General features: G+C 64.4%; 54 protein-coding genes and 1 pseudogene (1 of these 55 running past the window's edge). 32 read left to right on the forward strand and 23 right to left on the reverse strand.

Going from position 1 to position 56,129, the window contains the following annotated elements; all coding sequences use genetic code 11:
- Window positions 1–70 precede the first annotated feature (70 nt).
- From RIC54_RS05305 to RIC54_RS05315, 3 genes are all read left to right on the forward strand, one after another.
- Entirely contained in the window at window positions 71–712 is a 642-nt protein-coding gene (locus RIC54_RS05305; protein ID WP_350150809.1) for a hypothetical protein, read from the forward strand.
- Window positions 713–805: 93 nt separating this feature from the next.
- Window positions 806–1,882 carry a dienelactone hydrolase family protein gene (locus RIC54_RS05310; protein WP_350150811.1) on the forward strand — a complete coding sequence of 359 codons (1,077 nt, stop codon included), beginning with the start codon at window positions 806–808 and terminating at the stop codon, window positions 1,880–1,882.
- Between the two features lie 109 nt (window positions 1,883–1,991).
- Complete coding sequence (locus RIC54_RS05315; protein ID WP_350150813.1) at window positions 1,992–2,534, forward strand: hypothetical protein; 543 nt, start codon at window positions 1,992–1,994, stop codon at window positions 2,532–2,534.
- 66 nt (window positions 2,535–2,600) lie between these two features.
- Here RIC54_RS05315 and RIC54_RS05320 read toward each other — a convergent pair whose 3' ends face one another.
- Window positions 2,601–3,566 carry a hypothetical protein gene (locus RIC54_RS05320; protein WP_350150816.1) on the reverse strand — a complete coding sequence of 322 codons (966 nt, stop codon included), beginning with the start codon at window positions 3,564–3,566 and terminating at the stop codon, window positions 2,601–2,603.
- A gap of 255 nt (window positions 3,567–3,821) precedes the next feature.
- Between RIC54_RS05320 and RIC54_RS05325 the strand changes: the two genes are divergently transcribed.
- Both RIC54_RS05325 and RIC54_RS05330 read left to right on the forward strand, forming a co-directional pair.
- Window positions 3,822–4,124: a hypothetical protein gene (locus tag RIC54_RS05325; protein ID WP_350150818.1), complete on the forward strand. Its 303-nt coding sequence runs from the start codon at window positions 3,822–3,824 to the stop codon at window positions 4,122–4,124.
- A gap of 128 nt (window positions 4,125–4,252) precedes the next feature.
- On the forward strand, window positions 4,253–7,069 hold the full coding sequence (locus RIC54_RS05330; RefSeq protein WP_350150820.1) for a hypothetical protein: 2,817 nt from the start codon (window positions 4,253–4,255) through the stop codon (window positions 7,067–7,069).
- A 289-nt stretch (window positions 7,070–7,358) separates the two neighbouring features.
- Here RIC54_RS05330 and RIC54_RS05335 read toward each other — a convergent pair whose 3' ends face one another.
- The gene (locus RIC54_RS05335) at window positions 7,359–7,940 is read right to left on the reverse strand and encodes a recombinase family protein (RefSeq protein ID WP_350150822.1); all 582 of its coding nucleotides are present in this window, start codon (window positions 7,938–7,940) and stop codon (window positions 7,359–7,361) included.
- A 287-nt stretch (window positions 7,941–8,227) separates the two neighbouring features.
- Between RIC54_RS05335 and RIC54_RS05340 the strand changes: the two genes are divergently transcribed.
- The 10 genes and pseudogenes from RIC54_RS05340 to RIC54_RS05385 all read left to right on the forward strand — a co-directional run bounded on the left by RIC54_RS05340 (window position 8,228) and on the right by RIC54_RS05385 (window position 18,156).
- Window positions 8,228–9,352 carry a Fic family protein gene (locus RIC54_RS05340; RefSeq protein ID WP_350150824.1) on the forward strand — a complete coding sequence of 375 codons (1,125 nt, stop codon included), beginning with the start codon at window positions 8,228–8,230 and terminating at the stop codon, window positions 9,350–9,352.
- A 408-nt stretch (window positions 9,353–9,760) separates the two neighbouring features.
- Window positions 9,761–12,310, forward strand: a complete 2,550-nt coding sequence (locus RIC54_RS05345; protein WP_350150826.1) for an AAA family ATPase — start codon at window positions 9,761–9,763, stop codon at window positions 12,308–12,310.
- Between the two features lie 319 nt (window positions 12,311–12,629).
- On the forward strand, window positions 12,630–13,079 hold the full coding sequence (locus RIC54_RS05350) for a DUF6538 domain-containing protein (protein WP_350150828.1): 450 nt from the start codon (window positions 12,630–12,632) through the stop codon (window positions 13,077–13,079).
- Window positions 13,076–13,186, forward strand: a pseudogene (locus RIC54_RS05355) (hypothetical protein); the annotation flags it as partial. The gene RIC54_RS05350 and the pseudogene RIC54_RS05355, both read left to right, overlap by 4 nt.
- 61 nt (window positions 13,187–13,247) lie before the next feature.
- Complete coding sequence (locus RIC54_RS05360; protein ID WP_350150830.1) at window positions 13,248–13,892, forward strand: tyrosine-type recombinase/integrase; 645 nt, start codon at window positions 13,248–13,250, stop codon at window positions 13,890–13,892.
- A gap of 33 nt (window positions 13,893–13,925) precedes the next feature.
- Entirely contained in the window at window positions 13,926–14,426 is a 501-nt protein-coding gene (locus RIC54_RS05365) for a hypothetical protein (protein ID WP_350150832.1), read from the forward strand.
- Window positions 14,426–15,187: a hypothetical protein gene (locus RIC54_RS05370; RefSeq protein WP_350150834.1), complete on the forward strand. Its 762-nt coding sequence runs from the start codon at window positions 14,426–14,428 to the stop codon at window positions 15,185–15,187. Before RIC54_RS05365 ends, RIC54_RS05370 begins: the two co-directional genes overlap by 1 nt.
- Before the next feature lie 31 nt (window positions 15,188–15,218).
- Window positions 15,219–15,887 carry a recombinase family protein gene (locus RIC54_RS05375; RefSeq protein ID WP_350150970.1) on the forward strand — a complete coding sequence of 223 codons (669 nt, stop codon included), beginning with the start codon at window positions 15,219–15,221 and terminating at the stop codon, window positions 15,885–15,887.
- 173 nt (window positions 15,888–16,060) lie between these two features.
- Window positions 16,061–16,678, forward strand: coding sequence for a hypothetical protein (locus RIC54_RS05380; RefSeq protein WP_350085044.1), 618 nt, complete (start codon window positions 16,061–16,063; stop codon window positions 16,676–16,678).
- Window positions 16,679–17,379: 701 nt separating this feature from the next.
- The gene (locus RIC54_RS05385) at window positions 17,380–18,156 is read left to right on the forward strand and encodes an IS5 family transposase (protein WP_350085046.1); all 777 of its coding nucleotides are present in this window, start codon (window positions 17,380–17,382) and stop codon (window positions 18,154–18,156) included.
- A 175-nt stretch (window positions 18,157–18,331) separates the two neighbouring features.
- On the opposite strand, the gene RIC54_RS05390 is transcribed toward RIC54_RS05385, so the two are convergent.
- On the reverse strand, window positions 18,332–19,489 hold the full coding sequence (locus RIC54_RS05390; RefSeq protein ID WP_350085048.1) for a TMEM43 family protein: 1,158 nt from the start codon (window positions 19,487–19,489) through the stop codon (window positions 18,332–18,334).
- 40 nt (window positions 19,490–19,529) lie between these two features.
- On the reverse strand, window positions 19,530–20,342 hold the full coding sequence (locus tag RIC54_RS05395) for a DUF4344 domain-containing metallopeptidase (RefSeq protein ID WP_350085050.1): 813 nt from the start codon (window positions 20,340–20,342) through the stop codon (window positions 19,530–19,532).
- Window positions 20,343–20,761: 419 nt separating this feature from the next.
- Here RIC54_RS05395 and RIC54_RS05400 point away from each other — a divergent pair, with 419 nt between their 5' ends.
- Window positions 20,762–22,489, forward strand: coding sequence for a DEAD/DEAH box helicase (locus RIC54_RS05400; protein ID WP_350085052.1), 1,728 nt, complete (start codon window positions 20,762–20,764; stop codon window positions 22,487–22,489).
- Window positions 22,490–22,527: 38 nt separating this feature from the next.
- Complete coding sequence (rlmJ, locus tag RIC54_RS05405; protein ID WP_350085054.1) at window positions 22,528–23,322, forward strand: 23S rRNA (adenine(2030)-N(6))-methyltransferase RlmJ; 795 nt, start codon at window positions 22,528–22,530, stop codon at window positions 23,320–23,322.
- Here rlmJ and RIC54_RS05410 read toward each other — a convergent pair.
- The 3 genes from RIC54_RS05410 to RIC54_RS05420 form a co-directional block, all read right to left on the reverse strand.
- Window positions 23,315–23,641 carry an NIPSNAP family protein gene (locus tag RIC54_RS05410; protein ID WP_007679159.1) on the reverse strand — a complete coding sequence of 109 codons (327 nt, stop codon included), beginning with the start codon at window positions 23,639–23,641 and terminating at the stop codon, window positions 23,315–23,317. The genes rlmJ and RIC54_RS05410 overlap by 8 nt on opposite strands.
- Window positions 23,642–23,738: 97 nt before the next feature.
- Window positions 23,739–24,011, reverse strand: a complete 273-nt coding sequence (locus RIC54_RS05415) for a TFIIB-type zinc ribbon-containing protein (RefSeq protein ID WP_350085057.1) — start codon at window positions 24,009–24,011, stop codon at window positions 23,739–23,741.
- A 132-nt stretch (window positions 24,012–24,143) separates the two neighbouring features.
- On the reverse strand, window positions 24,144–24,551 hold the full coding sequence (locus RIC54_RS05420; RefSeq protein ID WP_350085059.1) for a DUF3574 domain-containing protein: 408 nt from the start codon (window positions 24,549–24,551) through the stop codon (window positions 24,144–24,146).
- A gap of 264 nt (window positions 24,552–24,815) precedes the next feature.
- Here RIC54_RS05420 and RIC54_RS05425 point away from each other — a divergent pair, with 264 nt between their 5' ends.
- The 5 genes from RIC54_RS05425 to RIC54_RS05445 all read left to right on the forward strand — a co-directional run bounded on the left by RIC54_RS05425 (window position 24,816) and on the right by RIC54_RS05445 (window position 30,743).
- Window positions 24,816–25,844 carry a BMP family protein gene (locus RIC54_RS05425; RefSeq protein WP_350150836.1) on the forward strand — a complete coding sequence of 343 codons (1,029 nt, stop codon included), beginning with the start codon at window positions 24,816–24,818 and terminating at the stop codon, window positions 25,842–25,844.
- Window positions 25,845–25,919: 75 nt separating this feature from the next.
- A complete protein-coding gene (locus tag RIC54_RS05430; protein WP_350085063.1) occupies window positions 25,920–27,449 on the forward strand; it encodes an ABC transporter ATP-binding protein in 1,530 nt (509 codons plus the stop codon).
- Window positions 27,446–28,495 carry an ABC transporter permease gene (locus RIC54_RS05435; protein ID WP_350085065.1) on the forward strand — a complete coding sequence of 350 codons (1,050 nt, stop codon included), beginning with the start codon at window positions 27,446–27,448 and terminating at the stop codon, window positions 28,493–28,495. The genes RIC54_RS05430 and RIC54_RS05435 overlap by 4 nt, the downstream gene beginning before the upstream one ends.
- A gap of 10 nt (window positions 28,496–28,505) precedes the next feature.
- Window positions 28,506–29,450 (forward strand): ABC transporter permease, encoded by a 945-nt coding sequence (locus RIC54_RS05440; RefSeq protein WP_350085067.1) that lies wholly within the window; start codon window positions 28,506–28,508, stop codon window positions 29,448–29,450.
- Between the two features lie 21 nt (window positions 29,451–29,471).
- Window positions 29,472–30,743: an amidohydrolase family protein gene (locus RIC54_RS05445; protein ID WP_350085069.1), complete on the forward strand. Its 1,272-nt coding sequence runs from the start codon at window positions 29,472–29,474 to the stop codon at window positions 30,741–30,743.
- Between the two features lie 15 nt (window positions 30,744–30,758).
- On the opposite strand, the gene RIC54_RS05450 is transcribed toward RIC54_RS05445, so the two are convergent.
- From RIC54_RS05450 to RIC54_RS05470, 5 genes are read right to left on the reverse strand one after another with little or no spacing between them, the layout of a single operon-like run.
- Window positions 30,759–31,880: a 2-methylaconitate cis-trans isomerase PrpF family protein gene (locus tag RIC54_RS05450; protein WP_350085071.1), complete on the reverse strand. Its 1,122-nt coding sequence runs from the start codon at window positions 31,878–31,880 to the stop codon at window positions 30,759–30,761.
- Window positions 31,881–31,882: 2 nt separating this feature from the next.
- Window positions 31,883–32,785, reverse strand: a complete 903-nt coding sequence (locus tag RIC54_RS05455) for an alpha/beta fold hydrolase (RefSeq protein WP_350085073.1) — start codon at window positions 32,783–32,785, stop codon at window positions 31,883–31,885.
- Window positions 32,786–32,795: 10 nt separating this feature from the next.
- A complete protein-coding gene (locus RIC54_RS05460; RefSeq protein ID WP_350085075.1) occupies window positions 32,796–33,764 on the reverse strand; it encodes a magnesium transporter CorA family protein in 969 nt (322 codons plus the stop codon).
- Window positions 33,765–33,784: 20 nt separating this feature from the next.
- Complete coding sequence (locus RIC54_RS05465; RefSeq protein ID WP_350085077.1) at window positions 33,785–34,672, reverse strand: MBL fold metallo-hydrolase; 888 nt, start codon at window positions 34,670–34,672, stop codon at window positions 33,785–33,787.
- A gap of 33 nt (window positions 34,673–34,705) precedes the next feature.
- A complete protein-coding gene (locus tag RIC54_RS05470; RefSeq protein WP_350085079.1) occupies window positions 34,706–35,176 on the reverse strand; it encodes a GFA family protein in 471 nt (156 codons plus the stop codon).
- 128 nt (window positions 35,177–35,304) lie between these two features.
- Between RIC54_RS05470 and RIC54_RS05475 the strand changes: the two genes are divergently transcribed.
- Together RIC54_RS05475 and RIC54_RS05480 are read left to right on the forward strand one after the other, a co-directional pair.
- Window positions 35,305–37,638 (forward strand): mechanosensitive ion channel family protein, encoded by a 2,334-nt coding sequence (locus RIC54_RS05475; protein ID WP_350085081.1) that lies wholly within the window; start codon window positions 35,305–35,307, stop codon window positions 37,636–37,638.
- 122 nt (window positions 37,639–37,760) lie between these two features.
- Window positions 37,761–38,204 carry a GlcG/HbpS family heme-binding protein gene (locus tag RIC54_RS05480; RefSeq protein WP_350085083.1) on the forward strand — a complete coding sequence of 148 codons (444 nt, stop codon included), beginning with the start codon at window positions 37,761–37,763 and terminating at the stop codon, window positions 38,202–38,204.
- A gap of 41 nt (window positions 38,205–38,245) precedes the next feature.
- Here the strand turns inward: RIC54_RS05480 and RIC54_RS05485 are convergent, their stop codons facing one another.
- From RIC54_RS05485 to RIC54_RS05495, 3 genes are all read right to left on the reverse strand, one after another.
- Window positions 38,246–38,731 (reverse strand): PAS domain-containing protein, encoded by a 486-nt coding sequence (locus RIC54_RS05485; RefSeq protein WP_350085085.1) that lies wholly within the window; start codon window positions 38,729–38,731, stop codon window positions 38,246–38,248.
- Between the two features lie 106 nt (window positions 38,732–38,837).
- Window positions 38,838–39,743, reverse strand: coding sequence for a carbon-nitrogen hydrolase family protein (locus RIC54_RS05490; RefSeq protein ID WP_350085087.1), 906 nt, complete (start codon window positions 39,741–39,743; stop codon window positions 38,838–38,840).
- 230 nt (window positions 39,744–39,973) lie between these two features.
- Window positions 39,974–41,212 (reverse strand): pyridoxal-phosphate-dependent aminotransferase family protein, encoded by a 1,239-nt coding sequence (locus RIC54_RS05495; RefSeq protein ID WP_350085089.1) that lies wholly within the window; start codon window positions 41,210–41,212, stop codon window positions 39,974–39,976.
- A 231-nt stretch (window positions 41,213–41,443) separates the two neighbouring features.
- Here RIC54_RS05495 and RIC54_RS05500 point away from each other — a divergent pair, with 231 nt between their 5' ends.
- Window positions 41,444–41,947 carry a PAS domain-containing protein gene (locus RIC54_RS05500; protein ID WP_350085091.1) on the forward strand — a complete coding sequence of 168 codons (504 nt, stop codon included), beginning with the start codon at window positions 41,444–41,446 and terminating at the stop codon, window positions 41,945–41,947.
- 6 nt (window positions 41,948–41,953) lie between these two features.
- Here the strand turns inward: RIC54_RS05500 and aguA are convergent, their stop codons facing one another.
- Both aguA and RIC54_RS05510 read right to left on the reverse strand, forming a co-directional pair.
- Window positions 41,954–43,078, reverse strand: a complete 1,125-nt coding sequence (aguA, locus tag RIC54_RS05505; RefSeq protein WP_350087884.1) for an agmatine deiminase — start codon at window positions 43,076–43,078, stop codon at window positions 41,954–41,956.
- Window positions 43,066–43,548, reverse strand: coding sequence for a response regulator transcription factor (locus RIC54_RS05510; protein ID WP_350085093.1), 483 nt, complete (start codon window positions 43,546–43,548; stop codon window positions 43,066–43,068). Before RIC54_RS05510 ends, aguA begins: the two co-directional genes overlap by 13 nt.
- A 125-nt stretch (window positions 43,549–43,673) precedes the next feature.
- Between RIC54_RS05510 and RIC54_RS05515 the strand changes: the two genes are divergently transcribed.
- Window positions 43,674–44,288, forward strand: coding sequence for a pyridoxamine 5'-phosphate oxidase family protein (locus RIC54_RS05515; RefSeq protein WP_350085095.1), 615 nt, complete (start codon window positions 43,674–43,676; stop codon window positions 44,286–44,288).
- A gap of 39 nt (window positions 44,289–44,327) precedes the next feature.
- Here RIC54_RS05515 and RIC54_RS05520 read toward each other — a convergent pair whose 3' ends face one another.
- Together RIC54_RS05520 and RIC54_RS05525 are read right to left on the reverse strand one after the other, a co-directional pair.
- On the reverse strand, window positions 44,328–44,720 hold the full coding sequence (locus RIC54_RS05520; protein WP_350085097.1) for an ankyrin repeat domain-containing protein: 393 nt from the start codon (window positions 44,718–44,720) through the stop codon (window positions 44,328–44,330).
- Window positions 44,721–44,765: 45 nt separating this feature from the next.
- Window positions 44,766–45,728 (reverse strand): phosphotransferase, encoded by a 963-nt coding sequence (locus RIC54_RS05525; protein WP_350085099.1) that lies wholly within the window; start codon window positions 45,726–45,728, stop codon window positions 44,766–44,768.
- A gap of 94 nt (window positions 45,729–45,822) precedes the next feature.
- On the opposite strand from RIC54_RS05525, the gene RIC54_RS05530 reads away from it, so the two are divergent.
- Window positions 45,823–46,806 carry a DUF2333 family protein gene (locus tag RIC54_RS05530; protein WP_350085101.1) on the forward strand — a complete coding sequence of 328 codons (984 nt, stop codon included), beginning with the start codon at window positions 45,823–45,825 and terminating at the stop codon, window positions 46,804–46,806.
- A gap of 685 nt (window positions 46,807–47,491) precedes the next feature.
- On the opposite strand, the gene phaR is transcribed toward RIC54_RS05530, so the two are convergent.
- Window positions 47,492–48,142 (reverse strand): polyhydroxyalkanoate synthesis repressor PhaR, encoded by a 651-nt coding sequence (gene phaR, locus RIC54_RS05535; RefSeq protein WP_350085103.1) that lies wholly within the window; start codon window positions 48,140–48,142, stop codon window positions 47,492–47,494.
- 327 nt (window positions 48,143–48,469) lie between these two features.
- Window positions 48,470–49,084, reverse strand: coding sequence for a hypothetical protein (locus tag RIC54_RS05540; protein WP_350085105.1), 615 nt, complete (start codon window positions 49,082–49,084; stop codon window positions 48,470–48,472).
- Window positions 49,085–49,780: 696 nt separating this feature from the next.
- On the opposite strand from RIC54_RS05540, the gene RIC54_RS05545 reads away from it, so the two are divergent.
- From RIC54_RS05545 to phbB, 4 genes are all read left to right on the forward strand, one after another.
- A complete protein-coding gene (locus tag RIC54_RS05545) occupies window positions 49,781–51,109 on the forward strand; it encodes an alpha/beta fold hydrolase (protein WP_350085107.1) in 1,329 nt (442 codons plus the stop codon).
- Window positions 51,106–52,224 carry an alpha-hydroxy acid oxidase gene (locus RIC54_RS05550; RefSeq protein WP_350085109.1) on the forward strand — a complete coding sequence of 373 codons (1,119 nt, stop codon included), beginning with the start codon at window positions 51,106–51,108 and terminating at the stop codon, window positions 52,222–52,224. Before RIC54_RS05545 ends, RIC54_RS05550 begins: the two co-directional genes overlap by 4 nt.
- A 220-nt stretch (window positions 52,225–52,444) precedes the next feature.
- Window positions 52,445–53,623 (forward strand): acetyl-CoA C-acetyltransferase, encoded by a 1,179-nt coding sequence (locus RIC54_RS05555; RefSeq protein WP_350150838.1) that lies wholly within the window; start codon window positions 52,445–52,447, stop codon window positions 53,621–53,623.
- A gap of 113 nt (window positions 53,624–53,736) precedes the next feature.
- Window positions 53,737–54,459: an acetoacetyl-CoA reductase gene (gene phbB, locus RIC54_RS05560; protein ID WP_350150840.1), complete on the forward strand. Its 723-nt coding sequence runs from the start codon at window positions 53,737–53,739 to the stop codon at window positions 54,457–54,459.
- A gap of 88 nt (window positions 54,460–54,547) precedes the next feature.
- Here the strand turns inward: phbB and RIC54_RS05565 are convergent, their stop codons facing one another.
- Window positions 54,548–55,369: a phytanoyl-CoA dioxygenase family protein gene (locus RIC54_RS05565; RefSeq protein WP_350085115.1), complete on the reverse strand. Its 822-nt coding sequence runs from the start codon at window positions 55,367–55,369 to the stop codon at window positions 54,548–54,550.
- A gap of 59 nt (window positions 55,370–55,428) precedes the next feature.
- Window positions 55,429–55,992: a gamma-glutamylcyclotransferase gene (locus RIC54_RS05570; RefSeq protein WP_350085117.1), complete on the reverse strand. Its 564-nt coding sequence runs from the start codon at window positions 55,990–55,992 to the stop codon at window positions 55,429–55,431.
- A 131-nt stretch (window positions 55,993–56,123) separates the two neighbouring features.
- Here RIC54_RS05570 and RIC54_RS05575 point away from each other — a divergent pair, with 131 nt between their 5' ends.
- Window positions 56,124–56,129, forward strand: the beginning of a protein-coding gene (locus RIC54_RS05575; RefSeq protein WP_350085119.1) for a DUF2125 domain-containing protein. The gene runs 1,014 nt beyond the window's last position; only the first 6 of its 1,020 coding nucleotides appear in the window; it begins with the start codon at window positions 56,124–56,126; its stop codon lies beyond the right edge, outside the window.

Consider the following 56,129-nt stretch of genomic DNA (forward strand, 5'->3'; position numbering starts at 1 on the left):
GTGCCGAGGAAGTATCTCCCCCGCCGCAAGCTCAACGGAGGCTGACATCGTCACTCGTCCTTTCTCCCGCGTGTCCGACTTCATCGTCCGGCACGCGGTCGGTTTCCTGTTGCTCGGTGCCGGGCTCGTCGCGGCATCGCCGGTTGTCGGACAGGAGCGGTCGTTCATCCGCTTCGACGACGGCGTCCTGAAGATCGAGGGTCCGATCCGGCCCTTGGCCGACCAAGTGTTCGTGAACGAGTTTGCGGCGGCCATGCTGGCGACGCCGTATCCGGAGCCGGTTCGGATTCGGCTGAACTCGGACGGTGGCGGGTTCGAGGCCTCGAAGACCATCGTCCAGGGTATCCGTGCGGCACGTCGCGAAGGCACGACGGTGATCGCCGAGGTGCCGTCCGGTGGCCGGTGCATGTCGGCGTGCCTGCTGATCTTCTCGGCTGCGGACGAGCGTCTGGCGGCCGCCGACGCGGTCTTCCTGTTCCACGGTATCGTGTACACCGGCCTCGAACCGGAGCCCGCCAGGAAGGCGGAGATCGAGCGGGAGCGAGGAGAGGTCGCGAAGGAGTACCTCGCGATGATCTCTGCCAGCGATTCCCGTCTCGGTCGGTTCCTCGCCAGCAACCGGATCATCGACCAGGACATCGAGATCGCGTTCTCGGGTGCCGACATGCATCAGGCGTTCCCGGAGTTCGTGACCGGCTTGCTGGCACCCTGAGATCGACCCACCCGGATACCGACAATCGCCAGCCGGTCTTAGCGGAGATGTCACGGCGATACTGAACAACCATCACATTGCAGGGGGAAGTGCATGAACGGTGAATCGTTGAAGTCGAGACTGATCGTCGGCGTCGTCGTTGTCGGCGTGATGGCCGTCGCCGGATGCCAGACGACGGGGACCAGCGGATCGACTGCGTCGTCGTCGCCGGTCGCGACCGAGCAGACCGCGAAGGTCGAGCTGCCGTACACGAAGACCGATGTCTCGTATGTCGGCTACGACATGGACTTCATGCGGGACGTGTACCGGGGCACCTGGAAGAAGACCTCGCACACGTTGACCGGCACCCTCTACCTGCCGAAGTCCGAAGGTCGTCATCCGGTCGTGGTGGTGCAGCACGGGTCCGGCCAGCCGGATCATCCGAACTACCAGCCCTGGAAGGACGATCTTCGCGACGCTCTCCTGGCGAAGGGCATCGGCACCTTCTTCGCCGACAGCTACTCCGGTCGCGGCATCAGCGAGACCACCCGCAACCAGGGTCAGCTCTCCCGTGCCTCGCGTGTCGTGGATGCTCTGATGGCCCTTGATGCCCTCGCCAAGCGTCCGGATGTCGATCCCGCGAAGATCGGCGTAACCGGGTTCTCGTTTGGCGGCACGGTATCCAATCTGACGGCGAACGAAGCCTTCGTGTCGACGGTGCTGCCGGGTGGACCGAGATTCGCCGCACACGTGCCGATCTATCCGGGCTGCGGATCGAAGTTCGAGAATCACGTGGCGACCGGTGCTCCGGTGCTGATGCTGGTCGGTGCCGCCGACGACTACACCGATCCTGCGTTTTGCGACATCAACGCCGAGGGCATGCGGAACCACGGGGCCTCGGTCGAGATCGTGAAGTACGACAACACCCGCCACGGCTTCATCAGCGACCGGGACGTCTGGTGGTACGCCGAGGCCTGGCAGTTCAATGACTGCCCGCAGCAGGTGATCGGCGACGACGGCGAGGAGCGGGCCGGTGAGTACAGCTCGGTCGGCAAGTCCTGGACCGGGTTCATCGGCTCGATGGTGAAGGGCTGCGGCAAGCGTGGTGCTCACATCGGTCGCAACGCACAGGCGGCAGCCGATGCCCTGACCCGGACGGTCGCGTTGTTCGCCGCCCACCTCGGCTCCTGACGCCGACCACGGCGGGCACCGGCGACGGTGCTCCGTCATCCGACCGAAGGGGGGTGATGCCGCGTGGCGTCACCCCCTTTGCAGTTCTCACGACTGTAGGGAGGCGATTTTGGGCACGATCACCGGGGAAATTCTGATCGGACGAGGGCATCCGAACGACGACGGCATGATGGCGTTCTCGATCCTCGGTCGCCTCCAGTTGATCGAGGGCGAGCGGGCGTCGTGGGTGATCGCTTGGTCGCAGGAGCAGTGGCTACGCGACTACCGCTTCACCATCGCACCGCGTCCGGGTCAGATCGCCATGTGCGGGTTGATTCTCTCCTGGGTGATCATCGCGGCGACGGAGGAGGAACGCGAGCCGATGTTGACCCGGTTCTGCGATGCCCATGCCGAGCTGCGTGGTGACCTCACCAAGATGGACAAGAAGGAGTTCCGGTCGTTCTGGGATCACATGCGGAGCTGGGGTCGAGGACGACCACAGAAGGTGATCGCCACGTCGTTCGAGTACAGCACGCTCGGGCACCAGTGTGGTGTGTTCGAGGAGCAGTCGCTGGACTTCGAAATCCTCTCAACGAAGCGTTCCAGGCTCCACTCGCAGTGGCTGGGAAGGACTGTCGATCTCGGTGAAGGTTTCCCCATGTCGACACCCTAGGTACTATGTCAGGCAGCAATAGTCTAGGTGTCCGGCGAACAAAAGTCCTCATAATAAAATAAAATACTATTGCAATTGTAGTATGAACTCCTCTAAAATAGGTGAATTGCCACACCCATTTGTATTTAGGTTGGACGTTGAGCAAACCTTACCCAGCTTTAATTTATCTGCATCATCACCAACAACATCGCCAACTATCTCAACCCTGAATACTACTCCCCCACCGGAAAGGAAATAACCCACTCCAGCAACACGATTAATATTCCCACTAAATGACCCGCTTAAAAAATCACTCTCAACATTATACGTAAATTGTTCAAAGTTCTTACCATTGTAGTATCCCGTTATTTCATAGCCAAAATACAAAAACTCCTCTTTGCTTACCCAATAAATCTGATAAACTACAGCGTCATTGTTGTAAGTTATTTCATCTATTGAATTCTTATCGGTAAAAAATAGTTGATCATCAGTAATAATTACATTTTCTAAACCATTATAGGCACCGATATTTTTCCCTTTATATGAAATCAAGGTATATCTTTTACTGCTTTGATCAGAAGAAGCAAATTGTCGACCTTTAAAAACACTATCCAGTTTTACTAAAAGGTCTTTCGTGAAATCTCTAATGTGAGTTTTGTCTTTCGAAGAACATTTATAGTTTGCCACATCAAACAGAAAATCCTCAGGAAACCAAAACTCGTCGTTCTCGATAAATCTACGATATGATTCAGTAAACTCAGGAAATAGAACATCAGAAAATAAAACGTAATCATGGTCCTTCTTAGCTGTTTCACTATTAAGTATCGATTCCATTAGATTTTTGATTTCAGAGTTACCAAAACACTTTTGAGACAAGCCTGCCAACGATCCCGCGTAACGCATTTTAGTAACATTTCTAATATCTCCATCGTTCCTAAGTATCTCTGACGACGCTCTCTCTGAAATCACCAAAAATGACAATATCAAACAAAAAATACGAGCAGATGGTCTGATTACCCTCGACCAGATGTCGTGAAAAGTCCCAAACTCCACTATCTTAGTCTCCTTAATGAAGAATATTCATTTGTAAGTGCAAACCGGGATGGAGAACCTTTTCGATCCTAACTTCATTCATCATTCCCGTTGCCCCATCCCGACATTTGCGATTGCGACCTCGGCACCGTCCGAAACCGCAAAGTCGTATATTCTGCTGATCGTACCGCCGTCCGTAGTGAAACACCATGTCGTGCAGTGCGGTAACCCTGAAGGTGCCGACACAGTCCCGGCAAGCATGGACAAAGCGAGCCGATGCTGACCCGGTTCTGCGATGCCCATGCCGAGCTGCGTGGCGATCTCACCAAGATGGACAAGAAGGAGTTCCGCTCGTTCTGGGATCACATGCGGAGCTGGGGACGAGGCCGACCACAGAAGGTGATCGCCACGTCGTTCGAGTACAGCACGCTCGGAGACCAGTGCGACGTGTTCGAGGAACAGTCGCTGGACTTCGAAATCCTCTCGACGAAGCGGTCCAGGCTCCACTCGCAGTGGCTGGGGAGGACCGTCGAGCTTGGTGAAGGTTTTCCCATGTCGACGCCAGGGACGGCCGTCTAGGCGAGGGCGTCATTTTTAACGTCACTTAACTTGTTGATATTAATTTGAAAATCGGAACCAATTGAATCTTATTGAAAATGTTCTCGTCTGTTCCAGATACGAAGCAAGTAGTACAGAAGGAACATGCAATGGAACAACTCGATTTCAGCCTCACCAGTTATAAGAAACGAAACGCGTTCTTTAAGAAATTTATCATTCCATTGTTGGATCATGATGCCGTTCACGTCCCACTGGTGAACTCCCAAATTCAGCCGGGTTACAACCATCTCCCTGCTCAGAACGCGTTGGCAGAGGGTGTCTCCCACTTGGATATCCAACCCCTATACAGCCGATTCACCAATCCGCTCCGGATTCCGGCCTTTGGTCCCGGTTACGATGATGATCGGCACGCTTCGAGTTGGGAACTTCCGTCAGATCGGCTCACCAACGCTGGTTGGTGGGTATTCACCTTCGAAGTGGATGCCGCTTCTGTCTCTGAGCTCGAAGAGCAAGTGGGTTGGACCCAAGGCTCTCGCGGCAAAGCTCCTCTCGACTCCTTGCACCAGCACCTAACAGCCTACGTGGACTATCGCGGTATCATGGCTGTTTTCAGCGGCAACAAGAGTGTCCATCTGCACATCGTGGTTTCAACGAAACACTTTGTGAGCGATCCACGGTCCCTCACCTCACGCCTAAGACAGCAGTGGATACAGGCAGTTCCTAACAGCCAACTACGGCCAATCTACCAAGCCGCCTGGGATGCCCTACACGACATCATCAGATCAGAACTTGGGACCAGCCTAGCGTTCGATGAAGGGCTTCGTAGTCCGACGCAGCTTCGTCGCTTGCCTTGGGGAACGCGGTATCTAGAGAAACCGTCGTTGATCGGGCAACTGGAGGGAGCAGAGGTCCGGCAGACAGTCCTCTATGAGAAAATACTGATATCGGCTCCTAAGGGAAGCACCCGGCTGCTGACCGATCCGACAATCAGCGTCGGATTTGGCTCGCAGCGGGCATCCATCGCATACACATGGAGCCCTGAAGTTGCAGGAAATCAGCTGATGTTGGCCGATATAAGGGACTTTCTGAGGCAACATGGTTGGGGAATTTACCCAGAGCCTGTGTCTCTGGAGCTAGAACACGGTACAGCCGTCCTCCGCTTCAAGAACCACGTCGCCGACGCCAGGCCATCAACCGTCGTGACTGGGCCGTACTGTAACATCGCGTACAATGGCAATCGGCCGAGCGGGCTGCCGAAGTGTCTTCCCGGCGGCTTAACGCTGGATCAGGTCCTTCAAACTGTACGGCCTAATACAATCCCGGAACCCGCAGCGACCGTAGGCTCCCCTCCAACCGGCGACTACTTTGCACGCAGATTTTGGATGGCGGGCACCTCTGCCTCGATTGCAGCGGACCAAGTCGCGAAGCGGTCGGTGATCTATGCCAATTGGACCAAGCGATCAGTCATCCACTCCGTCGAGGGTGCGGGAAAATCGACCGGTTTCATGAGGATGTTGCCAATCCGGCGGCACGATGAATGGTGCGAGAAGATGGCTCGCTGGGCCGCATTTGCGGATGATGAAGAGCCTCTGCGGACGCTGAACGGGTTTATGGTTTTTGCGTGCCGCTCATATGATCAGGCGTTACAGAAAGCGAAAGAATTCAATCAGATACATCGCGGAGAAGGCAATCCGTACCGTTCCGTCGTCCTTAAAAGCTCAAGCCAACTTTATAAGGAAGCGTGTGCGATATGCTCTGAGCCAGAGCGGTCGATCTCTGACATCGCAAGGCTTGGTCATCAGTCATATCGAGAGGGAATCGAGGTCGAACAGCCCTCCGTCTACAGCATGATGTTGGGAATGGTCGACGATCAATGGAAGGACGCTTCCGGGGCGATGCTGCCCTTCGACTATGTGAAGACTGTGATTTTCACTTCGCAGGCTGTGGTGATGAATTGGGGGGCCGAACAGGCGAATGCGTTCTTGCTGCCTGCTCATGGTATCGACTCCGACTATGGGCTGGTTTTCAGCCACGTGGTTTTCGATGAAGCAACGGTCGACGACTTTGTGGCATTCGACCACGCATCAGATGTCGAGTTCGCGAGAGGCTATGCCCAACACCTCAATTCTGTGGATGAACCCAGTCTGAGAGACAAGTTGGATGCCTATGAAAAGGCATGTCGGGACAGCAATGGCAACACTGAGCATCCTGACTTCGAGCAGACGATGCGAATCCACAATGAGGGGTATGCTCGAAGACACACGGTTACGGTTGACCCGAGCGTTGCTCCGTTTGGATCAGCTTCTGATGTCGATATGTATGCTAGTTGTGAAGGCCTAGAATACTATGTGAAACCCAAGTCGTGGCCGAGACGCTTGGGCGGGCGGATCACCGTGTTGACCACGGAAGCCCTGGTGGGCGAGGTGATTCAGAAGCTTCACGACAAGCCAACGAAAGGAGGGAGCTTCAGGGTCTGGTCCATGCATCAGGCTCCTGGCTTTCCGGTCACAGATGTTCCTGTGATCATCGATGAGAGGGCCTCGAAGCAAAAGATAGAGGGATTATGCTCAGAGTTCCTGACCAAATCCCAGAACGCCGTCGTTATCTCGAACAATCTTAAGAACACGAACGACCCGGTTATCAGATACGGAGTGAATGCGTTCAGCCATCAGTCGGCCCGAGGGTCTAACGACCTTATCAAGAACGATATCCTGACAGTCCTCACTTATCTGTCGACCGATCTCTATTCGAAGCTCTGTGTTGTGGCGTCACGGTTTAGGGTCGAGGACATTGTGACCAAGTACTATAGAGACACGCTGTTTCAGGACCTCGGCAGGAATAGAGGCATGAGGTATCGGGACATATCCGGGGAACACACTGTTGCCGTTTCTCCGAGGCTGTATGCCCAATTGGGGTTTCAGGCATTCACTGAGAACCAGCGATATCGATGGTACCGGGCTGCCTGATCTGGGGCGGTGCTCGTAGTAGGATCGTTTGCATCGTTGCGGGGAACGCGGCGAATTTGCAATTCGCACGCCCCCGCTAGACGAGCGAGGCGTGGCGGCTCAACCGCCGCCCACCACGCTCGTTTTGTTCCATCTACGGGCTTCGAGCGTAGTGGTTTTGCTGTCGAGACCGACTTGGTAGGTAATGTGCGTTCCTAATATGAACATTATTAGAGCTGTACATTTCCTCCCCCACCCTCGCACCCTATTCGGAGCACCGAACGCAGGACCGCTTGGTAGGAACCGGTTACTAGGCAGCATTCCCAGCGGAAACGGCAGCCCTTCCGCCCGGAATGTGCCGATAGAGCGTTGGAACGCTAACGCCCAATCGGTCGGCGACTTCGGACACTGTCAGGTCATCGCCGGTCAGCATCGCCTTTGCGGCCAGGATATCGCGTTCCGAAAGCGACCTTGGACGCCCACCCGTTCGACCTCGACGACGTGCTGCGTCCAATCCTGCGAGAGTGCGTTCGCGAATCAGGTTCCGTTCGAACTCGCCGATGGCACCGAAGATCGAGAAGATCAACCGACCCCCACTGCTCGACGTGTCGATGGATTCGGTGAGGGATCGGAGCCCAACACTACGTTCTTCGAGGTCGGCGACGATCTGAAGGAGGTCCTTGAGGGATCGACCCAGACGGTCGAGCCGCCACACCGTGATCGTGTCACCCGGACGGGCGAACGCGAGAGCTTCGGTCAGGCCCGGTCGATCCTTCTTGGTGCCAGTCATGCGATCTTCGAACAGCCGCTCGCAACCAGCGTTGGTCAGGGCGTCCCGCTGAAGGTCCGGGTTCTGATCGATTGTAGAAACACGACAGTATCCGATCAGCATATCGAACCCATTTATTGTTTAATGAGAAAAGGAAATCTATCATAATAGTGAATATAATGCAACAACTATTTAGATTATCTAAATCATAATTTCATTACTATTTCATAATTGCAATGATTGCGGGACTGACGGGTGAGTATTGACTTCGGAGATCGCCCTTTGGCGTCGGTTTACCGGTTCGTTCTATTATTAAATTGTAGGGTATAATTCTTTACTAAGGACGTGTGGTTGGTAAACTAGCCCGCATGACAAGCGACGATCGGACCGGTTCACGCCTCGGGAGCTACGTGGAAACGCCAGTCGGTGGCGAGATCGTCCGGTCGTTCGTTCCGCCGCCTCTTCCGCCGGAACCGCCACTCTCGCTCACACCCGCCATCGTGACCCGGCTTGCAACGGCGGAGAGGGCTCTGGGGCGTCTCGACGGTGTCGCGGCCAGGCTGCCGGATCAACCGCTGTTCCTGTACATGTACGTCCGCAAGGAGGCGGTTCTCTCGTCGCAGATCGAAGGCACCCAGTCGACCCTCGACGATCTCCTTCTGTTCGAGATGAACGCCGAGGCGGGTCAGCCGGTCGACGACATCCGGGAGGTGTCGAACTACGTGGACGCGATGATGTACGGGCTCGACCGCCTGTCGTCGCTGCCTCTGTCCCTCCGGCTGATTCGGGAGATGCACGAGCGGTTGCTGCGTGAGGGACGCGGCGGGTCAAAGATGCCGGGAGAGTTTCGGACCACCCAGAACTGGATCGGTGGTACGCGGCCCGGCAATGCCATCTATGTGCCCCCGCCGGTCGCCGAGATGCAACGGTGCCTCGACCAGTTCGAACGCTTCATGCACGACGAGACGCCGAATCTCCCGGCCCTGATCAAGGCCGGGCTGTTGCACGTCCAGTTCGAGAGCATCCACCCCTTCCTCGACGGCAACGGTCGGATCGGCCGCCTGCTCGTCACCCTCTTCCTGGTCGTGGCGGGCGTGATCCGGCAACCGCTGTTGTATCTCAGCCTCTATCTGAAGACCCATCGGGCCGACTACTACCGCCTTCTCCAGGAGGTTCGGGAACGAGGGTCGTGGGAGGCATGGATCGAGTTCTTCCTGGACGGTGTGATCGAGATCGCGAACCAGGCATTCGAGACCGCCACCGGCATCGACGAGATGTTCCGGACGGATCGGGACCGCATCTCGTCGCAGAGCGTTCGAGCCGGGTCCGTCCTGCGGGTGCACGAGGCCATGCAGACCCGTCCGTTCATCTCCGGACCTGCCGCGAAGGCCGCGACCGGTTTGACGATGCCGACCGTGAACGCCGCGTTGGCCGACCTGGTGGAGATGGAGATCGTCGAGGAGATCACCGGCAGGCGACGTGGCCGGGTTTACGCCTACCGCCGATACCTGGCCCTGCTGCACGAGGGCACATAGGGGTTCTCGAAAACGTCAGATGGGGGATGATCGAGAGGCGAGGTTTCGAGATACAGTTATGAGAACTGGAATCCGGCTGATCGCCGTACCCGACTGGGGTCCCTTTGAGGCATCTCAGAAACGGTGGTTCTTGAGAGATCGCCTGGAGCGAGGCGATCCAAGCCATGAAGGTCCCGACTATCCCTCAATAGGCATTCGCAATTGATGCGTCTCGAAGCCGAGCCTATTCTACCGTTATGGGGGATGATTCGGCAGCGAGTGCAACCCAGTGCAATCCCCGCGGCTCGCGAGGGCAGATCGGTTGAGGTTCCCGTCAATCTGACGATAGACGTCGGACTTGGGCATCGTGAAGATGTCGATATCAACTTATACTTATAAACAGAATGACCTAGTGATTGCGAGGGTCCAGTGAAGCTCAAAGCCGCTTACGCACGCTTCTACAAGTCGTTCAATTTCGACCACGCTCGGAAGCTAGATGAACGTGTCACAAAGCAGCCGTGGGAGATGTTTCGGGACCGCTTTTACCCCTATGTGACGGTCGAGCTTGATCCGAGAATCACAACGATAGTCGGTGCAAACGAATCTGGCAAAAGTCACCTACTCGGCGTCATCAGGAAGGCGATCACGGGGAAGGACACCACAGGCAAAGCCATTGAGCACCGGGACCTCTGTCGTTACTCCCCCTACTTCGGGGTGGCACTCGGGCAGAGGTGTTGGCCGCATGTTGGGGTCGGATGGGATGATGTGACCAAGGAGGAAGCCACTGAAATAGCGGATATTCTAGGTCAATCCGATACGTCCTTTCGTCGCTTCCTTATGTTTCGTGAAGAGCCAGGCCGATTGACGGTTTGGACGCCTGGTTCTGGGAAGACGTTTGACAAACATGAGCTTTCTCAAGACGAAACAAAACGACTTTCCGATATCGTTCCACAACCCTTTAACATCGATTCCGATGTGGCATTACCAAATTCAGTTCCCTTCGCATTTCTTGAGCAGGGGGAAGATGCACCTTTTGCAACGCATTCAAGAACAAAGATCGACGGATTTATTAGGGCATTGAACTCTGTTAAGCCAATACTGAAGGGTGGTGCAGATTCAGTAAAGCAAAACGCCGAGAAAGTGCTTGAGGCTTTCGGTGAATTTGCTGATCCAATGTCTGACACATTGAGCAACAACGAACTTAAATCACTCTACCTGGGAAGAGATTTGTTGCTAACTCTTGGTGAGGTTGACCCAGCAAGTCTTTCTGAATTGTCTCAGGCTATAGACGGTCAACATGATGGATATGTCGGCGGATTAATAGACGCAGTGAATCAGCAACTAGAAAGAAAGTTGAATTTCCGCCGATATTGGGTACAGGATCGAGATTTTAGTTTAAAAATTGCCAACCGAGATCGAGAGCTGGTCTTTGTCATTAGAGACCGCACTGGTACGGTCTACACGTTCTCGGAGAGAAGCAGTGGTCTTCGGTATTTTCTGTCCTATTTGATACAAACGCAAATACATAGACCGTCAGGAAGCCGGGAGTCGATATTGCTGATGGACGAGCCGGACACGTATCTTTCCGCCGAGGCTCAACAGGACCTAATGAGAGTGTTTCGAGATTTAGCGGAACCAGAGCCGGGCATTGATCCGATCCAAGTCATCTACGTCACGCATTCTCCGTTCTTACTCGATAAGAACCATTCCGAGCGAATCCGCGTTCTAGAAAAGGGAACAGGCTTCGACGGAACGCGAGTTGTTCCGAGTGTCAGCCGAAACCATTATGAACCGCTGAGGTCGGCATTTGGTGCGTTCGTCGGTGAAAGTGCGTTCGTAGGTTCTGTAAACCTGCTTGTTGAGGGGCCGTCAGATCAAATCCTGCTGGCCGGAGCCGCGAACCTGACCCGGCTGCGGTCCCCGGGTATCATGGATGCTACACTCGACCTCAATAACATGGTGATCGTTCCAAGCGGTTCCGCTCAGGAGATCGGTTACACTGTGTACAGGATTCGTGGACAAGGAGCTGACAAACCACCTGTAGTCGTACTCTTGGATGGTGATGATGAGGGTGTAAAGGCCAAGAGGGAATTTGCGGGCGACGAACGTCTACGCAGACTAATCAAACCAGAAAACGTTCTTGATCTAAGACAAATAGGTGAGAATATTTCCGATTGGCCCGACTCACCTGTGATCGAAGACATCATACCTGTGCCATTGGCTCACAGAGCTATGGAACTTGTTATCGCAGACGTGACCAAGTTTCGAGAGGGAGACGCTCCCGAGATACCGCTCAGAGCCATTGAAGCGGAACTCGTCAGAGGCGGTCATATGCTCGACGCGATCAACCGGGAGGTTAAAAAGCATAATGGGCGAATCGATAAAATCGCATTTGCAAAGGCCGTTGTAGAGGCATGCCGTCAGCAAGAACCGAATATGCAGAAGCACATTGATACATTTCTCTATCGAATGGAGGTTGTGTTTCGTGCGGTAAATGAGGCTATTCGCCGAGCAAAAGAGGATTCCGCAAACAAAAAGCTTGAAGCACACGTCTTTGATCGGGTTCGTCTATTCAAGGCTGATAACGTTGGATACGCAACTCGTGAACAGGCAACCATCGCTCTTAACCAAATTGAAGCCCAGCTTGATGAGTCGGTCGAGGCAGACGCAATACGGAACGCTATTATTCCGATAAGGCGAGATTTTTTGCTTCACGAAGACCCTTCTAAGCGTATCCAGGATTACGAGGGCTTTCTCGAAAGGCTCGAAGGCTTGAAGCATGCCTATCGCTCTGTGATGGCGGCGAACGCACAGGCGGGGCTTCGCGAGGAGAAGTCGAATGGTCAGGTACCTGGGGAATCCCAGCGGCCCAAACGTCATGGCGGAAGCAAACGCGGAAAGGCTGAGCGTCCGAGCAACAAGCGGCAACGTGACGACACATCACCGGCAAACCCAGAACAGCCTAAGGACGCCGAATAGCGTCGGGGTAGATCATCCGACGGTGCTTTCTCAAGCAAGAAGGGAACCACGATTCGCGTGCGTTAGAAGCGACACCGAGCTGATCGTAGCTGCCGCATGTCTCAGCACTGACGGGTGATACAACGGATACAGAGGAGGCATACAAACTGGTTCTTGTCAGTTCGGTAAGATATTGAGTTATTTAATATAATCGCTATGGCCTCCGAATCCCACCCTCTCCGCCATTCCTTTTAAGAAGCTGAAATAAAAAGGTTTTCTGATCTTGCCCCATTCCGACGCTGTACCTGAACGGTACAAGTCCGAGGAGGAGGACGAGGTAATGGACGGCGCCTATTTGAAGCAGCGCGGCCGGTCGTGGTACGTGCGCGTCGTGGTTCCCAAGGAACTGCAGAAACAGCTCGGAAAGCGCGAGATCTTCAAGGCCCTGGGAACCCGTTGCCTGTCCGAAGGCCAACGTCTTCGCTGGCCCATGGTGGCGCAGATCCAGGCGAGCTTTCGCCAGTGCGGACATGTCCCCGACGTCGAGGAGGCGTTGGTCAATGCTCGCGCCTTGGCGGCCCTTCGCGACCCGGAGGAGCGCGAGGGCCTAGAAAGTGCGGCGGGCTGGGTGGCCGAAGATATGGAGTCCAAGGCCGGGACGGCTGCTGCCAAGCGCTGGTATGACGTTGCGACGGGCAGGGGGCTGCCGATATCCGAGGCGGTGGATCGCTGGCTGGCAGAGCGACCAACTACACAAAGCAGACGGCTCAGCAGCACCGTTCATCAGTGAACGAGCGCGTCGGCCATCTAGGCGAACTCTTTTTGCGAGACGTCTCGCGGTGGCACGCCGGGGAGTTCGTGACGGGCTATCTCCTGAAGTCAAAGGCATCGGGCAAGACCGTCACCCGCAAGATCTCTAGCCTCTCGGGTCTCTGGCGCTGGGCTGTGCGTCGCGGCCATGCGGATGCCAACCCATGGCTCCAACAAGCCCTACGAAACGCCGAGCTACGCCAAGGGCAGCGTGACGTCCGAGCGTTCGAACCCGGGGGAGCTTCGAAAGCTGTTGGCGTCCAAGTCGAAGGACCGGGTCCTGATCGACCTGATCTGGCTGAGCCTGTTCACCGGAGCGCGGGTCAATGAGATCTGCTCCCTCACCGTGGATGACGTGGTGGACGGTGGGTTGCGCATCCGAGAGGGGAAGAGTGATGCAGCGGCTCGTTGGCTCCCGATCCCTGAGGACGTCCGGGAGGTCGTTGAACGTCGGGCTACCGGAGAGGGCTGGCTAATTCCGGGCCTCAAGCCGGGCGGCCCCGACAAGAAGCGGTCCTGGAACGTCCAGAAGCGGGTCAACCGTTGGATCGACAAGGTGCTTGGTGACCCGGAGAACGCGACCTTTCACTCCCTGCGCCCCTCCTACTCCACAGCGTGCGAGCAGGTCGGCCTTCACCAGTACACTCACTGCGAACTGATGGGGCACAAGAAGCCCAACCTAGCGACCCAGGTCTACTCCGAGGGGAAGTCGGTGGCCCAGCTCAGAAAGGCGCAGGAGGAAGTGTCGCGCCATATCCGGGAGGAGTGGCTCAGGCCCCCAACTTCCGACTAGGCTATCAGGTGGAACGAATCGCTGGGGGGCTCATTGGACCAGCTGCCGACCCTGATTGCTACGCCGAAGACTCTTGCAGTCCCACCCGACTGGAAGGTTCACGGAGAAACCTTTCGGCTTGTGGTGCCGTTGGACATCAATGGCGTCACTCAGGAAGGTCTGTGGCTTCGGGGACAGGCTGATGCTCAGGATGTGGATCACCATGTCTCGTTCCAGTTGGAGTTCGAGTTCCCGGGCCGTCGACGCGGTCCCTTCACGAGGATCGACTGGCGCCCCCGGGTTCCACACACGAACAAAAACATCGGTCCGGAGGACCTCAGGTTGCTGGAGATCCGGGGCTCTCATATTCACCCCTTCGCGGCGAACTGGGAGCTGGGAGTGGACCACATGCTGCGGGATAATCTGCCAATTGCTCAGGACTTGAACGAAGAGCCCGCGAGCTTCGAGGCCTTGCTGGACTGTGTGGCGGACTACTTTAAGATTGAAGGGGCGGCGGCGATCCCCGCTCCGCCGTGGGAGCCAGGGCTATTCTGATGCTGAGCCTAACGAGTACTAGCGCAGGTTTCCGAGCTATAGTCGACGAGGCTGCGGCCTCCTTGCACCGTGTCGACTATAGCGGGGAGGCCGCCTACCTGAAGACCGCCGGTCTCTACCCCAGCGGCTCGTCGGTCGTTGTCTGCATCACACCTGACCGGGGTGGCTTCCTCGTGTCCGACCTTGGTCAGGGCCAGGTCGAAGCTGACATGATGGGAGGCGCGTCGACGTTTGCGCGCACCGCCCCCCACGTGGCTGAGCGAGCGGGAGTGGGGTTTGACCACCGGGCGTTCTTCCTCGTGCGCGTGGATCGGTCGCGGCTACCAGGAGCAATAGCCACCGTTGCTACGTGTTCTATGGAGGCCGTGCAGCTCACCGCCCAAAAGCTATCAGAGAAGCGCCATGAGGATGCGACCGACCGGCTATACCGTCGACTAGTCAACGTGTTCACTAGGGCGAGAGTGACACGAGACGCTGAGGTCCTTGGTGCATCAACGACGACATGGCCTGTCGCCACCCTGGTGTCAGTCAACCAACATCAGGCCATTTTCGAGCCGGTGACGGCCAACCACATCTCCATCGCATCGGCAGTCACGAAGTTCTACGACATCTCCCAACTCGAAGACGCCCCCGGCCGGGTAGCTGTGGTCAGGAGGAAGGCCGCTCTGGGGACCAAGCTTGGAGTCCTCTCGGCAGCAGCACGCGTCATCGAGGAGGACGCTCCGGACTCGGTCCTAGAGCAGCTGGCAGCAGCGGCCTAGAACCTATGCATCGCCTGAGGCGGATGGGGCCATTGCCTACTTCCGGGTCTCGACCGATCGCCAGGGCCGCAGTGGCCTCGGGCTCGACGCGAAGCGGGAGAAGGTTCGGGCCTTCCTGGGGGAGGGCTACCCGCCGGTCGCCGAGTTCACCGAGCTCGAGAGCGGCAAGAAGGCCGACCGGCCGGAGCTGCGCCGCGCCATCGCGGAGGCCCGCCGCCGGGATCTCCCCCTGGTCGTCGCAAAAATCGACCGACTGGCCCGGGACGTCCGCTTGTTCCTCGACGTCCTGGACCAGGGAGTGGATCTCCGCTTCGCCGAGCTACCCGAGCTGCCGACCGGGGCCGCCGGGCGCTTCATGCTCCAGCAGTTCGCCGCCGTCGCCGAGCTGGAGCGAGGGCTGATCTCCGAGCGCACCAATGCCGCCCTGAGCGCCGCCAGGGCGCGGGGACGCGCCTCGGTGGCTATCGCGGCGGCAAGCAAGAAGCCCGCGCAGCCTTGGCCGCCCAGGCCCGCCAGGAGCGCGCTGACGCCTATGCCTCGGACATGGCTGAGACTGTGCGGGAGGCCATGGTCGCCCAGGAAGCCTCAGGGCGGCTGCTCGCTGGCTGGAGGCCCAGGGGTACACTACCCCCCCCCCCCCCCCCCCCCCCCGGGGGGGGAGGCCGGGCATGGACGCCCACGGCCGTCAAACGAGTCCTGAGCGTGCCTCCTGACCGTCGACCCCGTCTTCGACCAGGGCGCCGAGAACTGGATCAAGTACGTGAACTGCGGATAGGGTATCCCCAGGTCACGAGCGTCACCACCTCCTACGATGTTTGATTGCAAGCGCGATTTCCTGCGACTACTTTTGAACGATCTAGCGAGGAGTGGAACGTGCAGTGGCTGACTGACTCTTGGGCGACCGTGACGTTGCCACAGGCGACGATCGTCTCCGGCATCCTCACGCTAGCTGCCGCTGCATTCGGCGTGCTTCTCGGGTGGTGGCTCTTCAGCGGCAAAGTGAAGGACCTCAAGAGCGCCATAGACGAGTCGGACAACTTGATCCGGGACCACCGCCTTAGAACCGAGGAGACCCTACAGGGAGTATGGGACAGCCTATCCAGCACGATGGAAATCCTCGGCCAGCTCCGTGGGAGCATTGGTGACCTTGAGGCAGCAACGTCCGAAGAACTTGAAAACGCCGGGCAAGCCGCGACCCGGGACGCGCTTCGCGACAACTGGCATTCGATTCGGGATAGCCTTGAGCGGCTCGCCGCCTACCCGGAAATCGACGGACGAACTAGAGCCAAGTATGGACGGATCGACCGACGCAGATACCGTGATCTAGTCAATTCCCTTACCGCAGACGGCGCACTAGACCATGGCACTGCGCAGAACTATCTGGAAGCGGTAGCGATCTGGCACCAATACAGAAACGGGCGCCGAGATCCGTCTCCCGAACATGCGCAGCGGATGGAAGAACTGGCCCAGGTTCTCTGCATTGAGCCATAGCCGCAGACGCGTGACACCTACGGACGCGCCTAGCCACTCGCCTTAGATGGACATCCATGGGGAAGAAACCGGCTTGGCGACCACGGTCGATAGGGTGTGGCCAAGGACCGTACACAACCTCTTTGAGGGGGAGTATCGAGTAGATCAGTGCCCTGTTAACCTATCCGCCATGGCCGACCATGGGCCGCCTAGGTCCGACCTAGGAGAGCCGGAGGAACGTGGAGGACCTTGGTCTAAGCTTTGGACCGACTGAGGGGTCTTCTCCATGGATGTCCGTCAAAATGCAGCGGCGGGATCCTGCGGACTTCAGCACCGCTCACCGGGGCGCCGCACCCCTCGCCGCATGGCAGGGCGCCAGTATGCGCCCTCCTGTTTTAGTGCTGTGTCTAGAGCGGCGGGGGCGTCGCCACCACAATCGCGCTAAGGGGCTCGCTGACGGCCAAAGGCTTTCGTCGCCAGGAAGGAGAGAGGGGCACCCGAGGGAAACAAGGCTGTCAGCGGCGCTCCTGCGGGCGCTACGGAGTCTCTCAGGCCCGGGGCCGGGATGAATGATTTTTCCGTCGCGATCTACGGCGGCATTCGTCCTGACGGGCGGCACCGACTTCCCCCGGCCCCGAGCTCGCTCCTCCCTAGGTGATAAACTCATAAATGGGATTCCCAGAAGTGGGTGTTTCTGATTCAAGGTCCTGGGAGGATCTTGAATGGCTGCACGACGTTACGAGTTGAGCGACTTCGAGTGGTCGATCATCGAGCCGCTGTTGCCGAACAAGCCGCGCGGGGTGCCTCGGGTCGACGACCGTAGGGTTCTGAATGGGATTTACTGGCGGCTTCGGACGGGCTCGCCGTGGGCCGACATCCCGGAGCGCTATGGTCCGTCGACGACCTGCTACAACCGGTTCGTGCGGTGGCGGAAGCTCGGTGTGTGGGATCGGATCTTCGCGGCGGTCTCGGCGGCCTACGACGGTGATCTGCAGATGGTGGACAGTTCCTCGATCCGGGTTCACCAACACGCCGATGCCGCCCCTGGGGACGGAACTCACGCCCGCTGCATGGGGCGCTCACGAGGCGGACTGACCACCAAGATCCATGCTCTGGTCGATGCCAACGGCTTGCCGATCACCCTCAAGCTGAGCGAAGGCCAGGCCCATGATGGCCGCAGTGCCGCCGACATGCTCGATGGCCTCGGCAACGGCCAGATCCTGCTCGCCGATCGCGCCTACGACAGCGACGCTCTGCGAGCGGCACTCGCAGAGCGCGGTGCCTGGGCCAACATCAAGCCGATGCCGAGACGCAGAAACGTTCCCGCCTTCAGCGCCTTCCTCTATCGATACCGCAACCTGGTAGAGCGCTTCTTCAGCAAGCTCAAACACTTCAGGGCCGTCGCAACCCGATACGAGAAGCACGACGCCAACTATCTCGCCCTCGTCAAACTCGCCGCATCACGAATTTGGATCCGCGCTTATGAGTCCGTGGCCTAGTCGAGGTCTGCTCAGGGTTCACCTACCACGGGCCTCGTGTACCACGCTGGTAAAGCGACCAGAGTGGTTCAAGTCGATCCAAAATTTCATTTTTTTTCAGTATTTTAAGGGATTTTCCTGAGGATCCCACGCTCCCCGCCACTGCCTCATTACACCAGCCGCCCGGGCCAGCCTCCTATGCCGGTCCGGCAAGTTGGCGTTTCCGGCGGGCCAGGTAGGCGCTTGCGAGCATCGCGGCCGCGGCGACGGCCAGCAGGCCGATGCCGATCAGCGGGCGGTAGGCCAGCCAGGCCAGCCCGATCGTCACCGCGCTCAACGCGACCGCGGCGAGGCCGGCCACCATCGCGAAGCCCGCGCCGACGATGGTCCCGAGAACCGGCAGCACGTCCGCCAGGATCTTGATCGGGCCGAACAGCAGGGCGAGGCCGATCCACATCGCCGCGAACCCGCCCAGGCGGATCCCCCAGGTGATCAGGGTGTTCTCGTCGCGGGCATCGGCGAACAGGGAGTCGGCGCTGCCGCCGCCCATCCGCAGGAGGGCGATTTCGCCGGTCCTGGTGCGATACGGCTCGATCCGGTTGCCGGACTGCCGGCCGACCACGCCGATCTCCTGGGGGTGAATCGCCAGGAAGCCGACCCGGACGTCGCCGATCTGCGGGGCGGCCGGATCGCCCTGGTGGAAGCGGCCGGCGGACAGCTGGAACCGGCCGCGGACGTTTTCGGGCGCGCCGGCGTACACGGCATCGCTGACCGGCAGTTCCCGATAGTCGTCGATCTGGGAGACGAAATCGCGGGTCAGCGCGAAGGCACCGATCGAAATGCGCGGGGCGACCAGCGCCAGCGGGGCGAAGGGCAGGGCGGCCGGATTGCGGTGGCCCTCGGCGATGCGGAACCGGGCGGAATCGACGGCACGGTCCGACCACTCCCGGTGGTAGCGATAGGTGGTCTCGGTGCGTTCGCTGCCGCCGGCCTCCTTGACCGTCCGCTCTTCCTTCTCCTCGATCCACTGGTACATCTCGACCACGCGCTTCACCTTCAGCGCGTCGACCGACAGGCCGAACGCCGGGTCGTCGAGCGGCCCATCGCCGACCGCCCGGTCGGAGATGTGGATCAGGCCCTTGTCGTGGGCCGGATCGACCGGGTCCGCGGCGACCGGGATCACCAGCTCGAGGCCTTCCGCAAGGGTCCTGGCGCGGTCGACCGACCGCCCCTCGTTCCACCACAGGACGGGAAACGACAGGACGAACATCAGCAGGCCGATCACCACGCCGACGAAGGCGCCGCCCAGCCGCTCGCCCCAGGACTTGCGGATGACTTCCCGGAATTCATCCATCGTGAGACCCCCTCCAGGGCGGCGTCGGGCCGTGTGGTGGCTAGCGTGCCGCCGCATCGTTGATGAAGAGCGCCGCGAAATACGCGACCAGCTCGTAGCAGACCGTCACGTTTCCGGTTTCCGGATCGTAGTAGGCGTTGCTGTCGTCGCAGGACTCGAACACCACGTCGAAATCGCCCGGCAGAACGAAGGTCTCGGCCACGGTTTCGACCGCCTCGCGCAGGGCGTCGGACCGCTTCAGCAGAGTGACCAGGCCGGGCTCGATGCCCTTTCCCGGCCGCTTGAAGCGGAGGTGGATCCTGCCGCCGCCGGCCTGGCCCTCCTCCCGGAAGTACGGGTCGAGCAGGGCGGCCCAGCTGTCGTAGGTCTGTTCATAGATCCCGGGGCAGCGTTCCTGCTGCTCGTCCGGCATCTCGACGATGCGGGCCAGCTCTGCGAAGCCATCGGGGTCGCTGCCGAAGATCAGGCAGTTGACCGCCGCGTAGCGCTGGATGTCCAGCGAGTGCTCGTCCCAGAACGCGAGGTCGTCGGGTTCCGCCTGGTCGTGGGCCATGGCGTAGCCGTCCGCCGCCGCCAGGATCAACGCATCGGCGTCCGGATCGTCCCCGTCCGGCAGCATCATCAGCACCGCCAGGCTGTCGACCGCATCCTCCTCGCGGCCGAGGACCGGGATCTCCAGCTTGTCGATCAGGGCGTGCCCGAACTCGTGGTAGAGCGTGAACACGGTGTTGCCGATGACGAAGACGGCGAAGTCTTCCGACGGCTCCGCGGCCTTGCCCTTGGCGTGAACCGCCGGGGCCTGAACCCACACCAGGAACGCGACCAGCGCTGCCAGCCGGACAAAGCCACGCATCCAGACACCCCCACGGGCGCGGTCGCTGCGGTGGCCACGTACCGCCCTTGTGAGGCGGAGTCGCTGGCCCCGGCCCCGCGACGGCACCACCAGAGCATCGGCGTCTTGCGTCCGGCCCGCAAGCGCCCTCATCGTCCGGAGGCGCCAAACAGGGCGCCCCCGGAGCCTGCGTCGCTTCAGCGCGGCGGCATCCGGAACGTGTTATGGTACACGGTGCGCACAAATCCGGGCACGATGACGGCGCGCTGGTACAGGGAGTGTTCCTGTGGAAGCGGTACGCGCGTCCGCCGCACGCCGGGATGATCGAGCGGCGCCATGACGGCGCCGATGCCCCCGGTGGTTCACAAACGGCGTTTCGGAAGGCGCCGGCTGTGTCATAACGCCCGCCATACCCGTTGCTACGACCCGAGGCCCGCGCGATGAACGCTTTTGAGAACGCCCATCCGGCGCTGGCCGGTGCGCTGGCCGCGCAGGGCTACGAGACCCCGACGCCGGTTCAGGCCTCGGTACTGGCGGCCGAGGTGTCGAGCGCCGACCTGCTGGTGTCGGCCCAGACCGGGTCGGGCAAGACCGTGGCGTTCGGCCTGGCGATCGCGCCGACCCTGCTGGAGGACGCCGAGCGGTTCGGACGCGCCGAGGAGCCGCTGGCCCTGGTGGTCGCGCCGACCCGCGAGCTGGCGCTGCAGGTTCGCCGCGAGCTCGACTGGCTGTACGCGCCGACCGGCGCCCGCACCGCGTCCTGCGTCGGCGGCATGGACATGCGGCGCGAGCGCGACGTGCTGTCGTCGGGCGCCCATCTGGTGATCGGCACGCCCGGCCGGCTGCGCGACCACATCGAGCGCGGCTCGCTCGACCTGTCGAAGATCCGCGCGGTGGTGCTGGACGAGGCCGACGAGATGCTGGATCTCGGGTTCCGCGAGGACCTGGAGTACATTCTGGACGCGGCCCCGTCGGAACGCCGGACCCTGATGTTCTCGGCCACCGTGCCGTCGACCATCGCCCATCTGGCCAAGCGCTACCAGCGCAACGCGGTGCGTCTGGCGACCGCCGGCGAGCGCACCCAGCACCACGACATCGAGTACCGCGCCCATCTGGTGGCGCCGAACGATCGTGACAACGCCATCGTCAACACCCTGCTGTTTCACGATGCCCGCAGCGCCATGGTGTTCTGCGGAACCCGGATCGCGGTTCAGCACCTCAGCAGCCGGCTCGCCAACCGCGGGTTCTCGGTGGTGGCGCTGTCCGGCGAGCTCAGCCAGAACGAGCGCACCCACGCCCTGCAGGCAATCCGCGACGGCCGGGCCCGGGTGTGCGTCGCCACCGACGTGGCGGCGCGCGGCATCGACCTGCCGACCCTGGACCTCGTCGTGCACGCCGACGTGCCCAACAACTCCGACACCCTTCTGCACCGCAGCGGCCGCACCGGCCGTGCCGGTCGCAAGGGGGTCAGCGTGCTGATCGTCCCGCACACCCGGCGCCACGCCGTGCAGCGCCTGCTGAAGTCGGCCAACAATCTGCGCGCCGCCTGGGTGGCGCCGCCGAACGCCGAGGCGATCGCCAAGCGCGACCGCGAGCGCATGATGCAGGATCCGGTGCTGTCCGAGGACGTGACGCCGGAGGAGCTGGAGTTCGCCCGCGAACTGCTGGCGACCCACGATCCGGAGAAGGTGGCGGCCGCCTATCTGCGGCTGCACCAGGCCAGCCGGCCGGCACCGGAGGAACTGCTGGACGTGGCGTCCGCGTCGTCGGAGCCGCCGCGCAAGGCCCGCGACGACTTCGCCGGCAGCGTCTGGTTCAAGGTGTCCGCCGGCCGCAAGCACCAGGCCGAGGCGCGCTGGCTGCTGCCGCTGATCTGCCGTGCCGGGCACGTGACCAAGAACGAGGTCGGTGCGATCCGCGTCCTGCCGAACGAGAGCCATGTGGAGATCACCGCCAGCGTCGCGGACCGGTTCGCCGCGGCGATTGCCGAGGCCGGCACCGGCGAGGAGACGGTGAAGATCACCCGGCTGGACGGGCCGCCGGCACCGGCTGACGCCGCCAGCCGTCCGCCACGTCCGGCCGGTCCGAAGAAATGGAAGGGCGGCGCGGCAGGGCGCAAGGCCGGCGGCGCGCGGCCGAGCAAGCCGCACCGGTCGCGATCGGAGTGACCGTGACGCGCGGTCGTTCCGCGTAGGGGGCAGCGCGCATGCTGTCCTATCAGCACGGCTACCACGCGGGAAACCTGCCCGACGTGCACAAGCATGCGGCGCTTGCGGTGCTTCTGGCGGCGCTGACCGCCAAGGACAAGCCGCTGTCCTATCTGGAAAGCCATGCCGGGCGGGGTCTGTACGACCTTGCCGCCCCGGAGGCGCGCAAGACCGGCGAGGCGCGCGAGGGGGTCGATGCCGTGCTGGCGCGCGGGGCGCTGCCGGAGGAGCACCCATGGACCGTGGCAGTCCAGCGTGTCCGGGCGGCGCACGGCCCGGCGGCATACCCCGGATCGCCGGCGATCGCGCGGGCCCTGCTGCGGCCGGGCGACCGGATGCACCTGATGGAGTTGCATCCCCGGGAGCACGCCGCCCTGGAGCGCGGGTTCCGCGGTCCTGACGTGCACATTCACCGCCGCGACGGCCACGAGGGCCTGCCGGCCCTGGTACCGCCGGTGCCGCGGCGCGGTCTGGTGCTGATCGACCCCAGCTACGAGGTGAAGACCGAGTACGCGGCTGCCGCCGACCTGCTGTTGTCGGTGCACCGCCGATGGCCGCAGGCGGTGATCCTGCTGTGGTATCCGATCCTGGACGCCGGGCTGCACCGCGAACTCGTGCAGGCGCTGGATGCCGCGCCGCTTCCCCGGCTGTGGCGGGACGAGGCGCGGCTTACCGGCAGCACACTGCGGATGCGTGGCTCCGGCCTGTTCTGCGTCAACACGCCCTACGCCGCCGGGCCGGCCCTGCGGGCGACCTCGGCGGCGCTGTTCGGACGCTCGGACGGCGCTACTTGACCGACGAGAACGCGGTCGGCTGCAGGAACTGGTTGGCGACGTGGGCGACGATCGCCCCGTCCTTTTCGGTCTCGGCGCGCTTGGCCAGCCACTCGGGATCGCTGGCGAAGGCGTTCCACTTGGTCTCCCGCTCGGCCAGGGATTCCCATTCCAGCAGGTAGTAAAGAGCCTGGTTCGACTCGCCGATCAGCACGGTCCAGAACCCGGCCTGCCGGATGCCGTGCTTCTCCCAGATTTTCAGGGTGATGGTCTCGAACCGCTTCAGCAGGGCCGGAAGCCGGCCGGACACGCAGTGATAGACCCGCAGTTCATGGATCATGGCTGGTTTGCTCCCTTGGTCATCGGATTGCCGTGGCCCGGAACCGGACCCGCCGGGAGCCTGCCGCGATCCGGTCGCGCTGGCGAGCCCAATTCGGTCAGTCGAAGATCTCCTGCAGCCAGGATTTGCGGCGATAACCGCCGTGCTTGCCGCCGCCGTGGTGCTTGCCGCGCGGCTCGTAGCCATAGGTCGGCTGGGGAGCGGCGGCCGGTGCCGGGGCCGGCGGGGCCTCCGTCGCGCTGCGCTCGATGATCTTGTCGAGTTCACCGCGGTCCAGCCACACGCCGCGGCATTTCGGGCAGTAGTCGATCTCGACGTTCTGGCGCTCGCTCATCACCAGATCGGTTTCGACACAGACGGGGCATTTCATGGCGGTCTCCCGGATGGCACGACACGACGGTTCCAATAAGCGGTCGTGGGTACCGGAATTCAACCCGCCGGCACCGCAATCCGCTCGACGATCCGCCGAAGCCGATCGGCGAATACCGTGACCTTGCTCCCGCTACTTCTTCTCGTAGAACGTCACGCACACCGGGTGGCTGCTGCGCAGCACCGCCGACTGGTTGAACCGGGCGATGTAGGCGTCGGCGACCCGCTGCAGGGCTGCGTCCGATCCGGCGCCCGGCGGGTGGGCGACAATGAGCATCACCGTCGTCTCGCCGATGCCTCGCCCGGTGGCGCGGTCCAGCCAGTGGCCGCGGGCATCCGCGACCGTAAAGCCGTCGGGGAACGCCGGCACGATGATGTCGTCGACGAACGCCTGCACCTGGGTGTCCGTGACGACGCCGCCGTCAGGCTGGCCCCGGCCCATATACAGCGTGGTTTCGACCCAGGCGTTGCCGCCGCACTCGGCGGCGTTCACCGCGACGGGCGGCAGCAAGATGATCACCAGCGCAAGAAGGATCCGCATGTCGGGCTCTCAACGGTTGACTTCGCCGAACACTATCCCGAATCCGGAGTCGCGGTCAGGTCCGGGAAATGCTGCAACCGCGTGACAACCGTTGACCAGACAGTCAGGATAGCGTCCGCCATCTGAACAGGGGCATGCCCGGCGGCCGTCAAAAGGCGTTGGCGCAATCACAAGACGCGGATCACGGGCGGCGAAACGCCCGGATCGACGGGACGGAAACGCCGGGTACGGGCAGGGATCGTAAGAGCGCAACAGGAGGCTTTGATGCGGGACTGGGGAATGATGACGCGGCGCCAGGCGGCGGTGCGGGTGGGAACGCTGCTGCTCGGCGCGGGTGTGCTGGCAAGCGCTGCGGCCGGCCCGGCGACGGCGGCCGAGAAGATCAAGGTGGCGGGGATCTACACCCAGCCGATCCAGCAGAAATGGGATGCCCGTCTGCATCAGGCGCTCGACAAGGCGGCCAAGGCCGGCGAGATCGAGTACGTGTTCTCCGAGAAGGTCGCCAACACCGACTATGTCCGTGTGCTGCGCGAGTACGCCGAGGGCGGCGCCAAGCTGATCGTCGGCGAGGCCTTCGGCATCAGCCGCGAAGCCCGCAAGGTTGCCGACGACTATCCGAAGGTCGCGTTCCTGATGGGCGACCCGTTCAAGCCGCACGGCTCGAACTTCGCGGTGTTCGACAACTACATCCACGAGCCGTGCTACCTGATGGGGATGATCGCCGGCTCGATGACCAAGTCGAACAAGATCGGCATGGTCGGCGGCTATCCGATCGGCGAGGTCAACCGGCTGTTCCACGCCTTCATGGCGGGCGCCCGTTCGGTCAACCCGAAGGTCGAGTTCAAGGTCAACTTCATCGGGTCCTGGTACGATCCGCCGAAGGCCAAGGAAGCAGCGTTCGCCCAGGTCGAGGCCGGGGTCGACGTGCTGTACGCCGAGCGGGCGGGCGTGGTCTCCGCCGCGCGCGAGAAGGGCATCAGCGCGTTCAGCAACGTCAACGACATGGACAAGGATGAGAACGGCACCGGCGTGGTCGTGACCTCGGCGCTGTGGGACATGACCTCGGCCATCAACTACGCGATCGCTCAGACCAAGGCCGGCACGTTCAAGGCCGAGGACTACAAGGAGTGGACGATGATGGCCAAGGGCGGGGCCAGCCTCGCGCCGTTCTACGAGTTCGAGGACAAGATCTCGCCGGACATCAAGGCCAAGGTGAAGGCACTTCAGGCCGATATCCTGGCCGGTAAGTTCACCGTTGAGATCAACGACAACGAGCCGAAGTCGACCTTCTGAGGTTGCGCCCAACCGGTCGCCGGCTCTCCCTGCGGGAGCCGGTTGTACCGGGTGTGGCGAGTTGGGGGTGTCGATATGGCGCTTGAGATCCGCGGCGTCACCAAGCGGTTCGGTGCGCTGGTCGCCAACGATGGGATTTCGCTGTCGGTCGCCGAGGGCGAGATCCTCGCCCTGCTGGGCGAAAACGGGGCGGGCAAGACGACCCTGATGAACATCCTGTTCGGCCACTACGTGGCCGACGAGGGCGAGATGCTGGTTGACGGCCGCGCGCTGCCGCCGGGAGACACCGGCGCGGCGATCGCCGCCGGGGTCGGCATGGTGCACCAGCACTTCGCGCTGGCCGACAACATGACGGTGCTGGAGAACATAACCCTCGGCACCGAGAAACTGTGGTCCTGGCGGTCGGACACCGCGGCGGCGCGGGCCCGCATCGTGGAGATGGCCGAGGCATACGGGCTGACGGTCGATCCCGACCGACGGGTCGACGAGTTGTCGATCGGCGAGCGGCAGCGGGTGGAAATCCTCAAGGCCCTGTATCGGGACGCCCGCATCCTGATCCTGGATGAGCCGACCTCGGTGCTGACGCCGCAGGAATCCGACCGGCTGTTCGACACGCTGAAGGCGATGGTGGCCCAAGGTCTGTCGATCATCTTCATCACCCACAAGCTGCACGAGATCCTGGCGGTCAGCGACCGGGTGACGGTGCTGCGCCGCGGTGCCGTGGTCGGGACCGTCGCCACCGTCGACGCCGACCGGGAGTCGCTTGCCGAAATGATGGTCGGCCGCAAGGTCGCCAGGCCGCGCGCCGAACACCTGGATCCGGGCCGTGCGGTGATCGAGCTCGATGCCGTATCCGTCGCCGGGCCGCGCGGTGGCAACCCGGTGCTCGACCGGGTCAGCCTGACGGTGCGGGAACGCGAGATCGTCGGCCTCGCCGGGGTCGCAGGCAACGGGCAATCGGCGCTTGCCGCCCTGCTGAGCGGCACCCTGGCGCCGAGCGCCGGCACCGTCACCCTCGACGGCGAGCCGGTGCGGCGGTTCACCGCCCGCGAATTCATCATCCGCCGGGTCGGCCGCATCCCCGAGGACCGGCACGCGACCGGCGTGGTCGGCGATCTGGCGGTGTGGGAGAACCTGATCAGCGAGCGGCTGCGCGAGACGCCGTTGTGGCGCTGGGGGCGGATCATCGACTTCGCCGCCTGCAAGGCCTACGCCCGCCGGCTGGTCGAGCAGTTCGACATCCGCGGCGCCGGCATCGACGGTGCCACCCGGCTGATGTCCGGCGGCAACATGCAGAAGCTGATCCTGGCGCGGGTCCTGGACCGGTCGCCGCGCTTCATCCTGGCCAGCCAGCCGATCCGCGGCCTGGACGAGGGCGCCATCGCCGCGGTGCACCAGCGCCTGCTGGATGCCAAGCGCGACGGTGCCGGCGTGCTGGTGATCTCCGAGGATCTCGACGAGATCCTGTCAATTGCCGACCGGGTGGTGGTGATCCATGCGGGCCGGACCAGCCCCTCGCTGGACATCGGTGACGCCGACGCCCGCCGCCTGGGCCTGATGATGGCGGGCGACCTGCAGCATGGGGCGGGAGCCATGGCGTCATGACGCTGGAACCGCGCGAGCACACCCCGCTCTGGCTGGTGGTCATGGCCCCGGTCGCGGCTGTCGTCGCTTCCCTCGTCCTGTGCTCGGTGCTGATCCTGTGGACCGGTCAGCCGGTGCTGAAAGCCTACGGCCTGCTGCTGGGCGGTGCGTTCGGCTCGAGCTTCGGGATCGCCGAAACCCTGACCCGTTCGACGCCGCTGATCCTGACCGGCCTCGCCGTCGCGGTGGCGTTCCGGGCGAAGTTCTGGAACATCGGGGCGGAAGGCCAGCTGTACTGTGGTGCGTTGGCAGCCACTTGGCTCGGCACCGGGATGATCAGTCTGCCGCCCATACTGATGATCCCGCTGCTGTTCGTCGGGGGCGCGGTCGCCGGCGGCGTCGCGCTGCTGCTGCCCGTGTTCCTGAAGGTCCGGCTCAAGGTCGACGAAGTGGTGACGACCCTGCTGCTGAACTTCGTGATCCTGCTGCTGGTCAGCTTCCTGCTGGAAGGACCGTGGAAGGATCCGATGTCGCTCGGCTGGCCGCAGGCGGCGCCGATCGTCGACGAAGGCGTGCTGCCGGTGCTGCTGGCGAAGTCCCGTTTGCACCTCGGCCTGCTGGTCGGCCTGGCGGCGGCAATCCTGATCTGGGCGGCGATGCGCTGGAGCATCTGGGGCTACGAGATCCGCGCCGTCGGCCTGAATCCGCAGGCGGCGGGGTTCGCGGGCATTCCGGTGAACCTGACCATGCTGCGGGTGGCGATGCTGAGCGGCGGACTGGCGGGGATGGCCGGGGTCGGCGAGGTCGCCGGGCTGAAGGGCTACCTCACCCTCGACCTGTCGCCGGGCTTCGGCTACGCCGGCATCGCGGTCGCCATGCTGGCGAACCTCCACCCGATCGGCGTGATCCTGAGTGCGGTGTTCCTGGCCGGGATCTATGTCGGCGCCGATTCCATGAGCCGGGCGGTGAACATCCCGACCTACATCGCCGATGTGCTGGTCGCCTCCTCGGTACTGGCGGTGCTGGTCAGCCTGATGCTGGTCCGTTTCCGCGTGCGGTTCCGGTAGGAGGCGGCTGATGGACCTGATCGAGGTGTTCCTGACGGCCGGGTTCTGGGCGGCGATGATCCGGATCGCCTGCCCGCTGATCCTGGGTACGCTGGGTGAGTTGATCTGCGAGCGTGCCGGCGTGCTGAACCTCGGCATCGAGGGCATCATGACCGCCGGCGCCATGGCCGGCTGGATGTGGGTTTACCAGGGCGGCGATCTGTGGGGCGGGGTGGTGTTCGCCGCGGTCGTCGGGGCGTCGCTCGGCCTGATCCACGCCGGCTTTACGGTCTATCTCGGCCTGTCCCAGCATGTCGCCGGCATCGGGCTGACCATGTTCGCCTCGGCCATGAGCTTCTTCACGTTCCGCATGATGCTGCCGTCCAGCACCACGCCGCCGAAGATCCAGGGCTTCCAGCAGGTCAGGATCCCCGGCGTGAGCGACCTGCCGTTTCTCGGCGACGCCTTCCTGAACCACACCCCGTTGACCTATGCCACGTTCCTGGCGGTTCCGGCGGTGATGTACGTGCTGTACCGCACGCCGCTCGGCCTGGCGGTCCGGATGGCCGGCGAGAACCCGGTCGCGGTCGAGGCCCAGGGCATCGACGTGCTGGCGGTGCGCTGCGGTGCGGTGATGGCCGGATCCGCACTGATGGCGATCGGCGGCGCCTACCTGACCATGTCGGCGTTCGACGCCTTCTATTTCGGCATGATCAACGGTCGCGGCTGGATCTGCGTGGCGCTCGTGATCTTCGCGTCATGGCGTCCGGGCAAGGCACTGCTTGGCGCGCTGCTGTTCGCCGGGCTCGATGCGCTGCAGGTCCGTGCCCAGCAGTTTGCCGGAGGGGCAATTCCCTACCAGTTCTTCCTGATGCTGCCCTACGTGCTCAGCATCGCCGCGATGGTGGTGATGGCGCGCCGGGCGCGCTATCCCAAGGCCCTGCTGGTGCCGTACCGCCGCGGCGAGCGGCACTGACCTGTTGTTGGGGAGCCGATCATGCTCGACCTGATCCTGCGCCGCTGTGCCCTACCGACCGGCGGCGAGCCGGTGGACGTCGCCGTGAAGGACGGCCGCATCGCCGAGGTCCGGCCGGCGCTGGAGGCGCAGGCGCGCGATGAGATCGATGTCGACGGACGGCTGGTCACCCCGCCGTTCGTGGATTCGCATTTCCACATGGATTCGACCCTCAGCTACGGCCTGCCGCGGGTGAACGAATCCGGCACCCTGTTGGAAGGCATAGCACTGTGGGGCGAGTTGAAGCCGAGCCTGACGGACGACGCGGTCAAGGAACGGGCGCGCCGGCTGTGCCGCTGGTCGATCGCCCGCGGCACGCTGGCGATCCGCAGCCATGTCGACACCTCCGACCCCAGCCTGCTGGCGGTGCGCGCGCTGCTGGAGGTGCGCGAGGAGATGAAGCCGTGGATCGACCTGCAACTGGTCGCCTTTCCGCAGGACGGCGTGCTGCGTCTGGCGGGCGCATGCGACAGCCTGGAGCGGGCGCTCGATCTTGGCGTCGACGTGGTCGGCGGCATCCCGCATTTCGAGCGAACCATGGCTGACGGCGCGGAATCGGTGCGACTGCTGTGCGAGATCGCGGCCGAGCGCGGCCTGCGCGTCGACATGCATTGCGACGAGAGCGACGACCCGCTGTCGCGCCATGTGGAGAGCCTGGCCCAGCAGACCCATCGGCTCGGCCTGCACGGTCGGGTCGCCGGCTCGCACCTGACCTCCATGCACTCCATGGACAACTACTACGTCTCCAAGCTGATCCCACTGATTGCCGAGGCCGGGCTGCACGCGATCCCCAACCCGCTGATCAACATCACCCTGCAGGGCCGCCACGACACCTACCCCAAGCGCCGCGGCATGACCCGGGTGAAGGAGCTGATGGCGGCCGGGGTGAACGTCGCCTTCGGCCACGACTGCGTGATGGACCCGTGGTACCCGCTCGGCAGCCACGACATGCTGGAGGTCGCCCATATGGGCCTGCATGTCGGGCAAATGACCGGTCGGGCGGAAATGCTGGCTTGTTTCGATGCCGTGACGACCAACGGGGCCAAGGCGCTCGGCCTCGACGGCTATGGCCTGGCGCCCGGCTGCCGCGCCGACCTGGTGGTCCTGCAATGCCGCAACCCGATCGAGGCGTTGCGGCTCAGCCCTACCCGCCTGTACGTCATCCGGGGCGGGCGGGTGATCGCCCGCACAGCGCCGGAAACGACGGAACTGACGCTCGGGGAAGCGACGGAGACGGTCAGCTTCGATTTCTAGGCGTGGCCACCCGGCTCATCCCGGCAGCAGAACCTGCCCCTGCATCAGCCGGCGGGCCGTGCGGAACACCACCGCACTTCGGGCATTGCCGCCCTCCACCTCGGCGCCGACCGACAGCACGCCCGACGGGTTGGCCACTCGCACTTCGTCGCCGACGACCGGCCGCGACAGGCGGTGGGCGACGGTGCCCTCGATCCGTGCCGCCACACCCAGGCACATCGCCCCGGTGAGCGGCACAGCGCGGTGGGCGCGCTCCATGGAGATCATGCGGATCGCCACGTCCTGTTGCTCGGCATGGAGGGTCTGGCCGTCCAGCGTGGTGTAGTCTGCCGGCGCCGACAGCATGGCGATCTTGGGGATGGCGAGGCCGGCATTCTCGGGCCGGGTTGCCATGCCCATGGCGACCGCCGCGTGCCGCCGGATCGCGTCCAAGGCGGCCATGATGTCGCCGCGCGCCTCAATCGCGTCGGGCAGCTCGGTTCCGTCGAGACCGAGGTCGAGAGCCGCCAGCATCACGACCGGATTGGCGGCGTCGATCATCGTCACCGCGACCGACCCGACGCTGGGGACCTTCAACAGGTCCAACGGTCGACCGGTCGGCAGCAACGCGCCGGTGGCGGCCCCACCGGGATCGAGGAAGTCCAGCCGGATGCGCGCACCGGTCCCGGCAACCCCGGCGATCGCGAAGTCGCCGGTCACGGCCGCCTTGCCGTCGGCTACCGGGAAACGGGCATGGATGACCTTGGCGGTGTTGACCTGATGGATGCGGACCAGCGCTTCGCCATCGCTGACCCGAACCAGGCCCTCGTCCACCGCGAACGGCCCGACGGCGGACGACAGGTTTCCGCAGTTGCTGGCCCAGTCGACCACCGGCCGGTCGACCGCGACCTGGGCGAAGGTGTAGTCGACATCGCAATCCGGCCGGGTCGGCGGCCCGATGATGACGCCTTTCGACAGCGAGGACACCCCGCCGCCCATGCCGTCGAGCTGGCGGCCATACGGGTCGGGGCTGCCGATCACCGACAGCAGGATCGGGTCGAGGGCGGTGCGATCGGCCGGCAGGTCGCGGGCGTGGAAGAACACCCCCTTGCTGGAGCCGCCGCGCATGAATACCGCCGGGATCGCGCGTTGGGTCATCGTCAGGTGCTCCGTGACGGAAGGGCGGCTGAAAGGCGCGCGAAGAACCGGCGGATCTCGGTGGCGGCGAGATCGGGTTCCTCGTAGTGGACGAAGTGTCCGGAGCCTTCGGCGAAACCGACCTCGAGGTCGCTGAAGTGTTCCGGCAGGACATCGGCCCAGGCCGAGCGCAGCACTGGATCGTGGCGACCCCAGAGCACCCGGGTCGGAACGTCGATCTTCGGCGGCATCGGGGCGGTTCCGGCCATCACCGCCATCCGGCCGGCATTGGCCGAGATGTACCAGTTGAAGCCGCCCTGCAGATTGCCGGGTCGCAGAAAGTTGTCCACCCAGCGCTCCAGCACGGGGTCGAACGCGTCCTTGCGGTGGCACCAGTGCTTCAGGAAGTGGCCGATATGGGCTCGGCAGGCGTCGCGCGAGGCGCCGACCAGGGCGGCGGCGTAGGGCATCTGGTGGAAGGTCTGGTACCAGATCTCGCGGATCTGGTCCGGAGCGCGCCACCGCGCGCCGACGCTGGTGGTCGGGCAGTTGAAGAAGAACAACCCGCTGACCCGTTCGGGAAACCGGATCGCCAGTCGCTGCATCACGAAACTGGCGACGTCGTGGCCGACGATGCAGACGCGTTCCAGGCCAAGAGTGTCGAGCAGGGCGATGATGTCGTCGGCCAGCACGTCGGCGCCGGTCTGGTCGCAGGGTTCCGGATTGGGGTTCTCGCTCTCGCCGAATCCGCGGAAATCCGGCGCGATCAGTCTGTAGTCGTCGGCCAGCCGGTCGATCAGCGGCTCCCAGGTCGCCCAGAACTCCGGCCAGCCGTGCAGAAGAAGCAGGGGCGGGCCGTCTCCGGCTTGCGCCACATGGGTCTTGAAGCCGCGGGTTTCATGGACGCTGTGCCGAATCGTCGCCATGCGCGTTCTCCTATAACCAGCCAAGACGGCGGAAGACCAGATAGGGCAGCACGGCCGCAACCGCCATCAGCGCCAGCGCGAAGGGATAACCCCACGGCCAGCTCAACTCGGGCATGGCGTGAAAGTTCATGCCGTAGATCGACGCGACGACGGTCGGCGGCAGGAACACCACCGTGGCGATCGACACGATCTTGATGATGGCGTTCTGCTCGATGTTGATCATGCCGAGGGTCGCGTCGAGCAGGAACGTGACCCGGTCCGCCAGGAAGTGCGCGTGGTCGGTCAGCGACACCACGTCGCGGCCCAGGGTCTTGATCCGCCCGCGCGTCTCCTTGCCGACCTTGGTGGTCGCAAGCGCCTGCTCCAGGTAGGTGGAGATCCGGCCGATGGTCAGCAGGCTCTCCTGGATCTTGGCGTTGAGCTCGCCCTTTCGGCCAATGGAACGCAGGACGTCCTGATAGTCGACGGTAGGTCGGCCGGCACCGGCAGCCGTCTGGAAGACCGTGGCCGACAGGGTGTCCATTTCGACCGACAGACGCTCCAGGGTATCGGCGGCGCGGTCGATCACCGCATCGAGCAAGCCGGTCAGGGTGGACGTTGCGTCGTCGCCAAGACCGGGACGTTGGCACCGCCCGGCGAAGATCTCGAACGACTTGGGTTCGGTGTAGCGGATCGTCACCAGATGGGTCGGCGTCAGCACGAAGGTGATCGGCCGGGCCACCGGCTGGTCGGTCTCGGTCTGCGACAGAACCGTTGCGGTCATGAACAGATGGCCGTCCTCCTGGTACAAGCGGCTGGAAGCTTCGATCTCCTTCATGTCGTCGTGGGTTGGAACGTCGATGCCGATGGTCCGCTCGACCAGCGTTTCTTGATCGGCGGTCGGGCGGAGCATGTCGATCCACACCGCCTCGGCCGATAGTGAATCCGAGGCCTCCAGCTTCTTCAGACGGCCGCCGTGCCGGACATAGACGTCGAGCATGCGAGGCTCCTTCGGTCGTGTCAGCCCGGGTCGACCGGATGGTATGCGAAACCGCCACCGTGCCGCTCGACGCGCGCGAACCCGGGAAACGGCACGTGGGCGCCCGTGACCAGGTAGCCCTCGGTAGCCGCCTCGTCGAGGATACGCCGGCGTGTATCGATCGCCGTATCGGGGTCGACGTCGAAACGGAAATACCATTCCGGCCGGGCCATCTGCATGGCCGGCACGTGCACCACGTCGCCCCAGATCAGCATCGGATCGGGTCCGTCGATCCGGAAGCCGACGTGCCCGGGCGTGTGGCCGGGCAGCGCCACCATGGTGATCCCCGGCACCACCTCAGCGCCGGCGTTGGCGAGGGTGGTTCGTCCGGCGTGGGTGTCGAAGCCGCGATGGGCGATCTCAAGCTGGCTGCGCTGCAGGTCGTCCAGCTTCTCGGGCGCGTCCCAGAACGCTCGTTCGGTTTCCGAGACGATCAGTTCGGCGTTCGGAAAGACACTGCGTTCACCCTCGTACAGGCCCGCGGCATGATCGCCGTGCATGTGGGTCATCAGCATGGCGTCGACGTCTTCCGGCCGATGGCCGGCGTCGGCGAGGGCGGTGATCAGATGGCCGAGGCCCGGGCCACGGATGCTGCCGTTGCCGGCATCGACCAGATAGAGTTTGCCGGGCGCCTCGATTGCGAAGGCGTTGACCGAGACGGCGAGGTCGCCGGCGTCGACACCGTGCGGTTCGGCCACTGTCTTGGCCTCGTCCGGATCGACCCCGACGAACCGGCTGATGTCGAAGTCCACATGTCCATCGCACAGTGCGGTCACCCGGAAGTCGCCGACCGTTGCGGTGACGGATCGTCCGGCGGAGCGGCGGATCCCAGCGGTGACGGGCGCCTCGGTCGTATTGTCGGCCGGCATCGGCTCTGTCTCCTGTTCCCGGTGTCGAGTGGGCTAGCCCAGCAGGTCGTGCTTGTCGTGCCAATCCCGAAGCGACAGGTCGGGGTAGCCGTCATTGGTTTCGTCTCCGTCGCGGATATCGGCGCGCACCCAGGCGGGCTTGTCGGCCAGCATCATATGCACGGTCTGCGGCGGTGTCGGCAGCGGCGTGTCGATCGCGCTGGCGAACGGATGGATCAACTCGGGCCAGCGCGGGTCCGAAACCCATAGGGCCGTGCCGCATCGCCGGCAGAACCGCCGGTCGGCCGGGCTGGGCTGCCCATCAATGGTCGCGTTGTAGACGCTGATGTTTTCCGCACCGCGAACCTCCAGGCTGTCGGCGCGGGCGCCCAGGTTGATCGCGTAGCCGCCACCGCCGTCGGTTTTGCGGCAGATCGAACAGTAGCAGCGCAGATACGGAACCGGCGCGTAGGCGTCACAGTTGAAAGTTACCGCACCGCAGCGGCAAGATCCTTCGAGGCGCATGGTCGATCTCCATCCAATGTGTCGGTCGGTTCGTAGGAGACACTGTGGGTGTCCCCCGGTTCTCAATGTTGCTGCACAATGCTACCAGCATTGATATCCGCCCGTTTGCCGTCGGAGTGCTTTGTTTCATGACCATCCGGTTCCGTATCCGCTTCCTGCCGATAGTAGCGCTGTGCCTGTCGCTGTTCGTTGTTGCCCCGGCCGTGGCACAGATGCCCGGGTTGGCGTCTGGTGGCGCCACCGAGTCGGCACCGGCCCCAGGCGGCAATCTGGAGCAGCTGGTCAACACGCTGGAGGATCCGCAGCGGCGCGAACAGCTTCTGAAGGACCTGAAATCGCTGCTCGAGGTGCAGAAGAAGGCGGCGGCCGACAAGAAGGCGCTCAATGTCGGCGTTCACCTTGGCGACGCGGTCGCGAGCCACACCGAGCGGGTCGGGGCGGTGTTCCAGCGCTTCGTCGACTGGATCGGGACGTTCGACCAATTGCCGGGCTGGCTGAGCCGGCAGGCGGAGGACCCTGGCCGCCAGGCATTCTGGACCGAGGTCGGCACCGTTGTCGGCCTGACCCTGCTGATGGTGTTCGTCGCGCGCTGGATTGCAGGCTTGGCGTTGCGCCACCCGATCAGACGGATGCGCGAAGCCGAGCCGGTCACGGTGCAGAGCCGGGTGTTCCTGGCGGTCGCCCTCGCCCTGCTGGAGGCCTTCATCGTCGCGGTGACGATTGCGACCGGTTACGCCACGCTGGTCCTGGTCAGCGGCAGGCTGGCGATCGAGCAGGGCGCACTCGTGCTGGTGATGGCCTGGGCGATACAGACGGGCGTGGGCGTGGTCGCCCGGTTCGTTCTCGCACCATACGCCGAGAGCCTGCGCCTGATCCCGTTGCGCTCCGAGACAGCGGCGTACCTCTACATCTGGGTGATGCGCCTGACGACAGTCGTGGCGATCGGATTCGTCGGCTCGCAACTCGCGGTACCGTTCGGTGCGGGCAAGGTCGGAGCGCATGGCATCGAGGTAGCAGCGGCGCTGGTGTTTGCGGTCCTGCTGGTGGTGCTGGTCCTGCAAAGCCGGGAAGAGCTCGCCGCCGTCATCCGCGGGCCCCACGGCCAGATCGGCGGGCGTCTGCGGCGGCGGCTCGCCGATCTCTGGCACGTGCTGGCCGTGCTCTATGTGCTGGTGGCGTTCGGGATCTTCGTGTCCGGCGAACAGGATGGCTTCTTCTTCCTGGTGCGCGCGACAGCAATCACCTTTGCTGCGTTCGCCGTGGCGGTGGCGCTGACGCGGGTGGCGCGCCGCCTGATCGACCGGCTGTTCCGGATCGATGACGACCTGAACTACCGGTTTCCCGGATTGCGCCAGCGCGCAGGGCTGTACCGGCCGATCCTGAATCGTACCGTCGATATCGTACTCGGACTGATCGCGGTCGGCGTTTCGCTCGGGGCCTGGGGGCTGAACCTGTACGACGCCCTGGACGGTGACGCCCGCGCGGCGCTGCTCCAGAGCGTGTTAATCATTGCCCTGGTCGTCGTGATCGGCGTGGCGTTCTGGGAGTTTGCCAGCGGCGCCATCCAGCGCTCGCTGTCGGGCACCTATCCTGATGGAACTCCGCGGCAGCCGAGCGGGCGCACCAAGACCCTGCTGCCGTTGCTGCGCCGGGTGATCCTGATCGCGCTGATCGTGTTTGCCGGATTGATCATCCTGTCGGAGATCGGGGTCGACACCGCCCCCCTGCTCGCCGGTGCCGGTGTCGTCGGCCTGGCGATCGGTTTCGGCTCTCAGGCCTTGGTCCGCGACATCATCACCGGCCTGTTCATCCTGATCGAGGATACGGTCTCGGTCGGCGACGTGGTCACCGCAGGCGGACACACCGGGGTCGTCGAGGACATCTCGATCCGCACCCTGCGCCTGCGCGACGTCGAGGGGTCGGTGCACACCGTTCCGTTCGGTGACGTGACCACCGTGGTCAACCTGACCAAGGATTTCTCATACGCGTTGCTGGACATCGGCGTGGGCTATCGCGAGGACACCGACGCCGTCAGCGAAGTGATCCGTCAGGTGGGCGAGGAGCTTCGGGAGGATCCGGATCACGGTCCGAAGATCCTGGAGCCTATCGAGATGCTCGGCGTGAACGAACTCGGCGACAGCGCGGTGGTGATCCGGGCCCGGATCAAGACCAAGCCGATCCTGCAGTGGGGCGTGAAGCGCGAGATGCTGCGTCGCCTGAAGAAGCGCTTCGACGCGGAAAACATCGAGATTCCGTTCCCGCACCAGACGCTGTACTTCGGCGTGGACAAGGACGGCACCTCTCCTCCGGGCCGGATCCTGCTGGAGGCCGAACAAACCGCCAAGGCGCTGGAGCACCAACCGCCGACGCCGACGGACGAGCCGCCTGCTCCGCCGGTCGAGACCGTCTCGGCGGAAGCCAAGGACTCGGCTCGCGCCGAGCGCGACGCGGAGCGGTCCTGACCGCGCCGCTGACAGGGCTGGTGCGTGGTGATCTGCTGCCTCCGCCGGGATGCCTGCGAGATCCTTGATTGTAGGATCAATACCGTTAGGATCGGCCGAATTCATTCCCTGGAGGAAACGTAATGCCGATTGCCCAGCCGTCCGTCAGCCTTGAAGAGGCGCGGACCATCATTGCCGCTGCGTTGGCCAAGGCTTCCGAACTCAAGCTCAAGCCGCTCGGCGTGGTGGTGCTCGACACGGCCGGTCATGTGAAGGCGTTCGAACGGCAGGACGGGGCCAGCCACATGCGCTTCGACGTGGCTCTGGGCAAGGCCTATGGCGGCGTGGCGCTCGGCCTCGGCTCGCGGGCGCTGTTCAAGCGCGCCCAGGAGCAATCCTATTTCGTCAACGCCGTGAACACGTTGGCCGGCGGCAAGCTGGTGCCGGTGCCGGGCGGCGTGCTGATCCGCGACGCCGGCGGGAACATCGTCGGTGCCGTCGGCATCAGCGGCGACGCATCGGACCAGGATGAGGCCTGCGCGATTGCCGGAATCGAGGCCGCCGGGCTGGTGGCCGATCCGGGCTGATCGCAGATTGCGGCAGCCGTTCGCGCGGCGGGCTCAGACGGTCAGACCGGCAGGTAGCGGGTCAGCGACAGGATGACGTCGGTCGTCCGGCCGTCGGTGGCCAGCGGCAGGTGAACCCGCTGCGCCAACCGGTCCGCCAGATTGCGCCTGCCGGGCTTCGGCAACGCAGGAGCCGTGCAGAACACCGGCACGCCGTCGCCGGCGCAGGTGATCAGGTGCCGGCAGGCGCTGCTGCTGTCAAAGTTCACAAAGGCTTCGTCACACCAAAGACCGGTGGAATCGCGACCGCTTGCGGCCACGATGGCGGTGCCGATCAACCGCAGGCGAAACCGCCAAGGGTCTCGAGACACGTCGGCCAGCCAGATGTGCGGCAGCAGTTCGGGGATGTCGATCGGATCGAAGTGCTGACGACCCGGCAGCCCGTCTGTCGGGTGAATCTTGCGCCAATACGCTACCAGTGCCTGTATGTCTTCGCCGTATGAGCTCGCAAGAAACGTTTCGTCCGCTTCGAGTTCGGGAAGGAGCATGCTGTGGCGCTCTCGCGATTGAGCCCGAACGGTATGCCTTCGATCGTTAACGAACGATTTAAGTTTCACCTCGGACGAGCGGAGCGCGGAGAATACCGCGCGGTGATCACTGGGGAGCAGACACCCTGACGTGGTCGGCGGTCCAGGCGCCCGGCCACACCTCGGGGCCGTTGTCGCGCAGCGCCCGGATCGCGCCGACCGGAATGTCGCGGGCGACGAGGATGGCGCCTTCGCCCCAGTGCCCCTCCAGCGGTGGCGTCTCGGCGTGCACGCCGGAGTAGCCGAGCGACGGTTCGCACGGCAGGTAGACGGCGTTGCCGGAGACATTGGTCGGGTTCCAGGTGGTGCCGGGCGTTTGCCCGACGACGCCGGTGACCGCTACCGCGCACATCAGTTCGACCGCACGAGCCTTGGCGCAGCTGAACACCCGGGAATAGCCTGAGCGCCGCTCGGTCATCGACGGAACCAGCAGCAGATCGGGCCGGTGCGGCGCCAGCAAGGACGACAGTGCCGGCATCTCCACATCCAGGCAGATGACGATGGCGATCGTCAGCCCCTCCCACTCGACGATCTGCACGCTGTCGCCAGTCGTCAGGGTCCAGGCTTTGGGATGCTTCTCGCCCGGCGTCAGGCACAGCTTGTCCTGGTGGATCACCCTGCCGTCCGGCAGCAGCAGCCAGGCCCGGTTGCGCTGCCCGCCGTCCACGGTCCACGGCATGGTCCCGGCCATCAGACCGATGCCGTGCTTCGCCGGCAGCGGCCGCAACCGGTCCAGCGCTTCCGGAGCCAGATCGGCCAGCCACGGGATTTCCCGGTCGGTGGTCAGCCCGTCGGGGCGGAACGAAAGCCACTGCTCGCAGGCGTATTCCGGCATGACCAGCATCCGGGCGCCGGCGGCGGCGGCTTCCGCCATTCGTGCGTCAACCCTGGCAGCCCAGGCGTCCAGTCCGTTCAGCGGGCGGCCCAGATTGGTGGCCCACAGGGCGAGCGTGATGGTTTCCGGTGTCGGCATCGATGTCATCCCGTTGCTGGGCGATACCCGGTGGTACCGCCTTGGCAGCGGCCGGGTCCAGCACTCAGTGGAATTCCAGCACCGTTACTCAGCCTTGCGATCGCCTTCGGATTCACTGCGCGGGGCTGCCGAGGAATCGGCCCACGGCATCGCCCGTGGCACACGGAGACGCTCCTGCGCCGGGCCCTGGGGACCGGGCGAGGAACGCCTCCGGGTGTTGCCGACCCGAGTCAGAACGTTGTCGAGCTGTGCAGCTTCTTGTACTCGGCGATGTGCTTGACCGCAGCGGTGACGCCGCCCGGGGTGTGCGGAACGTCGAGGTAGACGAACGTCGCCTCGACCGCAGCCAGGCAGGCGTAGAGCATAGGGGCGTTCATGTCGCCCATGTGGCCGATGCGGAACGCGCGGCCGCCGAACACGCCCAAGCCGCCGCCGACCCCGGCCAGCATCTCGTCGCGGCAGACCTCGCGGATGCGGTCGGCATTCACGCCTTCGGCGGTGCGGATCGTGGTAACGCCGAGCGACCGCTCGGCCTCAACCAGGGCGTTGATCTCAAGCGCGCCCGCCTGACCCCAGACGTCGATCGCCTTCCAGGTCGCTTCCGCAAGCACCCGGTGCCGCTCGAACACCCGCTCCAGTCCTTCCTCGAACAGGGCGGCGAGCCCCTCGCGCTGGCCGAAGATGTGGATCTGTGGTGCCGTGCCGCAGAACGTGCGGTAACCCTGGTTGGACATGCGGGGCGTCCAGTCCCAGTAGCGCCGGTCGCGCCTGGTCGCCTTGTGGGCGGCGATCGCCTTGTCGTTCGCGGCGACGAAGCCGAGACCGGGGACCATCATCAGCCCCTTTTGCGAGGCGGCGATCGTGACGTCCACGCCCCATTCGTCCATCCGGAAGTCAATGGTGCCGAGGGAAGCGATGGTATCGACCATCAGTAGCGCCGGGTGCTTGGCGCGGTTCATCGCCTCGCGCACCGCCTTGACGTCGGTGGTTATGCCGGTCGCCGTGTCGGTCTGCACCAGCAGCACCGCCTTGATCCGGTGTCCGGTGTCGTCGGCCAGTGCCTGGGCGATCTTTTCGGGGTCGTGGGCGCGGCGCCAGTCGCCGGGAACGCTCTGGGTCTCGATGCCCAGCGCCTTGGCCATGTCGGCCCAGCTGGAGGAGAAATGCCCGGTCTCCGGGACCAGGGCGAGGTTGCCCGGCTCCAGGGTGTTGACCAGGGCCGCCTCCCAGGCGCCATGTCCGTTGGAGATGTACGAAAACACCTCGCCGTCGGTCCGGAACACCCGCTTCAGCCCTTCGAAGCATTCGATGGCGGCGTCCAGGAACTCGGGATCATTGAGGTCCATGGTGTCGCGGTGCATGGCGTTCAGCACGCGCGGTGGCACGTTGGTCGGACCGGGGGTGTTCAGGAACTTGCGACCACGCTTCAGGGGGCGGTTGGTCGTGTGAGCAAGAGTGTCGGGCGCCATCGGCGACTCCATACGATGACTGGGGAAATGTGGGACGGCACGACACGGTGCCGCGGGAACGGCCCCGTCAGACGATGCGACCGCCGGTCCAACCCGCAGCACGGGCTCGACCCGCCGTCGCGCCGCGCAACATAAAGCAACTCGAAGCCGCCGTCAGTGCCTGGATTTCACTGAATCGACGGTTTTATAGGTTATCCGATAACATGGCAGAACATTGGAACAGGCGGGACGATGACGGGCGGGACAGTCGGGGAAACCCAGGGGCGACGCTTCTTCAACGTTTCGCGCGACACGCCGCCGGACCGGTTCGGTCCGCTGGCCGGTTTTGTGGCGATCTGGCGCAGCAAGTGGCGGGGCGACCGGCTGCCGGGCTGGAGCGACTTCGATTTCTACGACTTCGTCGGATGGCACGGCCTGATCTATATCGATCAGGTGATATCGCGTCAGCCACTCGAAATGCGCTGTCGGTTGTGGGGCAGCAGGCTCGTTGACCTGCTTGGCCACGACGAGACCGGGAAGTTGTTCAGCCAATCGCCGTCGGCGAACGAAGCGGGATTGCTCGGCTCCAACGAGAATCTGGTGCAGCATGGAACCATCGGAATCACGCTCGGCCGGGCCACCAGCTACAGCCGCCAGACCATGTTCACCGTGGTAAAGCTGCCCTGCGCCGAAGACGGAATCGGCGTCGACCACATCCTCGGGTGCAGCCAGCCCGACTACCAGCTTGAAATCTAGGACCGCTCAGGGCGCGGGGATCTGCTGGGTTATGCAGTGGATGTTGCCGCCGCCGAGCAGGATCTCGCGGGCCGGAATGCCGACGACCTCTCGGTCCGGCAGTGCGTCGGCCATGATTCGCAACGCGGCCTCATCGGTGCGCGGATCCAACAGCGGAACGATCGCCCGGCCGTTTGCCAGATAGAAGTTGGCGTAGGATCCGGCCAGTCGGTCACCGGCGCGGCGCGGCTTGGATCCGGGAGCCGTCGTCAGCCCGGCGGCCTCGTCTTCCGTCATGTACAACGGGCCCGGCATCGGCAACAGCCGCACGTCGAACGGTTCGCCGTCGGCGTTGCGGGCGGCATGCAGAACCCGCCGCGCCGCCTCTGATCGCGCCATCTGCGGGTCGGCGGTGTCCTCCGGCCACGTCAGCAGCATCAGGCCGGGAGCGGGCACGTGCAGCAGGTTGTCGACGTGCCCGGTGGTCTCGTCCTCGAACACGCCTGACGGCAGCCAGACCACGACGTCCGCGCCCGTGTAGGCCATCAGCAGGCGTTGCGCTTCGTTCCGCCCGATCCTGGCGTTGCGGCCGGCGCTCAGCACGCATTCCTCGGTGACGAAGATCGTGCCGGCACCGTCGGTGTGCAGGCCGCCGCCCTCCTGGATCAGAGGACATCGGTAGCGGGCGAGGTGCTCGGCCTGTGCGACCCGGGTGGCGACCCGGTCGTCGGCCGCCCAATTCGGGTACAGGCCGTGGACCGCGCCACCCCAGGCGTTGAAGGTCCAGTCGACCGCGCGTCGCTCCCCCTTCGGGTCAACCACCACGGTCGGACCGACATCACGCATCCAGGAATCATTCGATTCCAGCGGGACCACGTTGATGCGGCCGGACAGCGCAGCACGGGCCCGTTCCAGGCGGTCCGGGCGAACCCCGACGGTGACCGGCTCGACCACGGCGATCGCCTCCGCAACCGCCGCAAAGGCCTGCTCGGCCGGGCGCGCATCATCGCGCCAGGTATCGCTGCGGGCCGGCCACAGCATCCAGGTTCCGCTGTGCGGCGTGAACTCGCCGGGCATGCGGAAGCCGTCGGCGGCCGGTGTTGATGACAGAAGGGCGGGTGTCGGTGAGTCGACCAGGGTCAGGCGTCCCAGGTCACGCGCTCGGGAAACCGGCGCATCAGCAGGGCGTTGAGCCGAGCCGCCAACCGCTTGGGCGGAACCGGCTTGACCAGGAATCCGTCGACGCCGAGGCGCTTGGCCTCGATCACGCCGAACGAACCAGTTTCGCCAGCCAGCACGACTACCGGGATGCCGGGCGGTAGGGTGGTGGAGTCCGATCGGATGCGGAACAGCAATTCCAGCCCGTCGATGCCGTCCGGACCCTCCAGCAGCGTGTCGCACAGCACCATCTCGGGCTCAAGCTCGGCCGCCTGGGCCACGGCCTCGGCGGCGTTCGCCGCCTCGGTCGGTCGCGGCAGGCCAAGCGCCAGCAGGGCGCGTACCAAGGCAGCCCGGCTGTCCTCGTCGGGTTCGACCACCAGCACCCGCAGGCCAGCGTAGTCAAATCGGGCGAGCAACCCGTCCATGATTCGCGTCAGCTTTTTGGGTGCCGTGACGCTCATCCCGCTTTACGCTCCCCACCGACGCGTTGTGTCGCTCCCCCAACGCGACCGACAATCGCTGATGTTTATCAATGTAGTCGATTCGATCGCCGGTCGAAAGCGGCGGCCGCCAAGAAAGGGTTCCGATGTCTGCCACAGTCCGGTCCGAAGAGGATCTTCGTTCGATCTACGGCACACCCAGTCGTCTCGCCAGCGGCAAGCAACTGGATTGCCTCGACGTGCACGCCCGCCGGTTCATTGAACTGTCGCCGTTCCTGGTTATTTCCAGCCAAGGCGCCGACGGCCTCGGGGACGTGTCGCCCAAGGGCGATGCGCCGGGATTCGTCCAGGTGATCGACGACCGGACGCTGTTGATTCCCGACCGGCCCGGCAACAACCGGATCGACACCCTGTCGAACCTGATGGCCAACGACGGGGTCGGCCTGCTGTTCCTGGTGCCGGGCGTATGCGAGACCCTGCGGGTCAACGGCCGGGCACGGGTGGTCACCGACCAGGACCTGTTGGCACCGACGGCGGTGCGCGGCCGGTTGCCGGCGACCGGGATCCTCGTCGCGGTCGAGGAGGTCTACCTGCACTGCGCCAAGGCGCTGGTCCGCTCCAAGTTGTGGGAGGCCGATCACAAGGTCGAGCGTCGGTCGCTGCCGAGCCTAGGCCAGATGCTGGCCGACCAGATCGCCGGCCTCGACGCTGTCGATACCGACGCCAAGGTCGAGGATTCGATAAAGAACAGGCTGTACTGAACCGGCAAGCAGGAGCGGGCACCCGGCCGGGGCTGCCGCTCAGGCCTTGGCGAGCATTTGCGCGACGGCCGCCGCCGCCGGTCCGCCGGCCTCGGCATGCTTCAGCAACGGGATCCCGTGCGGGCCGGGCCGGTGCCGCGCCGCCGGGTCGGCGGCAAGAATGGCGCGCACGACGTCCAGATGCCCGAGCATGGCGGCGGCAAAGATGTCCATCCGCGCGCCATTCTCCAGCAGGTAGAGGGCGATATCGCGCCGCCCCATGTGGGCGGCCGCACCAAGCCCGGTCTCCCAGTCGCCGCGACCCCAGTCCCAGGCCGCGTTGACCAAGGCCGGCTCGTTCTGCAGCAGTTCGCGGACGCGCGCCGGATTGCCGTGCGCTTCATTGACGAAGTCCCGCACCAGATCGGGATCGAGACGTGGCTTGTCCGCCATGGAACCCTCCGGACATGGGTGAATGCACGGGATTGCCGCATGATTTCACCCGGCTTCGATCTCGTCGAGCCCGGTGTGCAGGCGATCGAGCGCGGTGGCGCGGCGTTCCGGCAGGCCGAGGGTCCGCGCCCGGCTGAGGTGGTGCAGTGCGACCACCAGCGCCAGCAGACGGGCGTCGCCGGCCAGCCGATCGGCCCGAGCCCGGTCGGTGGTGTAGCCGGCCAGGGTCCGGTCTACGGCGCGCGGTCCCAGGAAATGCCGCAGCAACGCGAAGTCCCAAGCCGGTGCGAGCACGCTGGCGTCGGCGAAGTCGATCAGTCCGCACAGCCGACCGTCCGCCTGCCGGATGTTGGCGCCGTTGAGATCGCCGTGGACGATCACGGGCTGGGCGTCCGAGGCGGCCCGGATCGCCAGCTCCAGCCGTTCCAGCCGAGACGCGATGGCACCGGCTGCCGGTGCGGCGTCAGCAAGCGGATGCCCGGCCAGCGGTTGGCCGCTGAACGGCCACGGGTCGTCGAAACGGTCCAGGATGCCGGCAGCCATATCGCCGCGACGTCCGGCCAGGCCGTTTCCATCGATGCGCAGGCGGCCGTGGCCGGCGACCGGGATGGCGTGCAGTTTCGCCAGCAGCCGGCCAAGCTCATGCCAGACTGCGTCGCCCGACCCGGCGACGGTGCGCTCGCCCTCGATCCAGTGGTCGATGACCCAGGCCGGGCGGTGAGGTGCGGCGGCAAGGCCGGGACGCATACGATGGTCGGCCAACGGCCGGGCCACCAGAGCGTCGCCTGCGGCCAGAAGCTGTCGGCGCAGGGCGACATCGGCATCGATTTCGGTGGTCTTGCCGGGATGGGGCGCCAGTACCCTGACGGCAACCGGGCCGGCGGCGGTGTCGGCGCGCCAGACCTCGCAGGTTGAGGCTTTCGCAACGAACACCAGGTTCCGGATGCCGAGATCGAGGCCGTCAAGCAGCCGGCCAATTCCCGCCGGGTCTGTCACCTGGTCACGCATCGGCGCGCCTGTCGAACGCCGCGGGATCGAGATCGGGTGACATGGCGGCCTCAACTCCCTATGTGTCGCAGGTGCCGATCGCCAGGAGAATGCCATGACTCGCCCCGCCGTCGACTGGGATGACGACTATTCCGCACCCCGTCGCCGATGGTTGTCGGGCCGCGGCATCCTGCGATTGAGCGGCTGGGGCTTGGTGACGCTGGTCGTCGGCGTTCTCCTCTACTACGCGGTCGGCGGCTTCCTGATGAACGCCATCGACGACGATTCGAGCTTCAAGCCCTCCGAGGTGCCGGCCGGCGGCAGCAAGGCTGTCGCGGTGGCGGCCGATTTGATCGACCGCGAGGTCAACCAGCATTTCTGGGTCGCCAACGATCCGTTTTTCTATCCCTCGGCCTGGCTGGACAACACGCCGAACTACCAGCAGGGCGTGATCTACGCCCTGTCGCGCTTTGCGGTGGAGATGACCGATCAGATCGGGCGGACCCGAGGTTCGTCGGAGGCCGACGCCGACCTCGACAAGGCGGCCGGGCTTCTGAAGTTTCCCGGCAACGTCTGGGTCTATGACCTGTCGACGTCGTTCCTGCCGACCGCGTCGTCGGAATCGCAGTACCGAGCGGCGCGGCGGGCGCTGCTCGCCTACAACCAGCGTCTGGTGTCGGGACAGGCGATCTTCGAGCGGCGGGCCGACAACCTGCTGGGCACGATCGAGCGGATCGCCGCGGATCTCGGATCGGCCTCGGCGACGGTCGACCAGCATCTCGCCCAGTCGCGCAGCATGATGATCGACACCCGGGTTGACGATATCTTCTACGGCGTGAAGGGACGGCTGTACGGCTATTACCTGTTGCTGACGGCCATCGGCGAGGACTTCGAGCCGGTTCTGAAGGAGAAGCAACTGGCGTCCGCCTGGGCGCAGATGCTGGACTCGCTGCGTCAGGCGGCGGTGCTCGATCCGGTGGTGGTGGTCAACGGCGCGCCGGACGGCCTGTTCTTCCCGAGCCATCTGGCGGTGCAGGGATTCTATCTGCTGCGTGCCCGCACCCAGCTGCGCGAGATCTCCAGCATCCTTCTGCGGTAGAGCCAGTTCACTCGATCATGCCGTCGGATCGTCGATCTCCGCCGGCACCGTCAGGCGCTGGAACAGCGCGCGGTCAACCGTGTCACGGGTCTGTTGATAGAGACCGGTCACGGATCGAGGATCGCGGCTCCCGCCTGTTGGAGTCCCGGCTTGGGCGTCCAGGTGCTGGCCGATAGCCTGGGCCAGGAACGGCGATGACGGCCGCGGGCGGACCCGGCCGGAATAGACCGTCTCGAATGCCGGCTGATCGAAGCTTGCCGTATCGAAGCGTCTTGGTCCGAAGCGGTCGGCGTCGGACGGACCGACGTCCGGGCGTCCCGACGCACGGAGTGTCCGGTTGTCCAGTAAGAGAGGGTCAGCATCGTCGGCGCGATCGCCGCGCAGCGTCCGCTCCGGGCCCGGCGCCTCGATCCGGGGGGTGGAGGCACCCGGCGCGCGTCGGCAACGCTCTCCGCCCGCCCGCGCTGGCCCAGTGCCGGATCGACCGCAACTGGACGTTCCACGCCGCCCGCTGCCGGCCGAGGGGCGGTCGGCTGGGCGCTGAACAGAGCCCCGACGGGGCCTGCGGAATTGAGGGGCGTGATCATGCGGACGCCCTCCGACCGGTCCATGACAGGTCAGGATCGCGCAATTCGGTTGACGATGGGTTAACCCGGCCGGATTCGCCCGGCCGACGCTTCGGCAGTCAGCTCTTGCCTTTGCTCTCGCCCAGTCTTTCGAGCTGGTGACGCAGCTGCTCGACCTGGTCCTGGAGCGTGCGCACGGCCGCCGCGGTCTGGTGGTCCGGACTGGAAGTTGGCTTCTGTGGTTCGGTCGCGGCAGGCGCCTGCTTGGCGTCTCCACCGATCGGCGGCGTGAACATCTTCATCGCCTGTTCGAACATCATGAGGTTCTTCTTCGTCATGTCCTCGAACTGGGTGAACGGGAACAGGCCGCCGAAGGCTTCCTTCATGTAGCTGCGCATGTTGTCCTGGTTGTCGGTAAAGGTCGACATCGCAGTCTCGAGATAGCGCGGCACCACCATCTGCAGGTTGTCGCCGTAGAATCCGATGAGCTGGCGCAGGAAGCCGATGGGCAGCAGGTTCTGCCCCTTGCCTTCCTCTTCGACGATGATCTGAGTCAGCACCGCCCGGGTGATGTCCTCGCCGGTCTTGGCGTCGTACACCACGAAGTCGACGTCATCCTTCACCATCTGACACAGGTGGTCGAGGGTGACGTAGCTGCTGGTCGCGGTGTTGTAGAGACGCCGGTTGGCGTACTTCTTGATGGTGACCACGTTCTTGTCGCCATCAGCCGGGTTGTTCTGCGTGCGGGATGTCCTGGTCTTGTCCGCCATCACGTTGTCCGCTGCTCCCTTGTCGCCGTGCCCCGGTGGGCACCTCAGGTTCCACGGTGTCCGCGACCCAGTCCCGAACCGCAGCAAAGACTGCGCGCTTGCCTGCTGCTTTGCAACGACTAACCTGCCGAACTGCCGGGAACCCCTGGGTTGCAGGCTTGCCGCGACGCGATAGCCAATGCTGCGCGCAGGCGCATCACCGGCTGACAGTTGGACGGAAGCAGATCCAGTGCGAGTTCGCGAAGGTTCTCGGTTCCAACGCATCGCGTTGGCCCAATGCCAATACCGTGCACACCAGGACAACCTCATTCTGCCTGAAATTGACGGTTACTCGACCGCCGCTCGACCAATTACGTTCCCCAAATGTAAAACAACCAACTCTGGCCCGGACGGCCCCAGTTCTACGGTGGCCTGGGCTGCCGTCAGCCAGTTTCCGGTCCTCACCGAGAGCGGAGCACAGCGGAATTCTACAGACACCCGTTCGCCACTGATCTGCTGGGTGCGGTGCTTGACCTTGGAGCCGAACATCAGGGCTGTGCCGGCGGGTACAACCGGAACATGGGACACGCCCTCAGTGTCAAACTCCAGTGACGGGGCGCTCACGCCGACATCGTCAAAGGTCAACCAGAACGTGACCCCGGTGCAGTGCGGCTCGAAGAACCAGTCGTCGGTATGCCACTGGTGAAAATCGGTCTGATCGGCGGTGTTGTATCGGACGGTACCGATCGCATAGATCGTTGTGACCGGTTCACCAAAGACCCTGTGTGCGTGCGGAAACAGCCGGTCAGCCCAGCCCATCAAGAGTTCATGCCCGACGCGAGGTCTGGTCAGACACAACTCGGAAAACTTCATCTTTCCCCCGCCCGGCATCAGCGAGGCAATGTGTCGGCGCACGTGCGGTGTGGCTCGGGGAACAGAGATCGCCGTGTACGGAACGGTCATCGGAACCACACTGTCCGAAAGAGGTCAGACGACCAGCTGAAGCGTTGCCGGGCAACCATGGCGAACACGCAATCGATGATCGGGTCTGATGACGTGGTCTGGTACACAATACTTTCCGGAGGCGGCGCTTCGAGTCGAAAGCAGTCCCGTGCGACGCTCGACAGCGTTCTGTATATTTCCAATCCGGATCCAGGTCGACCGCTGACTGGAAGACGGGCGAAAGTCGACATCGCAGGCGGCCGGTTCCGGCAATGGTGGGGGCGGCATGGTTTCCAGGCTGGATGTGGAAGTGTCGGAAGCACGAAGTTTTGTTCCCCTCTCCTAAATAGTTCATGAATATCAGTATCTTGACGGGTACTGCGAAATCCGTGACATACTCTGATGCTATGACCACTCCTCCCGACCCGCACGATCTGGCTCGCCGTTTCCTGGACCTGTGGCAGGACCAGGTTCAGGCGATCGCGACCGATCCGGAGATGGCCGACAGCGTCCGGCGCTGGACCGCGTTGTGGGCCGGTGCCATGCGCCCCGGGGGAGCTGCGCCGTCGTCGCGTGGCGGCACGGGTGACGGCCTGCAGCCGGGGTACCGGTCGGCGGCCGGTGCGGCGTATGATGCCGCCAGCACCGCTGCGGCCGCATCGCACGGATCTGGCGGTGCATTGGATGACGGGCCCGACAATCAGGAACGGGACGAGCATGGCTGGTCGGGGAAGCAGCGTATCGGCGAACGACGGCCCACCGCGGCCGGGTCCGCGGCCGCTGCCGCTGTACCTGACCACGGCAGCGACGACGTGGCTCTCATCCTACGCGAGCTCCGCCGCCTGGAAGCAAGGATCGCTCGACTGGAAACCAGGCTCGAAGGAGGCGGCGAGCAGCCTGCGAGACCAACTCGCGGCCCTCGAGGCGGCGCGGGCCGCAGCCGAGGCTGATCCAGGGGCCGGAGCGTCGCCCGGCACTTCGTTCGAGCAGGCCATGGACGAGGAGGTCCGGCGGCGTTTCGGGCGATTCCTCGACGGCATCGAGGTCTACCGGTCGCATCCCTACCGGCGGCCTGCCGACCATCCGCCGGTGTGCTGGAAAGAGGGCGCCACTCTTCTGCTCGACTACGGGGCCGTGCCGGAAGCGGCGAGTGGACCGGGCGGCGGCCTGCCGGTCCTGGTTGTGCCGTCGCTGGTCAACCGCGGCTATGTCCTCGACCTGACACCGCAGCGATCGCTGATGCGAGGGTTGGCAGCGGCCGGATTCCGGCCGTTCCTGGTCGAATGGGGGTTCCCCGGCGAGGCCGAGCGGCGCTTCACGCTCACCGACTACGTGGCGGGTCGGTTGGAGGGCGCGCTGGAGGCGGTGCTGACCATTACCGGACGGCGACCGCCCGTGCTGGGCTACTGCATGGGCGGGTTGCTGGCGCTGGCGCTGGTGCAGCGCCGGCCGCGCGACACCGCGGGACTCGCGCTGCTGGCGACACCCTGGGACTTCGCGGCCGACGCGCCGCCGGTGGCTGCCGCCCTGCCTCTGGCGGAACCCTGGCTGACGGCTATGATCGAGGCGGCCGGCTGGCTGCCGACCGACCTGATCCAGACCCTGTTCTTCTCGCTCGACCCCATGCTGGTCATTCGAAAGTTCCTGCGCTTCTCCGAGCTTGATCCCGGCGGTCCCGAGGCCGCCGAGTTCGTGGCGCTGGAGGATTGGCTGAACGACGGCGTGCCGCTGGCGGCTCCGGTGGCGCGCGAGGCGCTGTTTGACTGGTACGGCCGCAACACCCCGGCCGAGGGCGAGTGGCGGGTCGCCGGCCGTGCGATCACACCGGAGCGGATCGATGCACCGGCCCTGGTGATGATCCCGGCGCGTGACCGCATCGTGCCGCCGGCCTCGGCCCGTGACCTGGCGCGGCGCCTACCCAATGCCATCCAGGCCGACGTCGCCCTCGGGCATATCGGCATGGTGGTCGGCTCAAGCGCGCCCAAGCGGGCGTGGAGCACCCTGATCGACTGGTTGAATGACATCCCGGAGACCGCTTCAGCATGACCGACGCTACCCTGAACCACGAAGGCGACACGATCGAAGCCCTGCGCGACGCCTGCCAGACCCTGCACGAGGTGATCGACCGGGCCCGCAGCCGCCTGGACAACAACGTCTGGGACTACCTGCGCGGCGGCACGGAGAGCGAAACCACCCTGCGGCGCAACCGTCTGGCGTTCGACCGGCTGGCCTTCCGTCCCCGGGTGCTGCGCGACATGCGCGAGGTCGACACCGGCGGCTCGTTCCTTGGCCACAAGCTGCGCCTGCCGGTGCTGCTGTGCCCGATCGGCTCGCTGGAGAGCTTCCACCCCGACGGACCGCGCGCCGCGATGCAGGCAGCGGCCGATTTCGGGGTGTCTCTGTTCCTGTCGTCGGTCGGTACCGTTCCGCTGGAAGAAGTGGCGACCGTCCAGGGCGGCATGAAGGTGTTCTGCCTGTACAAGCGCGGCGACGACGATTGGCTGGACGGCGTGGTTGGCCGTGCCATCGACCATGGCTACGACGCCTTTGCGATCACCGTGGACAGCGCCTGGTACAGCCGGCGCGAGCGCGACTTGGCCAACCGGTTCGTCAAACCCTGGCGCCAGGTGCCGGGGATGGAATTCCAGAAAGCCCTGAACTGGACCGACATCGCCCGGTTCAAGAAGACCTACGACATTCCGCTGATCCTGAAGGGCATCGCCACCGCCGAGGACGCCCGCTTGGCGATCGAGCACGGCGCCGACGCGGTGTTCGTGTCCAACCATGGCGGTCGCCAGCTTGATCACGGGGCCGGCGCGCTCGATGTGCTGCCGGAAGTGGTCGATGCGGTGCGCGGCCGGGCATCGGTGGCGGTCGATGGCGGCGTGGTGCGCGGCACCGACATCGCCAAGGCCCGGGCGCTCGGCGCCGACGTGGTGGGGATCGGCCGGCTGCTGTGCTGCGGCTTGGCGGCCGGCGGTACTGCCGGCGTGGTAAGGGTATTGGAACTGCTGGAGGAGGAGGCGCGCATCGACCTCGGCCTGCTCGGCGCGCAGAGCTTCGGCGAGTTGGACGGCCGCTACCTGCGCCCGGCCGAGCCGGTGATGGAGCCGGGCCTGTGGAGCCAGTATCCGCTGATCGGCGACGCCGCGCGTCTCTGACGGATTGAACAACGGACGGGCGCCGGCACAAGGCGGCGGTCGGCGATCCGGCTGCGAGAATCCAGCGGCCTGATCCACGTCAAACCGGCCGGGGGCCGGTTGTGGGATACCGGGCCCCGGCTTATGTTGGTCGTGAAGCGCCGCATTCGGCACGGACCGACCGACCCGTCCCGCATGCACGCGAGTGTTCGAACGTTCGGATTCCACAGGGGAGACCACCATGACCCAGGTCGTGATTGCCGGCGCCGCCCGCACGCCGGTCGGCGCGTTCAACGGGGCGCTGAGCACGCTGCCAGCGAGCAGTCTGGGCGAGGTTGCGATCCGCGCCGCGCTGTCGCGGGCAAAGACCGATGCGGCCGAGGTCGACGAGGTTGTGCTCGGCCAGGTCCTGACCGCCGCCCAGGGGCAGAACCCGGCACGACAGGCCGCAATCGCAGCCGGTATCCCGGTCGAGCGTACGGCCTACGGCATCAACCAGGTCTGCGGCTCCGGCCTGCGCACCGTCGCCCTCGGCTATCAGGCGATCATGCTGGGCGATGCCCAGGTCATGGTCTGCGGCGGCCAGGAGAGCATGAGCCTGTCGACCCACGCCCAGCACCTGCGCGGCGGCCAGCGCATGGGCGACCTGCAGTTCATCGACACCATGATCCGCGATGGCCTGTGGGATGCCTTCAACGGCTATCACATGGGCAACACCGCCGAGAACGTGGCCGAGAAGTTCCAGATCACCCGCGAGCAGCAGGATGCCTTTGCCGCGGCGTCGCAGCAGAAGGCGGCGGCGGCGCAGTCGGCCGGTCGGTTCAAGGACGAGATCGCGCCAGTCACCGTCAAGGGCCGCAAGGGCGATGTAGTCGTGGATGCCGACGAATACCTGAAGCCGGACACCACGATCGAGACCCTCGCCAAGTTGCGTCCGGCGTTCCAGCGTGACGGCGGCACGGTCACGGCCGGCAACGCATCGGGCATCAACGACGGCGCTGCGGCGCTGGTATTGATGAGCGCCGACAATGCCGCCAAGCGGGGGGTGGCGCCGCTGGCGCGCATCGCTTCGTGGGCGACTGCGGGTGTCGACCCGAAGATCATGGGCACCGGGCCGATCCCGGCCAGCCGCCTGGCCTTGAAGAAGGCCGGCTGGTCGGTCGACGACCTCGATCTGATTGAGGCCAACGAGGCGTTCGCCGCCCAGGCCTGCGCGGTCAACAAGGACCTCGGCTGGGACCAGGACAAGGTCAACGTGAACGGCGGCGCCATCGCCATCGGCCATCCGATCGGTGCATCCGGTGCGCGCGTGCTGATCACCCTTCTGCACGAGATGCAGCGGCGTGACGCGAAGAAGGGCCTGGCCACCCTGTGCATCGGTGGCGGCATGGGTGTCGCTATGTGCGTCGAGCGCGACTAGACGACGAATAAGGATGGTCGCACCGCTTTGGCGGAGCGGCCATCCGATGCCTCCCGGCAGCAAGAACTGGGCGGCATCGATCGGGGGATTGCAACAGGAAGGGAGTGACGCCAATGGCACGCGTGGCACTGGTAACGGGCGGTACCCGAGGCATCGGCGAGGCGATTTCGATCGCGCTCAAGGACGCCGGCTGCAAAGTCGCTGCCAACTACGCCGGGAATGACGAGCGGGCGCAGGAATTCAGCAAGCGGACAGGCATTCCTTCATTCAAGTGGGATGTATCGGACTTCGCGGCGTGCCAGGCCGGTGTCGCCAAGGTCGAGGCCGAAGTCGGGTCGGTGGACATCCTGGTCAACAACGCCGGCATCACCCGCGACGGTACCATCCACAAGATGGATCATGAGATGTGGCAGGCGGTGATCGACACCAACCTCGGCTCCTGCTTCAACATGTGCCGGGCGACGATCGACGGCATGCGGGCGCGCAAGTTCGGCCGGGTCGTCAACATCGGCTCGATCAACGGCCAGGCCGGCCAGTACGGCCAGGTCAACTACGCCGCCGCCAAGTCGGGCATCCATGGATTCACCAAGGCGATGGCGCAGGAGGGTGCCCGCTCCGGCATCACGGTCAACGCGATCGCGCCCGGCTACATCGACACGGACATGGTGGCCGCGGTGCCGGCCGACGTGCTGGAGAAGATCAAGGCCCGCATCCCGGTCGGCCGGCTTGGGCATGCCTCGGAGATCGCCCGCGGCGTGGTGTTCCTCACCGCCGACGAGGGTGGCTTCATCACCGGCTCGACGCTCAGCATCAACGGCGGCCAGCACATGTACTGAGGAATGTGGGGTGGCCGACTGGTGGCCACCCCTGCATTCTCCGTGGTCGAGGTCACCGGCCTGGAGTCGGCTGCGAAACCTCGAACCGTCAGTGGCCGACGGTAAAGTTGTTCCTGCCGCAGACGTCCTTGCCGCGCATCTGCCAAAGCGCCCGGCCCGAGAAGTCGACCTGGTTGCCGCCGCGCTTCTGCAGGGTCGAGCCGAAGTCGTGGTCGAAGTGCGAGGTGGTCGGCATGTACCGGCAGACATAGCCGGCACGGCGCTTGGTGGACCGGTTCGGCTCGGAACCGTGCACCAGATAGACGTCGTGCAGTGAGAACTGGCCGGCCTCCAGCACCAGATCGATGGCCTCGGCCTCGTCGTACTCGTCGGCGTTCAGTTCCTGGTTCAGCACCAGGTCGGGGCTGTCCTTCTGGGTATGGGCGCGCAGCCGGCGCTGCTTGTGGCTGCCCGGGATGAACCGCAGGCAGCCGTTCTCCGGTGTCGCGTCGTCGAGCGCGATCCAGGCCGAGCACGTGGCGAGCGGCCGGATCGGCCAGTACTCGCCGTCCTGGTGCCAGGGCACCCGCTTGCCGGTCCCGGCCGGTTTGCCGAACACCGTGGTGCCCCACAGCAGGAAGTCCGGCCCGATCACCTGGGCGACCAGATCCAGCATTTCCGGAATGCGGGCGTAGTCCAGCCAGGCGTTCGACCCGCTCAGCCCCTGGGTTCCACCCTTGACGATGTGCGGGCAGAACATCGAGTCGCGGCTGACGCCCTGGTTGGCCTCGAACAGAGCGTCCAGGTCGGCCCGCATGCGCGCCAGGAGGTCGGCCGGCAGGCGCCAGCGCGGGATGACGTAGCCGTGCTCGTGATAGTGCTCGATCTCGTCGGAGGTGAGCAGGTGGCTCACGCGGGTCGGGGCGTTCATGGAATCCTCCCGGGGCGTCCGGTATCGCGCTGCGGTTGGCGCAGCCGGTTGGACGAATGCTAGGCCGGTTCACCGAGCGCGTGAAGCACCGCTTCGAGTTGGCGGTTGCGCAGGCCGAGGCCGTGCAGATGGCGGACCGTCGAAGCCACGTAGTCCCGGTTGGCGCCGGACAGACCGCGCGCCACCGCGACGATCGCCGCCTGCTGCGCTACCGACAGATGGCCGGCGTAGTCCGGGTCCGTCCGGTCGACCACGTAGGTTACGGCCGTGACGCGCCGCGCCGGTGCCGGTTCGGTCAGCGTGATCGGCAGCACGGCACGGCGGTACACCGGGTAGTGGGCAATCTCGCGTTCGTCCAGATAGGCCAGTGTCTCCGACACAGCGCCGGCCGGTACGCGGTAGGCGATGCCACGGCAGGATCCGCCGCGATCCAGCCCCATGACCAGCCCCGGCTGCTCGGCATTGCCGCGGTGGTGGCGGGACACGACGCACAACCGGCGGTGCCGGCCGCGCAGCCAGGCGTTCGCCCGCTGATCGAACGGAAAGCCCGGATTCCACATCAGCGAGCCGTAGCCGAAAACCCACAGGCCGTCTGCGGATCGGCCGGCATCCATCTCTTTCATCAACCGCTCCGCACGCCTATGCTCCGGCCGTCCCGAAAACAGGTCGGTCCGCTTACGCAATGTCGTCGTCCGAGACAACCAGTACCTCTCCCGAAGCCGGCCGCCGTTCGCCGAAACGCCGGCTGCTGGTCATGGCG

Origin of the sequence: Thalassobaculum sp. (genome assembly GCF_040219215.1) — a bacterium.
Classification (GTDB): Bacteria; Pseudomonadota; Alphaproteobacteria; order Thalassobaculales; family Thalassobaculaceae; genus Thalassobaculum_A.

Bases quoted from the DNA above. Each gene is read 5' to 3' on its own strand.
- RIC54_RS05440 (WP_350085067.1), top strand. From the start codon at position 28,506: ATGGACCTGATCGAGGTGTTCCTGACGGCCGGGTTCTGGGCGGCGATG.
- RIC54_RS05350 (WP_350150828.1), top strand. From the start codon at position 12,630: ATGGACGGCGCCTATTTGAAGCAGCGCGGCCGGTCGTGGTACGTGCGC.
- rlmJ (WP_350085054.1), top strand. From the start codon at position 22,528: ATGCTGTCCTATCAGCACGGCTACCACGCGGGAAACCTGCCCGACGTG.
- RIC54_RS05410 (WP_007679159.1), bottom strand. From the start codon at position 23,641: ATGATCCATGAACTGCGGGTCTATCACTGCGTGTCCGGCCGGCTTCCG.
- RIC54_RS05530 (WP_350085101.1), top strand. From the start codon at position 45,823: ATGACTCGCCCCGCCGTCGACTGGGATGACGACTATTCCGCACCCCGT.
- RIC54_RS05465 (WP_350085077.1), bottom strand. From the start codon at position 34,672: ATGCCGGCCGACAATACGACCGAGGCGCCCGTCACCGCTGGGATCCGC.
- RIC54_RS05430 (WP_350085063.1), top strand. From the start codon at position 25,920: ATGGCGCTTGAGATCCGCGGCGTCACCAAGCGGTTCGGTGCGCTGGTC.
- RIC54_RS05370 (WP_350150834.1), top strand. From the start codon at position 14,426: ATGCTGAGCCTAACGAGTACTAGCGCAGGTTTCCGAGCTATAGTCGAC.
- RIC54_RS05325 (WP_350150818.1), top strand. From the start codon at position 3,822: ATGCTGACCCGGTTCTGCGATGCCCATGCCGAGCTGCGTGGCGATCTC.
- RIC54_RS05570 (WP_350085117.1), bottom strand. From the start codon at position 55,992: ATGAAAGAGATGGATGCCGGCCGATCCGCAGACGGCCTGTGGGTTTTC.
- phbB (WP_350150840.1), top strand. From the start codon at position 53,737: ATGGCACGCGTGGCACTGGTAACGGGCGGTACCCGAGGCATCGGCGAG.
- RIC54_RS05500 (WP_350085091.1), top strand. From the start codon at position 41,444: ATGACGGGCGGGACAGTCGGGGAAACCCAGGGGCGACGCTTCTTCAAC.
- RIC54_RS05545 (WP_350085107.1), top strand. From the start codon at position 49,781: ATGGCTGGTCGGGGAAGCAGCGTATCGGCGAACGACGGCCCACCGCGG.
- RIC54_RS05470 (WP_350085079.1), bottom strand. From the start codon at position 35,176: ATGCGCCTCGAAGGATCTTGCCGCTGCGGTGCGGTAACTTTCAACTGT.
- RIC54_RS05520 (WP_350085097.1), bottom strand. From the start codon at position 44,720: ATGGCGGACAAGCCACGTCTCGATCCCGATCTGGTGCGGGACTTCGTC.
- RIC54_RS05420 (WP_350085059.1), bottom strand. From the start codon at position 24,551: ATGCGGATCCTTCTTGCGCTGGTGATCATCTTGCTGCCGCCCGTCGCG.
- RIC54_RS05415 (WP_350085057.1), bottom strand. From the start codon at position 24,011: ATGAAATGCCCCGTCTGTGTCGAAACCGATCTGGTGATGAGCGAGCGC.
- RIC54_RS05445 (WP_350085069.1), top strand. From the start codon at position 29,472: ATGCTCGACCTGATCCTGCGCCGCTGTGCCCTACCGACCGGCGGCGAG.
- RIC54_RS05450 (WP_350085071.1), bottom strand. From the start codon at position 31,880: ATGACCCAACGCGCGATCCCGGCGGTATTCATGCGCGGCGGCTCCAGC.
- RIC54_RS05460 (WP_350085075.1), bottom strand. From the start codon at position 33,764: ATGCTCGACGTCTATGTCCGGCACGGCGGCCGTCTGAAGAAGCTGGAG.
- phaR (WP_350085103.1), bottom strand. From the start codon at position 48,142: ATGGCGGACAAGACCAGGACATCCCGCACGCAGAACAACCCGGCTGAT.
- RIC54_RS05335 (WP_350150822.1), bottom strand. From the start codon at position 7,940: ATGCTGATCGGATACTGTCGTGTTTCTACAATCGATCAGAACCCGGAC.
- RIC54_RS05455 (WP_350085073.1), bottom strand. From the start codon at position 32,785: ATGGCGACGATTCGGCACAGCGTCCATGAAACCCGCGGCTTCAAGACC.
- RIC54_RS05330 (WP_350150820.1), top strand. From the start codon at position 4,253: ATGGAACAACTCGATTTCAGCCTCACCAGTTATAAGAAACGAAACGCG.
- RIC54_RS05360 (WP_350150830.1), top strand. From the start codon at position 13,248: ATGCGGATGCCAACCCATGGCTCCAACAAGCCCTACGAAACGCCGAGC.
- RIC54_RS05490 (WP_350085087.1), bottom strand. From the start codon at position 39,743: ATGCCGACACCGGAAACCATCACGCTCGCCCTGTGGGCCACCAATCTG.
- RIC54_RS05525 (WP_350085099.1), bottom strand. From the start codon at position 45,728: ATGCGTGACCAGGTGACAGACCCGGCGGGAATTGGCCGGCTGCTTGAC.
- RIC54_RS05390 (WP_350085048.1), bottom strand. From the start codon at position 19,489: ATGGATGAATTCCGGGAAGTCATCCGCAAGTCCTGGGGCGAGCGGCTG.
- RIC54_RS05435 (WP_350085065.1), top strand. From the start codon at position 27,446: ATGACGCTGGAACCGCGCGAGCACACCCCGCTCTGGCTGGTGGTCATG.
- RIC54_RS05515 (WP_350085095.1), top strand. From the start codon at position 43,674: ATGTCTGCCACAGTCCGGTCCGAAGAGGATCTTCGTTCGATCTACGGC.
- RIC54_RS05565 (WP_350085115.1), bottom strand. From the start codon at position 55,369: ATGAACGCCCCGACCCGCGTGAGCCACCTGCTCACCTCCGACGAGATC.
- RIC54_RS05400 (WP_350085052.1), top strand. From the start codon at position 20,762: ATGAACGCTTTTGAGAACGCCCATCCGGCGCTGGCCGGTGCGCTGGCC.
- RIC54_RS05495 (WP_350085089.1), bottom strand. From the start codon at position 41,212: ATGGCGCCCGACACTCTTGCTCACACGACCAACCGCCCCCTGAAGCGT.
- RIC54_RS05475 (WP_350085081.1), top strand. From the start codon at position 35,305: ATGACCATCCGGTTCCGTATCCGCTTCCTGCCGATAGTAGCGCTGTGC.
- RIC54_RS05395 (WP_350085050.1), bottom strand. From the start codon at position 20,342: ATGCGTGGCTTTGTCCGGCTGGCAGCGCTGGTCGCGTTCCTGGTGTGG.
- RIC54_RS05425 (WP_350150836.1), top strand. From the start codon at position 24,816: ATGCGGGACTGGGGAATGATGACGCGGCGCCAGGCGGCGGTGCGGGTG.
- RIC54_RS05485 (WP_350085085.1), bottom strand. From the start codon at position 38,731: ATGCTCCTTCCCGAACTCGAAGCGGACGAAACGTTTCTTGCGAGCTCA.
- RIC54_RS05385 (WP_350085046.1), top strand. From the start codon at position 17,380: ATGGCTGCACGACGTTACGAGTTGAGCGACTTCGAGTGGTCGATCATC.
- RIC54_RS05555 (WP_350150838.1), top strand. From the start codon at position 52,445: ATGACCCAGGTCGTGATTGCCGGCGCCGCCCGCACGCCGGTCGGCGCG.
- RIC54_RS05550 (WP_350085109.1), top strand. From the start codon at position 51,106: ATGACCGACGCTACCCTGAACCACGAAGGCGACACGATCGAAGCCCTG.
- RIC54_RS05540 (WP_350085105.1), bottom strand. From the start codon at position 49,084: ATGACCGTTCCGTACACGGCGATCTCTGTTCCCCGAGCCACACCGCAC.
- RIC54_RS05310 (WP_350150811.1), top strand. From the start codon at position 806: ATGAACGGTGAATCGTTGAAGTCGAGACTGATCGTCGGCGTCGTCGTT.
- RIC54_RS05480 (WP_350085083.1), top strand. From the start codon at position 37,761: ATGCCGATTGCCCAGCCGTCCGTCAGCCTTGAAGAGGCGCGGACCATC.
- RIC54_RS05510 (WP_350085093.1), bottom strand. From the start codon at position 43,548: ATGAGCGTCACGGCACCCAAAAAGCTGACGCGAATCATGGACGGGTTG.